The sequence below is a fragment of the Siphonobacter curvatus genome, from assembly GCF_002943425.1.
GTDB classification, from domain to species: Bacteria; Bacteroidota; Bacteroidia; order Cytophagales; family Spirosomataceae; genus Siphonobacter; species Siphonobacter curvatus.
The window spans coordinates 173,014-230,684 of the sequence record NZ_PTRA01000002.1 but is presented as its reverse complement, the minus strand read 5'-3'; the positions used below and the strand labels follow the sequence as shown (position 1 = coordinate 230,684).

39 protein-coding genes (2 of these 39 only partly in view) are annotated in these 57,671 nt (G+C 49.1%); 14 read left to right on the top strand and 25 right to left on the bottom strand.

All coding sequences use genetic code 11. The features are described 5' to 3' along the window. A protein-coding gene (locus C5O19_RS16170) for a hypothetical protein (protein ID WP_104714442.1) crosses the window boundary here: on the bottom strand, positions 1-163 show its start. 254 nt of this gene lie to the left of the window's left edge; 163 of the gene's 417 nt are visible here — the first part of the coding sequence; it begins with the start codon at positions 161-163; its stop codon lies beyond the left edge, outside the window. 324 nt (positions 164-487) lie between these two features. On the opposite strand from C5O19_RS16170, the gene C5O19_RS16165 reads away from it, so the two are divergent. From C5O19_RS16165 to C5O19_RS16140, 6 genes are all read left to right on the top strand, one after another. Continuing rightward, positions 488-1,924: a TPM domain-containing protein gene (locus tag C5O19_RS16165; RefSeq protein WP_207766447.1), complete on the top strand. Its 1,437-nt coding sequence runs from the start codon at positions 488-490 to the stop codon at positions 1,922-1,924. 196 nt (positions 1,925-2,120) lie between these two features. Continuing rightward, entirely contained in the window at positions 2,121-2,984 is an 864-nt protein-coding gene (locus C5O19_RS16160) for a pirin family protein (RefSeq protein WP_104714440.1), read from the top strand. Between the two features lie 14 nt (positions 2,985-2,998). Then, positions 2,999-3,610, top strand: a complete 612-nt coding sequence (locus C5O19_RS16155) for an NADPH-dependent F420 reductase (protein ID WP_104714439.1) — start codon at positions 2,999-3,001, stop codon at positions 3,608-3,610. A 24-nt stretch (positions 3,611-3,634) separates the two neighbouring features. Continuing rightward, positions 3,635-3,916: a GNAT family N-acetyltransferase gene (locus C5O19_RS16150; RefSeq protein WP_104714438.1), complete on the top strand. Its 282-nt coding sequence runs from the start codon at positions 3,635-3,637 to the stop codon at positions 3,914-3,916. A 141-nt stretch (positions 3,917-4,057) separates the two neighbouring features. Further along, entirely contained in the window at positions 4,058-4,267 is a 210-nt protein-coding gene (locus C5O19_RS16145) for a (4Fe-4S)-binding protein (RefSeq protein ID WP_104714437.1), read from the top strand. A 142-nt stretch (positions 4,268-4,409) separates the two neighbouring features. After that, positions 4,410-4,757 carry a glyoxalase gene (locus C5O19_RS16140; protein WP_104714436.1) on the top strand — a complete coding sequence of 116 codons (348 nt, stop codon included), beginning with the start codon at positions 4,410-4,412 and terminating at the stop codon, positions 4,755-4,757. Positions 4,758-4,811: 54 nt separating this feature from the next. Here C5O19_RS16140 and C5O19_RS16135 read toward each other — a convergent pair whose 3' ends face one another. The 4 genes from C5O19_RS16135 to C5O19_RS16120 all read right to left on the bottom strand — a co-directional run bounded on the left by C5O19_RS16135 (position 4,812) and on the right by C5O19_RS16120 (position 10,821). After that, on the bottom strand, positions 4,812-5,399 hold the full coding sequence (locus C5O19_RS16135; protein ID WP_104714435.1) for a Crp/Fnr family transcriptional regulator: 588 nt from the start codon (positions 5,397-5,399) through the stop codon (positions 4,812-4,814). Between the two features lie 158 nt (positions 5,400-5,557). After that, a complete protein-coding gene (locus C5O19_RS16130; protein WP_104714434.1) occupies positions 5,558-5,947 on the bottom strand; it encodes a YidH family protein in 390 nt (129 codons plus the stop codon). A 179-nt stretch (positions 5,948-6,126) separates the two neighbouring features. Continuing rightward, positions 6,127-7,818, bottom strand: a complete 1,692-nt coding sequence (locus C5O19_RS16125; RefSeq protein ID WP_104714433.1) for a RagB/SusD family nutrient uptake outer membrane protein — start codon at positions 7,816-7,818, stop codon at positions 6,127-6,129. A gap of 12 nt (positions 7,819-7,830) precedes the next feature. Continuing rightward, entirely contained in the window at positions 7,831-10,821 is a 2,991-nt protein-coding gene (locus C5O19_RS16120; RefSeq protein ID WP_104714432.1) for a SusC/RagA family TonB-linked outer membrane protein, read from the bottom strand. A 255-nt stretch (positions 10,822-11,076) separates the two neighbouring features. Between C5O19_RS16120 and C5O19_RS16115 the strand changes: the two genes are divergently transcribed. Further along, positions 11,077-15,012 carry a hybrid sensor histidine kinase/response regulator transcription factor gene (locus tag C5O19_RS16115; protein WP_104714431.1) on the top strand — a complete coding sequence of 1,312 codons (3,936 nt, stop codon included), beginning with the start codon at positions 11,077-11,079 and terminating at the stop codon, positions 15,010-15,012. A 508-nt stretch (positions 15,013-15,520) separates the two neighbouring features. Here the strand turns inward: C5O19_RS16115 and C5O19_RS16110 are convergent. After that, complete coding sequence (locus C5O19_RS16110; protein ID WP_104714430.1) at positions 15,521-16,855, bottom strand: hypothetical protein; 1,335 nt, start codon at positions 16,853-16,855, stop codon at positions 15,521-15,523. A 167-nt stretch (positions 16,856-17,022) separates the two neighbouring features. Here C5O19_RS16110 and C5O19_RS16105 point away from each other — a divergent pair, with 167 nt between their 5' ends. The 3 genes from C5O19_RS16105 to C5O19_RS16095 are packed head-to-tail and all read left to right on the top strand — an operon-like array spanning position 17,023 to position 24,264. After that, positions 17,023-20,046: a SusC/RagA family TonB-linked outer membrane protein gene (locus tag C5O19_RS16105; protein ID WP_104714429.1), complete on the top strand. Its 3,024-nt coding sequence runs from the start codon at positions 17,023-17,025 to the stop codon at positions 20,044-20,046. Between the two features lie 23 nt (positions 20,047-20,069). After that, positions 20,070-21,746: a RagB/SusD family nutrient uptake outer membrane protein gene (locus tag C5O19_RS16100; RefSeq protein WP_104714428.1), complete on the top strand. Its 1,677-nt coding sequence runs from the start codon at positions 20,070-20,072 to the stop codon at positions 21,744-21,746. A gap of 46 nt (positions 21,747-21,792) precedes the next feature. Continuing rightward, complete coding sequence (locus C5O19_RS16095; RefSeq protein ID WP_104714427.1) at positions 21,793-24,264, top strand: hypothetical protein; 2,472 nt, start codon at positions 21,793-21,795, stop codon at positions 24,262-24,264. Positions 24,265-24,731: 467 nt separating this feature from the next. Here C5O19_RS16095 and C5O19_RS16085 read toward each other — a convergent pair whose 3' ends face one another. The 13 genes from C5O19_RS16085 to C5O19_RS16025 all read right to left on the bottom strand — a co-directional run bounded on the left by C5O19_RS16085 (position 24,732) and on the right by C5O19_RS16025 (position 43,389). Further along, the gene (locus tag C5O19_RS16085; protein ID WP_104714425.1) at positions 24,732-25,700 is read right to left on the bottom strand and encodes a helix-turn-helix transcriptional regulator; all 969 of its coding nucleotides are present in this window, start codon (positions 25,698-25,700) and stop codon (positions 24,732-24,734) included. Between the two features lie 11 nt (positions 25,701-25,711). Further along, complete coding sequence (locus C5O19_RS16080; RefSeq protein WP_104714424.1) at positions 25,712-26,305, bottom strand: YdeI/OmpD-associated family protein; 594 nt, start codon at positions 26,303-26,305, stop codon at positions 25,712-25,714. 136 nt (positions 26,306-26,441) lie between these two features. Beyond that, positions 26,442-28,691: an ATP-binding protein gene (locus C5O19_RS16075; protein ID WP_104714423.1), complete on the bottom strand. Its 2,250-nt coding sequence runs from the start codon at positions 28,689-28,691 to the stop codon at positions 26,442-26,444. Between the two features lie 536 nt (positions 28,692-29,227). Further along, on the bottom strand, positions 29,228-32,254 hold the full coding sequence (locus C5O19_RS16070; RefSeq protein ID WP_104714422.1) for a PA14 domain-containing protein: 3,027 nt from the start codon (positions 32,252-32,254) through the stop codon (positions 29,228-29,230). 337 nt (positions 32,255-32,591) lie between these two features. Beyond that, a complete protein-coding gene (locus tag C5O19_RS16065; RefSeq protein ID WP_104714421.1) occupies positions 32,592-33,182 on the bottom strand; it encodes a hypothetical protein in 591 nt (196 codons plus the stop codon). A gap of 108 nt (positions 33,183-33,290) precedes the next feature. Then, entirely contained in the window at positions 33,291-34,970 is a 1,680-nt protein-coding gene (locus tag C5O19_RS16060) for a PepSY-associated TM helix domain-containing protein (protein WP_104714420.1), read from the bottom strand. Positions 34,971-34,977: 7 nt separating this feature from the next. After that, entirely contained in the window at positions 34,978-35,253 is a 276-nt protein-coding gene (locus C5O19_RS16055; RefSeq protein ID WP_104714419.1) for a hypothetical protein, read from the bottom strand. Positions 35,254-35,255: 2 nt separating this feature from the next. Beyond that, positions 35,256-35,585, bottom strand: a complete 330-nt coding sequence (locus C5O19_RS16050; protein WP_104714418.1) for a hypothetical protein — start codon at positions 35,583-35,585, stop codon at positions 35,256-35,258. A gap of 76 nt (positions 35,586-35,661) precedes the next feature. Further along, complete coding sequence (locus C5O19_RS16045) at positions 35,662-36,864, bottom strand: DUF4374 domain-containing protein (protein ID WP_104714417.1); 1,203 nt, start codon at positions 36,862-36,864, stop codon at positions 35,662-35,664. Positions 36,865-36,868: 4 nt separating this feature from the next. Beyond that, complete coding sequence (locus tag C5O19_RS16040; RefSeq protein ID WP_243406419.1) at positions 36,869-39,250, bottom strand: TonB-dependent receptor; 2,382 nt, start codon at positions 39,248-39,250, stop codon at positions 36,869-36,871. A 950-nt stretch (positions 39,251-40,200) separates the two neighbouring features. After that, positions 40,201-41,004, bottom strand: a complete 804-nt coding sequence (locus C5O19_RS16035) for a helix-turn-helix domain-containing protein (protein WP_104714416.1) — start codon at positions 41,002-41,004, stop codon at positions 40,201-40,203. A gap of 86 nt (positions 41,005-41,090) precedes the next feature. Beyond that, entirely contained in the window at positions 41,091-42,098 is a 1,008-nt protein-coding gene (locus C5O19_RS16030) for an SDR family NAD(P)-dependent oxidoreductase (protein WP_104714415.1), read from the bottom strand. A gap of 175 nt (positions 42,099-42,273) precedes the next feature. Beyond that, positions 42,274-43,389: an FAD-dependent oxidoreductase gene (locus C5O19_RS16025; protein WP_104714414.1), complete on the bottom strand. Its 1,116-nt coding sequence runs from the start codon at positions 43,387-43,389 to the stop codon at positions 42,274-42,276. 93 nt (positions 43,390-43,482) lie between these two features. On the opposite strand from C5O19_RS16025, the gene C5O19_RS16020 reads away from it, so the two are divergent. After that, positions 43,483-44,418, top strand: coding sequence for a helix-turn-helix domain-containing protein (locus tag C5O19_RS16020; protein WP_104714413.1), 936 nt, complete (start codon positions 43,483-43,485; stop codon positions 44,416-44,418). Between the two features lie 96 nt (positions 44,419-44,514). Here the strand turns inward: C5O19_RS16020 and C5O19_RS16015 are convergent, their stop codons facing one another. From C5O19_RS16015 to C5O19_RS15995, 5 genes are all read right to left on the bottom strand, one after another. Then, a complete protein-coding gene (locus tag C5O19_RS16015; protein WP_165796039.1) occupies positions 44,515-45,978 on the bottom strand; it encodes a DUF3526 domain-containing protein in 1,464 nt (487 codons plus the stop codon). 27 nt (positions 45,979-46,005) lie between these two features. After that, complete coding sequence (locus C5O19_RS16010; RefSeq protein WP_104714411.1) at positions 46,006-47,403, bottom strand: DUF3526 domain-containing protein; 1,398 nt, start codon at positions 47,401-47,403, stop codon at positions 46,006-46,008. Between the two features lie 87 nt (positions 47,404-47,490). Beyond that, positions 47,491-48,207, bottom strand: a complete 717-nt coding sequence (locus tag C5O19_RS16005) for an ABC transporter ATP-binding protein (protein ID WP_104714410.1) — start codon at positions 48,205-48,207, stop codon at positions 47,491-47,493. Positions 48,208-48,217: 10 nt separating this feature from the next. Then, positions 48,218-50,587 (bottom strand): TonB-dependent receptor domain-containing protein, encoded by a 2,370-nt coding sequence (locus tag C5O19_RS16000; protein ID WP_104714409.1) that lies wholly within the window; start codon positions 50,585-50,587, stop codon positions 48,218-48,220. Between the two features lie 239 nt (positions 50,588-50,826). Further along, on the bottom strand, positions 50,827-53,283 hold the full coding sequence (locus tag C5O19_RS15995) for a PAS domain-containing sensor histidine kinase (RefSeq protein WP_104714408.1): 2,457 nt from the start codon (positions 53,281-53,283) through the stop codon (positions 50,827-50,829). 303 nt (positions 53,284-53,586) lie between these two features. On the opposite strand from C5O19_RS15995, the gene C5O19_RS15990 reads away from it, so the two are divergent. Then, positions 53,587-54,477, top strand: coding sequence for an AraC family transcriptional regulator (locus C5O19_RS15990; RefSeq protein ID WP_104714407.1), 891 nt, complete (start codon positions 53,587-53,589; stop codon positions 54,475-54,477). A 71-nt stretch (positions 54,478-54,548) separates the two neighbouring features. Beyond that, positions 54,549-55,286: an SDR family oxidoreductase gene (locus C5O19_RS15985; protein WP_104714406.1), complete on the top strand. Its 738-nt coding sequence runs from the start codon at positions 54,549-54,551 to the stop codon at positions 55,284-55,286. Positions 55,287-55,456: 170 nt separating this feature from the next. Here the strand turns inward: C5O19_RS15985 and C5O19_RS15980 are convergent, their stop codons facing one another. After that, on the bottom strand, positions 55,457-56,665 hold the full coding sequence (locus tag C5O19_RS15980; protein ID WP_104714405.1) for an enolase C-terminal domain-like protein: 1,209 nt from the start codon (positions 56,663-56,665) through the stop codon (positions 55,457-55,459). Between the two features lie 760 nt (positions 56,666-57,425). Between C5O19_RS15980 and C5O19_RS15975 the strand changes: the two genes are divergently transcribed. Next, on the top strand, positions 57,426-57,671 hold the 5' end (the start) of the coding sequence (locus tag C5O19_RS15975) for a DeoR/GlpR family DNA-binding transcription regulator (protein WP_104714404.1). The gene runs 516 nt beyond the window's last position; the window shows 246 of its 762 coding nt (coding positions 1-246); its start codon is at positions 57,426-57,428; the stop codon falls past the right edge of the window.

Genomic DNA, 57,671 nt, shown 5'->3' with positions numbered 1-57,671 from the left:
TGTATTTGCCTTTGCCTAAAGACGTTACCTCAACCGTTCCCGGTTTGGCATTATTGAATTCGATCCACTGAATTCGCAGGTCATGGGAACCGGTTCGGAGTTCCTGAGCAAAAAGGTTATTCGTCAGAAAAGAGAGAAAAAGTAAAAGAAAAGGGACTTTCATAAGGAATGCGTATACCATTAAAAAATTGAAACTGTTCGCGACTCAACGGCATCTACTTTAAACGTGTTTTAAGGATAAATCGCTGATTTTTTTTAGTTACCTAACTGCCGAATCTCCCATGGACCGAACGCGAATTAAGTGCTTTTGCGTAGGTTTTAAGCAAACCTTATCTTTTTTCGACCGTTAACAAAAGAAGTACTGTTTCGAACTACCCGCCACGTACGCATGAATCCAACGACGCTTCTTTGCTCCAGAATATTTTCAGTAAGATTAGTCCATTGGACCTCTTGCCTAAGTCTCGGACTGATCTTATGGCTGGGATTGGTGAAAGTACAGGCTCAGAGCTTTTCGACCGTAGAAGATATTCCCAATCCCAAAGATGGCGGTCAGGGCTACATTAGCGACCCCGCCGGGTTACTGCCTCTTTCCGATTTTGATTCCATTACGCACGTTTTAGAAACACTCGAACGTCGTACGGGTGTCGAAACGGCCATCGTAATCATTCCTGATTTTAACGAAGATGAGGACGATTTCAGCTTTGCTACCGAACTGTTTCGTCAGTGGGGTATTGGAAAAGCTAAAGCCAATAATGGTCTTTTGCTCTTCATTGCCACGCAGCGACGGCAGTACCGTTTTATTACGGGTGACGGGCTGGAAGGGATACTGCCGGACGCCACGTTAAAAACCATGGGCGAGGAATTGCTGGTACCGGCTTTCCGTAAGCAGGAGTACGGCGAAGGTATCCTGGCAACCGTGCGAACTTTGTCGGATTACCTGCAACAGCCCGCTCACGAAAAAGAACTGTCTTCCCTGCTCAGGCAGTACAAACCCCGATCCAGTACCGATTCATCGGGTTTCATTATCTTTCTCGTACTGGTGGGATTTGCCGGATTGGCATTCTGGCAACTGTCCAGCTTTACGAAAGGAGCTTCAGTAAAAATCATTCCGAACCGTTACTCCGAAACGCTGGAAATTGTCGTGCTGGGTTTGGTTTTCGTGGTGGGTATCCTGATCGTCCTTCTTTTTTTTACGGGATCCATTTCAAAATTATTTCAGCATTTTGCTCAGGTACTTCCCTACTTAACCTACGTTACGATTGTATTTGTACTATTTTTCAAGCACCTCCATACGCTGGCTCACCTGAGAAGCCAGTACCGGGATGATCCAACATTTTTCAGTTCGGTACAGCATCTATTCCGGGCTACCTGGTGGCAGGTACTGCTTTCGCCGCCTACGCTTTTGTATCCGATGCTGGAAAGAATTCGATCGCAACGTAGCACCAGCCGTTTTACGCCACCACTCGACAGTCAGGGCCAAGCCATGCAACGGCTCAACCCGGATGAAGCCTCCGACCGCAACGGTTTTCTTTCTACCGGACAACAAGTCGAAGAAAAGCTCAATAGTCTGACGTACGATGTTTGGCTAGGAAGTCAGGGGGAACGCAAGATCATTCCGCATCCGTCGGATCAGTACGAGACGCATCTGGCTTGCCCTGCCTGCGGCTTCCGAACCCTCAGCGAACCCATTACGCTTACGGTCACGCGGGCGACGCAACATCAGGCGGGTACGGGCAAGCAAGTGAGAATTTGTCGGCATTGCAAACACGAGGTTTTCATCAAATCGGTCGTTAAAGCTCCCCTCGCCGAGCAACGCTCCGGGTCTTCAACCTTGTCCGGCAGTAGTAGTTCTTCTTCCTCCTCGTCTTCCGGCAGCTGGGGAGGGGGTACCACGGGCGGCGGTGGAGCCGGTGGCAGTTGGTAAGCAGCCTTCAGGTTAGATCGCGTATAAACCCTGAATACAGGGTTTATTCCGTCCAAACAACCGAATCTTCAGGTTATTTTCTTCTTAAAACGTTTCCAACTTTTGTTGACTTAGATCAACGTTTTTAATTATCCTAGCTCATCGGCTTCAGGCGTTAGATTCGAGTACGTTTGTACGAGATTTAACACTGAAAATAATGATACAAAGATCCGTTACCAAGATTTATACGCCGCCTAATGAACGGGGCTTTCTGGGAGGCGGTCACATCGCTCGTAGCGTAGTTACTGGTGGCTTTAGTCAAACCGATCCTTTTATTTTCCTGATGGACGACATGCTGGATAAAAAGGATCACGACCCTGCGGGTGGTCCGCATCCGCACGCGGGATTTGAGACCGTATCTTTACTCATCGACGGAGAAATTAAAGAACGCCTGGAGTCGATGAAAAAGGGCGACTTCCAACTAATGACTGCCGGTAGTGGCACCATTCATACGGAAACCATCGATGGCCCTACCAAAGGTCGTTTGTTTCAAATGTGGCTGAGCCTTCCCAAAGTCAACCGCTGGGTGACGCCTCGACTACAGATTTTACCCGCCGAACGGGTACCCACCTTCAATCAGGAGGGCGTACAGTTGCGTTTGTACAGTGGTTCTTTGGTGGGTATTCACTCGCCCGTACAAAACTATACACCCCTGATCGTAGCAGAATTTGAACTACAGCCCTCGGTAGCCTATCCGGTGCAGTTCCCGGCTAATTACAATGCTTTCCTCTACGTGATTAGCGGTTCCCTGGAAATTGGTACCCAAACCATCAACCAGGATCAGGTTGCCTGGCTGGACCTCTTTGAGGAGCAAACGGCTAGTGAGTTACGTATGCAGGCCGGGGAAGCGGGCGTACGGTTTGTCTTATACGCGGCCAAGCCCACGCACGATGCGATTGTTTCGCACGGCCTTTTCATTGCCAACACGCCCGAAGAAATCAAGGACCTGTACAGCCAGTACCGCAGCGGTAACCTGCAACACATTGCCGCGGCATCGGATGCTCAGAAACTGATCTATTAAACCAAGTACGAATCATGACGAAGACGATTGGCATTATTGGTGCCGGGCATATCGGACGGGCCCTGGCTACGCATCTATCGCAAACAAACCATCCGGTCTGGCTTACCAATAGCCGGGGGGCCGCTTCCCTGGAAGCGTGGGTAGCCGCCACGGGAGGGTCCTTACGGGCTGCGGAGCTACAAGAAACGATTGAGAACGCTGAAGTTTTGTTTGTAGCCGTACCCTGGAACCGACTAGAAGAGCTAGCTAAAGATTTCGCCGCTTTTCAGGGTAAAGTCCTGGTAGATGCGACGAACAACATCGTATCTGTAAACCCTTTTCAACTGGCGGATACGGGAGGAGCAACCACCGGTTCGTACGTAGCCAGCCTTTTTCCGACTCATCACGTCGTGAAAGCCTTTAATACCCTGGCAGCCGCTACGCTTGCTCTACCGCCAAAAAATAGCACGGGGACCCGAGTTATTTTCATGAGTGGCAACGATGACGAAGCCATCCAAACCGTAAGCCGTATCACAAAGGATATGGGTTTTGAACCGATTGTTCTGGGCAACTTAACGGAAGGCGGCAAACTTCAGGACGTAGGCGGCCCTTTATCCGGGATCGAACTCATGCAAGTCAACAGGTAAACAAAACATAAACACGATTTATTCATGGTCATTCAACATCAGGACAACGGGAAAAACGGGAAATTTTATGTAGAAGTGGCGGAGGTTTCCGAAGCCGAAATGACGTACCTCTGGTCGGGAGAACAACGCATCATTAGTGACCATACTGAAGTCAGTGACGTACTGCAGGGGCAGCAGGTGGGAAAACAATTAGTACAGGCCGCCGTAGATTTTGCCCGCGAAAAACAAATAAAAATACTCCCGCTTTGTCCTTTCGCTAACGCCGTATTCAAGAAAACGCCTGACTTTCAGGATGTTTTATTTTGACGATTATGGTCCGATTCCTGTCTTGCTCCCAAACATTTTTGACTCATGAAAGAAGCTATTCCTCTGTTTTTGTAAAGGCTTTTTTCTAATTTGTCTGTTTAACAGATTCATCCGATTACTCACCATTTACGATACCTACCTATGACCAAGGAATATTCGAACGGCGAGATTACGATTCTCTGGAAGCCGGAACTTTGTATTCACTCGGGTAATTGCGTGAGACTTTTGCCCCAGGTCTACCATCCTAAAGAACATCCGTGGGTAAGTCCCCAAAATGCTAGTACCGCTGAGCTGATTCATCAGATCAATCATTGCCCGTCGGGTGCCCTAAGCTATCGGGAAACGGAATAGCCTTGGAATTCAAGTAGTATCCCCTACGTACTAGAACCGGTGTAAAATGCTGATCAAGGACAGTTTTTTACATCGATTACCTTCTTTTTTTACAGCTATCCCTCGTAAACTTTTCTCTAACCTTAATTGGAAAGAATCCCCTATGGATGCCAAAACCTTACAGACGCTACAAGACGTACACGTGGCCGCCTGGAATGAAAAAGATGCCGTTAAGCGTACGGGGCTTTTGCAAACGATTTATGCGGAAGACATGCAGCTGTACGATACGCACTTTATCCTACAGGGAATCAACGCCGTATCGGACTTTATTGGAAAACTAATCAACGAAGATCCACATTACTTTTTTTCCGCCGCTCAACCCATCGAAGCTACCCAAAACGGGGTTCGGCTATACGGAACCATTGGTACCGCACAGGGTACGCTCAGCAGCATGGATTTTATGGTAATGGAAGCTAATAAGGTGCGTCACTTGTATGTCTTTATGGGCTAAGTAACATTCATCGGTAGACACAACTTTCCTGTATTTGCTTGAAACCTGATTCCCTCATTTTCTGACGGACTGATTACGTATGCGACTAAGCGTTTCCTTGGTCATGCCCAGGTACGAAGCGATCACGTGTTGGGGGAAGCGTTGCAGGAATTCGGGATGCTGCTTAATGAGTTCTTCGTAACGGTATTCAGCGGTATGGTAGATGGAGTCGTGGAGCCGCCGTTGAGAGGCAATGTGATGATTATCATCCAGTTGAATCCGCATTTCATTAAAGGCGGGGATGTTGTTCACCCGTTCATAATAGCCTTCTGCTTTGGGTAACAATAGGAAATCCGTTTCTTCCCAGGCGTCTATGTTGTAGATGGAAGGCGTTTCTTTATGGAAGCTTTCCCGATCGGATACCCACCAGTCTTCAATACTCAAATTAAGAATGTGTTCGTAACCTTTCTCATCAACGGTGTACTGACGGGTAGCTCCTTTAATAATGAAACCAATATACTTACACACCTCCCCTTCCTGTAAAAGAAACTGTCTTTTCCTTAACTTTTTGGGAATGAAGGCTTCCTTTATCAAGCTTACCTCCGCTTCAGTGATCGGGCTGTGGGATCGGGTCTTGATGTAGTCGAGCAGATAGGCGTGCATGCGTGTTCATTGGGGAAGGTAGCTGACAAAGATACTAAGGCAGAAGGACTGTTTCAAGCTTCTACCTGAACACCTACCGGGCAACATTTGATACAAACAAAGCCTTGGACAAAGCCATGCAGGTCTTATGGGAGAAAGATACCCCGCACATACTAGCGTTAGGTCGTTTGAATCACGTACCATAAAAGCAGCATACTGGCGATGAATAAGAGCCCCGTAATCACCTGCATGGCTAGTGCGGAATGATAGTACTGCCCTTGATCCAGTTGCCGTTTGGTAGTTTGGTAACGCAGGTACCCCAGCAGCAGCGTAAGGGAACCCAAGCCGATAAGTAAAATGCCGATGATGGGTGAGTAACCCGTTGAATGGAGTTGATTTTCTCGGCCTAATGCAGCCGAAATTTGTCGGATAAACAGGGAAAACTTGACGACGACAAAGCCAAATCCCATCACCCCGATACTGGTCCGAACCCAGGCCAAAAAGGTTCGTTCATTCGCTAGGTGATCATTAGCACTGGCTTTTTTCAGGGGAAGGGGTTCTTCATTCATACGGCATACATTCGTTCATTGGATCGAAACTACGGATTCGCCTCGAAAAGCTCATCCCTTTACAAAAAGCTTATTCCAACCTGATCGCTGCTCCTTCCTAAAAAAGGCAGCCCGTAAGAAACGAGTTCTTACAGGCTGCCTAACTAGTTTTAGAGGTAAATGGGATACAGCTTCAGCGATTAGTACCCAGGGTTCTGCTTCAATTGCGGCGATACGTTCAGTACGTTGAAGCCGATGGGGAAAATACTCGTGTGCGAATCGGCATCGGGTTGTTTGTCCCACCAGGTTCCGGTATTGAACTGATTGAAGCGAATCAGGTCCGTACGACGACGGCCTTCGCCCAAAAACTCGCGGCCCCACTCGTCGAGTAATTCTTGTTCCGTCAGCGTACTGCCATCCGCTGGATACAAACTCGGCGAGCCCGCCGGGTAGTACCGCTTCCGAACGCGATTCAGTAAGTCGGCTGCTTTCGCTTTATTTCCGGCCCGGAATTCGCATTCCGCCAGCGTATAATACACTTCCGCCAAACGAATTTCGGCATAATCAGCTTCGATTTTGTGCTCGTCTTCCGTACGGTAGAATGGATACTTGAGCATGTATACGCCGGAGTTCTGATCGGCGTGGTTCATGTTCGACTCCTTATCCGCCGGTACCTGATTGGGAGGCGTGTTTTTGAACCAGCCCACCTGATCCCGAATGTACAATTTATAGCCACGGGTACTCGCCAGGGTATCGCGGTTGTTGTTATAGGTCAGATACCCGTAGAGAAACATCCCTTCACGACTGTTGTTGCCCAGGTTGCGGTACTTCTTCAACCGAACGTCATCGCTGTACTTCTGGAACTTCACAAAGGGCTTACCCAGCGTAAACGGATACTCCACGTTATCGACGTTGCGACCGGGCTGGAGGGCAAAACGGGGGTTACTGCCGCCCCAGTCGGTGAAGCCCAGGTAGTTCTGCGGAGCGTTATAGGGCATCATCCACCAGTACATCCCGCCTTCGTACTGCCAGTGCGAGCGACCAAAGGTACCCGGAAAGGCAAAAACGGTTTCCGGCGATTGATCGTTGTTCCAGTCAAAGGGAGCATCCCAACGGTTTTCAATGGTATAGTTCCCGTATTTACCATCCACAATATCCCGACAGATGGTTGCACAATCCGCGAAGTGGTCTTCGTTGATGTATACCTTGGCGTTCAAATACAGACGGGCCAGCAGCGTCATCGCTCCCGCCTTCGTCCAACGACCCTGAAACAGCTCGGTACCGGCATCGCCTTTCATGGCCAGATCGGGCAGTGCTTCCTTCAATTCTGTTTCAATAAAGCGGAACGTTTCCTGCGGTGTCGATTGGGTCGTACCCTGCGTTTCGCCTTTGACCCGGGTGATGATTTCGATGTTGCGGTAGAAATCAAACAGACGGAGGTAATACCAGGCCCGCATGGTGCGGAGTTCGGCAATAAACTGCTTCTGCTCCGCCACCGTTAAATTAAATTTGGCCGGATCGATCGCTTCAATGTCCTGCAGCGAGTTCGTCGCCAGGGCTACGCCCGTGTAGAGGTTGTTCCAGGCACCACTGGTGTAGCCATCCTGCGACGTCCAGGTATGCTGGTGAGCCCGGATGTACTGGCCACCGTCGTACCAGTCTCCTTCGCGGTTGGGCGTCATGAACTGATCGGCGGGCAATTCCTGCATAATAAACTGATCGCCCTGCACCGTCCAGTACCCGTGTTCGAAAGTCCGTAGAAACGTACGGTACACATCTTCCTTGGTTTGGAGGAAGTTTTCGGAGGTAATCCGATCGTACAGTGTCTCGTCCAGGTTCGTACAACTACTGAGCACACTCGTCAGTAAAATATAGGAAAGTATCTTTTTCATGTGAAGTAAAGGTTACAGACCCAGTTGGATTCCGGCCAGAATCTGGGTTGTCGTGGGATAATAGGAACGTGAGCTGTTGATACCTGGGTACAAACCGTTGATGGGGTAGCGATCCGGATCGCCGCCGGTGAACGACGTAAAGGTCAACAGGTTCCGAGCCGCCGCGTACAGACGAATCGAGCGGATGGATTTCAGATTTACCTTTGGCGTATAACCCAGTGTCACGTTATCCAGCTTCAGAAACGAGCCATCTTCCAGGAAGTAATCCGATAAAATTACAGTCGTAGCCTGGTTGGTTAATTTAGCATACTTACCTCCGCCGTAGGCTGAAGTCAACACGTTCGCGTTGGATTGTGTACCCGGCGTACCGGTATAGAACGCCTGCGTATTGAATAATTTGTAACCTACCACGGCCCGGAAGAATACCGAAGCATCCCACTTTTTGTACGTAAACGTGTTGTTTAAACTCAGGGTCGCTTTTGGTAAGCCGTTTCCTACCACGCGTTTATCGTCGTTGTTGGCTTTATCGGCGGGAATGATGTCTCCTTTCTGGTTGTACACGAGCAATTTGCCATCATCACCCACACCCGCTGCGTGCAGCATGTAGAACGTACCGATCCGCTGACCTTCCTGTAAGCGTTGAGCCGTTCCGGGCGAACCGGGACTGGGTAGACCAACGACGTCAATGTAGTTTTGTCCCTGATACGCCGCATTCGAGAAGGATACGAACTTATTGCTGTTGGTAGCTCCCGCAAAGGCCACACTATAAGTAAAGGCAGACGTTGAAACCACCTGGGCATTCAGTTGTAATTCGATCCCCGAGTTTTGCATCGTTCCTACGTTAGCGTAGGTAGAACCCTGAATGTTGGGGGGCAGCGGAACCGAGTAAAAGCCCAGCAGATCCTTGTTTTTGCGGGTGTAGTAGTTGATACTTCCCGAAAACCGTTCCTTAAAGATCGAGAAGTCAACGCCGAAGTTGAGGTTTTCCGCCGTTTCCCAGCGTAAGTCGTAGTTCGTGTTCTGGCTGGGTCCCCATACCTGATACTGCGATCCGTTGAGGGGGTAGTAGCCATAACCACTGTAAGTATCCAATGACAGGTAGTTACCAAAATCCTGGTTTCCGGTCACCCCGTAATCGGCCCGGAGTTTCAGATCGTCAATCCAGGTCAGGGGCTTCATGAATGCCTCCTGGCTCAAACGCCAACCCACGGAAGCCGCGGGGAAGTTACCCCACTTGTGATTGTAGCCAAACTTGGAAGAACCTTCGCGGCGTAAGCTGGCCGAGAACAGGTATTTGTCCTGCAACGCGTAGTTGATCCGACCAAAGAAGGCAATCAGGCGGGAATCGTTTTTGTACGTTCCCATACCGTTGCGGCCTTCCACCTGCTGATAGAGTCCCGTGCCGATGTTGTTATACGTCAAGGCGTCGGAAGGCATCTGGCGGTTTTCGCCCGACAGACCTGAGCTTTGGAAGTACTGGTAGGAGTACCCTCCGAGTACCTTCACGTCATGGGCTCCTTTCGTCCATGAGTAGTTACCTACCCACTCCAGACTTCGCTGGTCGTACTTGTTATACGCCCGGCTGGCCGAGTTCATGCTACCCTGGTACTGAGCCGCGTAGGTAGAAGTCGAGGGCCGGAAGAAAAAGTCAAAGTAATCCCGGGTAAACTGACCAAACGTCAGCTGAGTGGTCAGCGTCGGCAGGATGTTTACGAGCAAACTGGCGTTGTAATCGAGAATCTTTCCTTCAGTACCGCTTTGTTCAGTACGTAGCCGCTCAACGGGATTGAACGGTGACGAAAAGCCCGACTGAATGCGGTTATAACGCGTTGGATTCTGGGGATCAAAAATAGGGAGGGTTGGATTGAGCGTCAGAGCCTGATCGAAAGAATCGTAATCGGCATTATTGCTTTTGAAGTAACGCGGAGCTACGTTCAGAGTCAGCGTATACAGATTGTTGGCCGAGGTGTGATTCAACATCAGACGAGCCCCGTACTCTTCACGACCCGAGCGTAAATCCAGACCCTGAGCATCCCGGTAATCCGCCGTAGCCCGGTAGTTATTGCGGGCATCGCCGCCGGAAAAGGACAGGCTATGTTTGTGGGAAAAAGCGGAGGCACGCGTAATGGACTTGAGCCAATCCGTCTGTGCACCGAAGTCCGTACCCCGGTTCTGAGCCAGAAACTCACTGGCCGAGAGCGTTTTCAAAGGCATCGCAGCGAAATCAAACGCTCCGTACCCGTTGTAATCCACTCGAGAGCCCTGAGAGCCTTTTTTCGTCGTAATGATGATCACCCCGTTACTACCGCGGGTACCATAAATGGCCGAAGCCGCTCCGCCTTTCAGGACGTCAATCGACTCAATATCGTTCTGGTTGATGTTTTCCAGTACACCACCGGGTACGCCGTTCACGACGACCAGCGGTCCCAGACCCGCATCCCGCGAGGATACGCCCCGTAACTGAATGCTCGGCATCGAGTTCGGATCACCACCTCCCGTATTCGTAATAGTCAGACCGGAAACCTTACCCTGCAAAGCAGAAATAGGGTTGGTAACACCTACGGTTAACAGGTCTTTCCCCGAAACGTGCGTAATGGCACTGGTTACCTCTTTTTTATCCAGGGTACCGTAACCCACTACCACTACTTCATTCAAGGAACTACTGGATTCTTCCAAAGTGACGTTAATCACGGGTTGATTACCTACAGTAATTTCCTGTTTGACGAAACCGATGTACGTATACGTCAATACGGAACTGGCTCCCTGAACGTTAATTTTGTAATTCCCTTCGGCATCCGTGAGCGTACCGTTATTTGTTCCTTTTTCAAGAATGGATACGCCGGGTAGCGGATCGCCCGAGTTACTAATGACTTTCCCCGTGATGGGTACGGCCGCTAGCCGGGGAACAGCCATCAGCGAATAGCTGACTAGAAGTGCGGGCAACAACAGCCACAGGCCGCTCCATCGGCGGCGTGGACCAGAAACATGTAAATACGAAAGCATGCAAGTAAAAGTGTTAGGATTAAGGGGCAGTTGGGGCTACGAAAAGTGCCAGTACACCGGGACCTAAATCAGGAAGAAAAGAAGAGAAAGCAAGGGCTATTTTGCATCATTCACACAATAAATAGTATCCTGCAAAGTAAGATTTAGAAAGAAAGTACTGAGAATCCCTGCGTATCAATTTTGATTCAAATTGTATCATAATAACTACCGTTTCACGCTGGCGTTGTAGTTTTAAAGACTAGTTGTATCGCGTGTATGAGGCGTTATCTTTTTTTAGTCTTCCTGCTTCTGTGGGGAATCGGTTCCGGGGCTCAACCCCACTATTCCAACTTTAAATCCTACCAGGTTGCCGACGGTTTTTCCAGCAATACCATCACCTGTATTTTGCAGGATCAGCGGGGCTTTATGTGGTTTGGCAGCCGCAATGGTCTGAATCGTTTCGATGGGCATACGGTGAAAGTTTTCCATCACTCGGTGAAGGATTCGCTGAGTCTGGGAAGTAATACCGTTTATAGCCTGTGCGAAGATCCGCAGCATCGCCTGTGGGTGGGTACATCCAGGGGCGTCTACTGGTACGATCCCCGCCTGGAAACATTCCAGCGTTTTACGGGTGTTCCAGCCAATGAAATCCGTTTCTTACAAACGGACGCCCAACACCGCGTATGGATTATTGCAGGCTTTAAGCTTTACTGTTATCAGCACAACCGGATTAAAGTCTATCCCTTTGCTCAAGATCAGTCGATCTTCCTACACGTTTCAGAGCGAGGTACGGTTTGGGTAACGACGGAGAATGGTCATTTGAAAAGGTACGATGCTCGTTCGGATCGTTTTGAGGAACTCCCCCACCCAAGCCAGGTATATGCCCGCATTGAGACGATGTACTCCATGGCTGATACGACGCTGCTACTACGGCAGGGTAATCAGGTGTTGCTCCACCACATCCAGCAGCGACGGACGGTTCCTTTAACGGGCAGCAACGGCCTCGAAATGAGGGTCAACTCCGTACTCCGAAAATCGCCGTACGAATTCTGGATTGGTACCGAATCGGGCATCTACGTTTACAATAGTTGCACGCAACAACTGACGCACATTCAGGCCCAGTACGGAAATCCCTATTCGATTACGAACAATGCGATTGCCTGTTTGTACCAGGATCGGGAAAAGGGAATCTGGATTGGTACGGCCTTTGGGGGCGTTAATTACTACTCCGATCACCTGACCCACTTTACCAAATACCTGCCTTTACCGGGACAAAACAGCCTGAGCGGCAACGTCGTACACAGCATTCAGAAGGACGGACAGGGGAACCTGTGGATCGGTACCGAAGACGCAGGTTTGAACAAATTGAATCTGGCCACGGGGCATATTAAATCCTTTCGCCCCAGTTCGGGTCAGCACGGAATCAGTTATCAGAATGTTCATGGATTGCTGGTCGATGGAGACCGATTATGGATTGGTACGCTCGAACACGGCCTTGACCTGATGGATTTGAAAACCGAAAAAGTGATCCGTCGGTACCGATCTGCCCCCCAGCCCGGCCACTTTAGCAGCGACTTTATCGTCACCCTGTATAAACGCCGCAATGGTGATATTCTGGTGGGTACCTGGAATGGCCTCTTCCGCTACCGGCCTAAAGAGGATGATTTTGCCGCTGAACCTTTTTTTAATATTCAGACCCAAACCATTCACGAAGCCAGTGACGGTACGCTTTGGGTAGGAAGTTACGGTCATGGCATCTATTACGCGAATGAACGAACCGGCAAACGGGGGCATTTTACCACCCGTTCGGGTCTTCGTACCAATTACGTCAATCACCTCTACGAAGATCGTCACCATCAGCTCTGGATTTGTACCGAAGGGGGCTTGACCCGTTATGATCCGGCCCAACACCGCTTCACGCATTATACCGTGGAAAATGGTTTGCCGGATAATCAGATTTTCCGGGTAGAGGAAGACCGCTTCGGATACATATGGATTTCAACGGGCCGGGGTCTGGCCCGGTTTGATCCCCAGCGAAACCAGTGGCAGCACTACTTCACCGCCCACGGCTTACCCACCGAGCAGTTTAACTACAACTCCTCGTTTAAAGACACCGATGGAAGTCTTTATTTCGGTACGGTCAAAGGACTCGTTCACTGGGATCCGGCTTCATCGGTTCACCCGAATCAGTATATTCCGCCCGTGTACATCACCGGGTTACAGGTGAATAACCAGGAAGTACGGATCGGAGCGAAAGACTCGATTCTGCGGCAGTCCATTACCCATACTGCGGCCCTGGTGCTTTCCCACCGACAGTCTACGTTGAGTCTGGATGTAGCGGCCCTGAGTTATACCAATGCTCCGATCAATCAGTACCGGTACATGCTCGAGGGAATGGATCAAAACTGGATTCATTTAAGTAATAACCGAAAGATCTATTACACGAACCTTCCGGCGGGGTCATACCGTTTTCGGGTACAGGGTTCGAATAATGACGGCATCTGGAATCCCAAAGAAACCGTACTTCGCATTCAGATTCTGCCTCCTTACTGGGCGACGCCCTGGGCGTATGTTCTGTATGCCAGTCTGGTTTTGGCCATTATTCTCATCATTTTCCGATACTATCATTTAGCCGTTACGGAAAAGAACAAAAGGCAGATAAAATCGCTTGAGATAGAAACGGAACGGGCCATTTATACGAGCAAAATTGAGTTTTTTACCAACGTTGCCCACGAAATTCGTACACCGTTAACGCTCATTAAGTTACCCCTGGATAAACTGTTGTTTCAGCCAATTCAGGACCCCCTTTTACGTGAAAGCCTGCACATGATGAAAAAACATACCAATCGTCTGATCGAGTTAACGAATCAGTTACTGGATTTTCGAAAAGCCGAATCCCAGAGCATTCGTCTCCATTTTGCTAATACCGACATTAATGCCTTGCTTAACGAACTCTGGATTTGGTTCAAGCCCGCGGCGGACGAGCGGAAACTTAGCTTCAAACTGGAATTACCAAGGATTACCCTGCACGGCTTTGTCGATGAAGAAGCCCTACGGAAAATCCTGAGTAATCTGCTCAGTAATGCCATTAAGTACGCCGATTCCTCGATTCTGGTGAAATTGCTGCCGTTTAGTAGTGAAGATGATTTGTTCCGAATTGAGGTCAGTAATGATGGCTACCGCATTCCGCAGGAGTTAAAAGATAAGATTTTCGAACCCTTCTACCGAATTAAGGAAACTGACCAGCAACCCGGTACGGGCATTGGCTTACCCCTGTCCCGAACGCTGGCGGAGCTGCACAAGGGTACACTGACGCTGGAAACCGACCGACTGGAGGTCAACTGTTTTCGGGTGAGTTTACCGATTCATCAGGAAAATGAGCTGGACTTTCAATCCTTTTCAACCAACGAACCTCCGTCAGAAGACGTACTAGCTCCGCAGGACCTGGACCCTTCCAAACCGACGCTCTTACTCGTCGAGGATCAGCGGGAAATCAGTGCGTACATTCAGCAAGAATTCAGTGACCGTTATAATGTCCTCATCGCCTACCACGGTCAGCAGGCTCTGGAAGTTTTGCAGCAGGAGAACGTGCAATTGGTCATCAGCGACATCATGATGCCCGTTATGGACGGCATTGAGTTGTGCCGGACTATCAAATCAGATTTGGCTTACAGTCACGTACCCGTAGTACTGCTCACGGCGAAGAACTCGCTACAGTCGAAAGTGGAAGGGCTGGAAGTCGGAGCGGATGCGTACCTGGAAAAACCGTTTTCGGTGATTCACCTGGAAGCCCAGATCGAAAGCTTACTGACCAACCGGAACCGGGTGAAAGAGTACTTTGCCCGCTCGCCGCTAACGCCCTTCAAGGGGATGGCGTATACACCGGCGGATAAAGCTTTTCTGGAACAACTGAATCAAGTCATCTACGATCACATTATCGACATGGAACTGAACGTGGATCAGCTTTCCAGGCTTATGAACATGAGTCGGCCGACGCTTTACCGCAAAATCAAGGGTTTATCGGATTTAAGTCCAAATGAATTGATTAATCTTTCCCGCCTGAAAAAAGCCGCTGAGTTACTGGCTACGGGGCACTACAAAGTCAATGAAGCCGCCGCCTTGGTCGGGTACAGTTTGCCGACGAACTTTTCGCGTGATTTCCAGAAGCAGTTTGGCATCACGCCTAGTCAGTATATGAATGGGAAAGGTTAAGGTGGTGGCTTTGATTTTGCTGTTTGATTCAACTGAAATGTTTTATTAACCTAGACTGGGTTTCGTCTTCATAACTGGCTGACTAGTAACATGTGGTCCTCTCCACGACTAACGATAGCTTGCTCAGAGCCCCCGCCATTGCAGCTATAGTAAGTCGTTCTGCGGTCCACATGCGGAAGATATTTTCATCCCTTGACCCTAGTTGAGGGTTGCTAGAAAAAATAAAATACCTTCATGGACGGCATTAACCTGATCCCCATCCTATCGCATGCCATGCTGGAATTCCATTCCGGGAATCGCATTCTGGGGTTCAAGTCGCCTACCGTTCATTCCATAGTGGCTCCCTCGGCAATGTGTTAGCCTGGAATAAGAGCAAGTCAGCGGTGGGCGTGCCGGCATGCGATGCCCGGCATGGAATGCATACGGACTAAATGACCAGCCGTCTTTTAGGGGACGAAAACTGACGGTACAGGCTTGAGCATCAGCTAGCATACCGTCAAAGGTCTTATTAAAAACTCCCCCGAAACATTTTCCCCGTATTCAAATCCTTCAAATTCAGCGAGCTGACTGTCCCTACTCCGGAGAAGCGGATACTTATGCCGTAGATTTGCTGTAAGGGATGCGTGTAAGTGCTTTCGAACACCTGTCGGTCATTGATGTACAGCCGGGCCTGCTGATTTTTTACCAGCAAGCGTAACGTACCTCCGCGACGGAAATCGGCTCCGAGGAAACTTAGATCCTCCTGTCGCCCGGACCATCCTTTTTCCGAAAAATTCAGCTTTGACCAGTAGACACAGCCAGGTTTGGTGACGACAAACATATGGTTGGATGACTCCCCCATAATCCGAACATCTACCTGAGAGCACCGAATACCTGTTCGGTCGGGCGTAGTGATCAAATGCGTTTGTAGTTCAAAGTTATCCCCGCTAATACCCGTTTGCTGAGCATTGGTAAATTCTACAAAAAAGGTACGATTGGTATCAATACCCGCCTGAGACAGCTCCTGCGTGTTGATGGTACGCTTTCCACCCGTAAATAAGGCCGGTACGTCAATGGGATATACCCGCGAGGTGTCGTACATCATATAAGCCGTCGCCGCCCAACCCTGCGTGGGCAGGTACACCGTGGTGGAATCCAGGGGTTCATTGCCCTGTATTAAAACAGCCTGATACCGGCCGGGCACTTCGTAATAATGGTTATAGACAGTCGTGTTCGGATTCACCGATGTACGCTTGCCATCCCCGAAATCCAGCGAATAATCATCCGCTCGTTCATGGGGTGTTTGTACCGTAAAAATGGCCGAATGCGGATTTTCGCCGAGCGGGTTTTTACAGATCAGGGAAGGCGTGCCTTTCGGAGTTGACCCCTGACTGATTTTCCAGCCTGCCCATAGGACCAGCAGGATCAGTAGACTCATCCCCGTCCACAAAAGCGTACGTTTTACGGATCGTTTCGGAACCGGACTTTCGTTTTGTTCGGGCACATTTTGATGGAGTCCTTCTTCGATCAGGGGTTCTTCTACCTCCGAAAGGGATTCCTCCTCCGCCACCGCTTCCACGAGCTGGTCCCAATCCCCGAAGCCCGCGTACGCAGCCAGGGCGTCGCGGGTCGCTTTTTGCGGATAATACCGGGCATCCGTCTTGATTTTTCCAAAAATTCGCTTCAGCGTATTGGGACTGATTTGTACCCGCGTCTTCCGAAACAGGATTCGGCTCAGCAAAATATAGTCTCCGTTCGTCCATTCTGACCACTCTTCCCTCCCATACGTCTCGGCGACTCGCTGGCAACAACGCTCCAAGTAGTAATAACTCCAGGTTTGCTCCTGGCCTTTATCCGTAACCATTAGTTTCTACATTACTGTACATCAGATACTTACCTTGTCCATAATTCTGTATAAGGGATTGGATACCCCTCCTGCTTTCAACACCGTATAGTCCAAAATTATGTTTGTTAAGTTAAATCACAAGCCCGGTAAAATTGCAGAAGAACCTCTAATTATCAGAAAAAATTATGCATTTAAAACTACTACTAAGCAGTCTGCTATACTTAAGTATCCTGTTGCCTGCTTTTACTCAGAGCCGTTCCATCACGGGTCGCGTCACGGATGAAAAGGCCAAGGAGCTACCGGGTGTCAGTGTAGCCATCAAAGGAACGTCCCGGGGTACGACTACTGACGCTCAAGGCGATTACCGACTGGCCATCTCGGATACGGGGTCAGTTACCCTTACCTTCTCTTCCATTGGCTACCAGAGCCAAGACATTCTAATCACAGATCAGGCTGTCCTGAACATTACCCTCAAGGCAACCGAACAATCGCTGGATGAAGTCGTTGTGGTCGGCTACGGAACACAAAAGAAAAAGGATCTGACGGGGGCCATTTCCACCATTGATGCTAAAGATGTAGCGGGGCGTCAGACCGTTCAAATCTCGGAAGCCTTACAAGGCAGTATTGCGGGCGTATCGGTCACCCGGAGCAGTGGAGCCCCCGGAGCCAGCTCCAACATTCTCATCCGGGGCATTACAACGCTGGGCACCAACGCTCCCCTGATCATTGTGGATGGCGTTCCGGTCAGTACGATCGATAACGTCAATCCGAATGACGTGGAGAATATTACCGTATTGAAAGACGCCGCTTCGGCCGCCATTTATGGATCGCGGGGAGCTGCTGGGGTTATTCTGGTAACAACCAAACGATCCAAGGAAGGCCAAACGAGCTTTGAATACAACGCCGAATACGGTTTTCAGAAGCCGACGGCCCTGCCCGCTTACGTCAATGCTCCGGAGTACATGCGGCTGTTTAACGAGCAGGCTACCAACGACGGGTCCTCGACGGGTCCTTACGCGGCCGATTATATCACGAATTTTGATCAGTACCACCGGGAAAAACCGGACGTCTTTCCCTTTGCCAATACCGACTGGCAGAAAACTATTCTGACGCGGGCGACGGCCCCCCGGGTCCGCCACGATCTGGTGTTTACCATGGGAACGGGTAAAATTAAAACCAAGGCCTCGCTGGGCTACACGAAATCCGGTGCCTTCTACGACAACTATAACTATGAGCGGTACCTGCTTCGGGTCAACAACGATTTACAGGTTAATTCGAAACTGGGCATTACGCTGGATGTCACCTACAAGCGGACCAAGTCGCTTTCGCCCGTGGTCAACCCCTTGTACGAAGCCCGGTTGATGCCTCCAATTTTTGATGATTACTATTCAGATGGTCGATACGCCCTGGGCAAAGATGGTCGCAACCCGATTGCTCAGCTCAACGAAGGGGGAACCAACAACGAGTACTACAATCAGGTGATGGGCCGCTTGGCCTTCAACTTCAAACCCATCGATGGACTAACGCTGACGGCCCTAGTCGCTCCGAGTTTCGATTTTGACCGGGGCAAAGCTTTTTCCAAGCGAATCACGTTTACGAACCTCGACGGTAGTCCGAGTGCCTTTAGTAATCAGCCCCGCACGACGCTGAACGAAAAACGTCAGGAAACGACCAATATCACGGGTCAGTTTTTAGCCAACTATTCCAAAGAAATCGGCTCGGGCCATAACGTGGATGTGCTGGCGGGTTATGAAGAACTGTATAATTTCGGCGAAACGCTGACGGCCTCGCGGAGTGGTTTTGCCCTGATTGATTTTCCGTACCTGAATGCCGGTTCGCAGGAGTTACGCGATAACTCCGGCAGTGCCAGTGAGGCCGCCCTGCGTTCGGTATTTGGTCGACTCAAATACGATTATCAGAACAAGTACTACATCCAGGGTAACCTACGCTATGATCAGTCTTCCCGCTTCAATCGCCAGCACCGCGATGCTTTGTTCCCTTCGATTTCAGGGGGCTGGACGATTTCCGAAGAAAACTTTCTGCGGAATACCCCCTGGCTATCGTTTCTGAAAGTACGCGGTTCGTACGGCGTGGTGGGCAATGAGCGAATAGGGAATTATCCGTATCAGGCGACCATCAGTTTTAGCAATGCTCTTTTCTACCAAAATGGGGTAGTCGTTCCGCTGAACGGGGGTGGTCAGGTGGACTATGCCGTTGAGAATATTTCCTGGGAAACTACCCGGACGCTGGATGCGGGTATTGACGCCGCCTTCTTCAAAAACCGACTGAGTGCAGCCATTGACGTCTACCATAAACGCACCTACGACATCCTGCTGGCTCTGGACATTCCGCTGTACCTGGGCTATGAACGGCCACAACAAAATGCCGGGATCATGGACGTGAAAGGTTGGGAACTGGAAACCAGCTGGCGGGATCGAATTGGGAAAGTCAACTATTCCATTGCCTTCAACATTTCCGATTCCAAATCAAAAATTGTGGATTTGAAAGGTACCCAGATTCTGGGTAGTCAGTCTACGTTCAAAGGCAGTGAGTACAACGAATGGTTTGGCTACCGCTCGGCGGGGTTATACCAAACCGCCGAAGAAGCCCGTCAATCGCCGCGACTGAATACCAACGTTACGGCGGGCGATGTTCGCTACGTGGATATCAATAACGATGGCCGCATCACGCCCGATGATCGCGTACTATTGGGCGGTTCCCTCCCCCGTTTTCTGTACGGTAGCACGATTCGACTGGATTATCAGGGTTTTGATCTGGGCTTGGTTGTTCAAGGCGTTGGTAAAAAACTCAGTCGCCTGCCCGATGAAATCGTACGACCCTTTGGGGAAGCTTTTGGAAACGTACCGCAGGAAATTGTGGGTAAATTCTGGAGCAAAACCAATGCGGCGGAGGTTAACGCCCGGGCCCGGTATCCGCGGCTTTCAACACAATCGCTGGCAGCCAATTACGAAGCGTCTGATTTCTGGCTCATCAACGGATCGTATTTCCGCGTCAAAAACATCACGCTGGGCTATACCCTAAAAGGAGACGTGCTCAAGAAACTGGGCCTGCAATCGACGCGATTGTACGTTTCGGCCAACGACGTACTCCGGATTCACCACTTCCCCCGCTACGCCGATCCGGAAGCCGCGAACTCCTCCTACCCCATCGTCACCACCTTTCTGGGCGGTATCACCTTACGTTTTTAAGCTCTTTCAGACACGGTTTCGTTATGAAAAAATACCTGTTTCTTCTGCTGGGAGTTATAGGCCTTACCGCCTGCAACTCACTTGACTTGAATCCTTTGTCAGAACCCTCCACGGCTACGTTCTACGCCAATCAAACTGAACTCGAACTGGCGGTGAACGATCTGTATCGCCTGGATTTCTGGGGGAACGACAATGAACAGTTCACGGATAATTACTGGCATCGGGGTATGCTGGGCAATGCGGTCACCTTCGGCACGATGAATTCTGAAGATGCCACGGCACAGGCTTACTGGACAGTCTGCTACAAAGCCATTGCCCGGGCGAATTCCTTCTTGGCCAACAAAGACCGGGCGGCGGCGAATACACCCGCGACCATACTGACGCGACTGGAGGCAGAAATGCGACTCATCCGGGCGTACCAGTATTCCAGACTGTTGACGCATTTTGGCGACGTTCCGCTCATTACCGACCCGCTGGTACTCGAACAATCGTATAGCGTGACCCGTACGCCCCGCAATGAAGTCCTGACCTTCGTTTTCAATGAGCTTGATTTTGCCATTGCGAACCTGCCCGCTTCGTACCCCACTTCGGCTGTACGCCGGTTGACTAAAGGGGTAGCCCTGGCCATCAAAGCCCGTACGGCTCTATATACGAACAACTGGGCAGTAGCCAAAGACGCTTCGCAGGCCATTATGCAGCAGACCGGGGTATACAGTCTGCATTCAAATTACGGTCAGCTCTTTCTGAAACCTGGCGAAACCAGTCCGGAAATCATTCTCAGTATTCCCCGGGATGAAATGCAGAAGGTATTTACAACGGGCACACCCGTGCGGGATCAGCTGCCTCGGATTGCCGGCGGTTTTGGAGCCCAGATTCCTACCCGGGAGCTGGTTGACGCCTACGAATGCCGGGATGGCAAGCCCATCGACGAATCTCCGCTGTACAATCCGCGGGAACCCTTTAAAAACCGCGATCCCCGCTTAACGGCTACGGTTGTTGAATTCGGTACGAACTGGCTGGGGTATACCTATCAGCCGCACCCCGATTCGGTTACCGTTTTCAGTAGCAAGGAAAATCGGCGAGTGGCCAATCAGGATACCCGAAGCGTCGCGGCATTTGCCAGTTTTACAGGTTTTCTCTGGAAAAAAGGCATCGATCAAAGCTGGGCCGACAAGCAGAGCGAAGACGCCGATGCCCTGTTGATCCGTTACGCGGAAGTACTGCTTACCTACGCCGAAGCGAAAATCGAGCTCGGCGAAATCGACCCGACGGTCTTGCAGGCCATCAATCAAGTACGGGCTCGGGCTTACGGGGTGCGGGTAGACGATCCGGCGGCATACCCGGCCATTACAACTACCAACGCGAACGAACTGCGGCAAGTCGTTCGTCGGGAGCGTCGGGTGGAATTTGCCAAAGAAGGCTTGCGATACATGGACCTCATCCGCTGGCGACTGGCGGAAAAGGCACTCACCCGACCCGTCATTGGCTTACCCGATCCGGCGGCCCAGAACCGCTCGAAATGGCCCTTCCCCGGGGTTACTCCCATCGATACGGATGGACTGGCGGACTACTCCGGTTTTGGCACTGACGTTAAAATCGTGGCTCAACGCAGCTTTGACGCCAGCCGTCAGTACCTCTGGCCGATTCCCGCCCTGGAGATCCGCGTCAACCCCAAACTGACTCAAAATCCGGGTTACTAAAATCTCCGTACTGATCTATCCTTTCCCAAATCATTTTTCGATTCGAATGAAGAAACTTTTTCTTTCGGCTTGCGTAGCCGCTCATGTACTACTCGCGGATTCCTGCGGGGCCCAATCCCTCCGCCGCCCCTCGTTCAGTGGCATATATCCGCATCTGGCCATGTACAACCGCGAAGGCGAATGTGGTACGGGAGCCGTCGTCCCCTGGGCCAATCAGCTGTGGGTCATCACCTACGGTCCGCATTTACCGTTTGGTTCTTCGGATAAATTGTACGCCATCAGTCCGGATTTGCAGCAAACGATTCGTTCGGAAAGCATCGGCGGTACGCCCGCCAATCGAATGATTCACCCGGAAAGCAATCAACTCTTCATCGGACCTTACGCGATTGACGCGAAGGGACAGGTTCGGACCATTCCGTACACGGCCATGCCTGGTCGGCATACGGGTAATGCCCGCCACCTTACCGATCCCGCCCACAAGATTTACTACGGTACCATGGAAGAAGGTTTTTACGAAGTGGATGTAAAAACGCTCAAACCCAAGCTCTTATACGAAGACGGAAACGTAAATCGCCAGAAAGACTCCGATGAATCCAACAACCTCCAGAATGCCCTGCTTCCCGGGGCTCACGGCAAAGGATTGTATTCGGGGCAGGGCGTACTGGTCTATTCCAACAACGGTGAACCCGGCAAAAGGGCTCTTGAGCAGTTCGATGTTCCGGCGGGTTCGCTCTCCGAGTGGGATGGTCATGACTGGAAAGTCGTTCGTCGCAATCAATTCGTGGAAGTAACGGGCCCCGGAGGTATTTACGGCAATAAAAACCCGCAGGCGGACCCGATCTGGGCGACGGGCTGGGACCATAAATCCGTTTTGCTGGGCGTGCGGAATCCGCAAACGGGCTGGCAATTTTTCCGGCTACCCAAAGCCAGCCATTCCTACGACGGAGCCCACGGCTGGAATACGGAATGGCCCCGCATCCGGGATGTTGGTACGCCTCAGCAATCGGATTACCTGATGACTATGCATGGGCTATTCTGGCGGTTTCCGGCGACGTTTACTACGGCTAACTCGGCCGGGATTCGTCCCCGTTCGGCGTATCTGAAAGTCATTGGTGATTACACTCGCTGGAATAATCAGCTGGTTTTTGGATGTGATGATTCGGCTCAGAAAGAATTTTTAAATAAACGAAAGGTTAAAGGCAGCATCGAAGGCCCCGGCCAGTCCAATTCCAACCTGTGGTTTACTTCGCTGCAAATGCCCGATGAGCTGGGGCCTAATACCGCCGAAGGAGCCGTGTGGATTGCGGAAACTGTGGACTCGGCTTCCGAACCCTTTCTGTTTGCGGGCTGGAAACACCGCTCGGCCTGGGTACAGAACCACGACTCGCAGGAGGTGACGCTGACCTTTGAAGTAGATCAGAAAGGCACAAATACCTGGACCACGCTGCAAAAGGTCGTACTCGCTCCAGGCGGTTCGAAACACCTGACGTTCGCCGAAAAAGAAGCCGGCGAATGGATTCGTATTCAGCCTGGTACGAAGGCTAAACTGACGGCCCATTTTTCGTACGCAACGCCCGATTCCCGCCCTGAAAAACCCCAGGCTTTATTTACGGGTCTGAGTACCGTACAATCGGATCGATCCGTAGGGGGGCTTTTGTATGGGCTGGGAAACGATCTTAAAACGCTGGGCATGGCAGCGGTACGTTTCGAAAACAAACAACCCGTCACGACGGGGTATTACGAATTCAATGACCAGATGCAACTGGTACGGAAGGAGAATCCGAAGATGGAGTCGTTTATTACCAGCAAATTCGCCATTCCTAAAAATGTCGTTACCGTCGATGAATCAAGCGTGCTGATCGTGGATGACCAGAACCGACGCTGGCGACTGCCGCTGGGTGCCGATGCTTTTACGAATTTAACGAATCAGGGAGCCTTACGCCTGTGTCGGGAAGTGGCCACGGAACGTGATTTATTCAACTGTCACGGTACCTTTTATGAACTTCCCGCCGAAAACGCGGACGGCTTTGCCAAAATCAGACCGGTGTCTTCACATAACTACCGCATCCATGATTTTGCTTCCTATCGGGGTTTGTTGCTGCTCACGGGTATTGATCTGGCTGGAGCCTCGAAAAATGAGCACATTATCATTTCGGAAGATCAACAGGCCGCCGTCTGGGCGGGTACGATCGATGATCTCTGGAAACTGGGCAAACCGAAAGGACATGGAGGCCCCTGGAAAAATACCTCGGTAGCTACTCAGCAGCCTTCCGATCCGTATCTGATTGGTTTTTACGACCAGCGTAGCGTGCAACTGAGTCATCAGTCGTCCAAGTCGGTCACTTTTACACTGGAAGCCGACCCCGTAGGTACGGGGGTATGGATGCCCTACCAAACCTTTACGGTACCCGCGGGGAAAACGATCAAGCATAGCTTTCCAAACGCATTTCAGGCCCGCTGGATTCGCCTGAAAACGGATCAGAATTGTACGGCGACGGCGTTGTTGGATTATAAGTAAGGTAGTTTTGAATTGCAGGGGTATAGTATTTACATTAAAATCTCGTTATCCACCTAGACGGAGTTCGGTCCTTTAGCGACGACCGACTAGTAGCCCGTGAGCCCCTCCACGCCTCACGACAGCCCGCTTTGGGCCACCGCTTTGCGGCTGTCGTAGGTCGTTCCGTTGCTCACGGGCGGGGAGGTTTTCTTCTTCTGACATTTCATTAGTTGATAGTTTATTGTTATTAAACTATAGTCGAAGGCCTTCATGGACGGCTTAAATCCGAACCCCGTCCTATCGCGAAAAGCCGCCTTTTTCATCCGTAACACGGTGGCCCTGAGCAGGATGAAAAGAGTGGCGTTCGCGATATGGACTAAATGACCAGCCAACTCAGCAGGACGAAATAGTGATCCTATTAGACTAGTTAATAGCTGTCGATTGCTAGCATGAGATGTCCCTCATAAAATACCTAGGTAAACTCTTCTCTAACACCAATGCTCATACACCCGTTTTGCTAACTCGCGAAGGTGCTGCTGCAGGGCTGGCGGTTCGAGGATGGTAACGCCGCTGGCGTAGGGGATTAACCAGGTCGCCAAGTACGGTAAAGAACCTACCAGAAAGGTCATGTCAACGCTGCCGTCTGTCTGGGACTGATCGTGCATCCAGCCGTATTGGTGCCGGGTGTCCAGCAGGTGTTGAGCCAGAGCGGGCAATACTTCCGTACGCCGAAAGCGAATCACTACTTTTTCTTTGGATCGCCGCTTAGCTTCCGTTGCCCAGTAGTCCTGCAAGGTTTCTGGACGAGCCGAAAACGTTTCAGTAGCCAGCGTTAACTGTTGAATACGATCCAGCCGAAAATCCCGAAACGACTGCCGGAGCCGACAATACGCAACCACATGCCAGTGCTGACTTAGATACAGCCCAATGGGTTCAATCGATCGAATGGAAGTACTTCCGGATTCCGCAGCCTGATAGTGCAAATGTACCACCCGGTGCGTCGAGATGGCCGTCAATAAAGGCTCATAGGTGTTGGGATAACTAAAGGGCCGGGCAGAATCCAGCACCTCAATGAGCGGCGTCAGCGTTTCCAGATGATCCCGGTCGCTGCGTTTCAGGGCGGATCGTAGCTTGTCCATGGCCGTCTGGCAATGTACGGCTGTAACTGCGTCGGTTCGCTGGCGGGTCAGCTTTTCGGCCGTTAACAGGGCAATGGCTTCTTCCCGGGTGAAAAGAATGGGCGGTAATCGGTAGCCTTCGAGCAGTGTGTAGCCTCTGCCTTCGAGCGTAACGAGCGGTACGCCCGCCTGTTCGAGGGTACGCATGTCCCGGTAAATGGTGCGGGTACTGACTGAAAAACGCTGGGCCAGCTCGGTGGCCGTTAGTAGCCGCTTGCTTTGCAGGAGAGTCAAAAGAGATACCAGGCGGGAAAGACGGGTAAATTCAGAATCGGGCATGGATGGATACGCTACTTTTTCGTTCCCTGAATGAACTTGGGTTTCAGTCGCTGATCTGCTCGTTCGACGACCTCGGCAATGCGACTTTGCCGCGTTTCGGCTCGTCTGGCCAGTACCAGCCACTGTAAAATGTTCCGCGTGTCGGTTTTGCTTAACTGCAAAAAGTAGGCTAAGGCTCGGGGTTTTTCTTCCAGAGCGACTCGCAGATCTTCAGGAATGATGCCTTCTTCTACCTCGTCCAAAATAGTCCAGGAGCCATTTTGCTGGGCGATTTCGATGCTTTGGAAGCCAGCTGGCATCATCAGGCCCTGTTCCATCAATACACGGATTTTTTCTTTATTTACTTTCGACCAGGTACTGCGAGCTTTTCTTCGACTGAAAAATTGCAGAAAGGCCTCCTCACTAACTGGCTTGCGTATGCTATCAATCCAGCCAAAACACAGGGCTTCGTCCACGGCTTCACTCCAGGTCAGCGTGGATAGTCCTGACTTCTTTTTATAAAACAACAGCCAAACTGATTGCTGGGTGGCGTGGTGTTCGTGTAACCAGTCCCGCCAGTGCTGTGGGCTCTGGGGGCAAAAAGTTTCTACCGTATTTTCTTCCATGCTTTACGTCGTTCACTTAAAACGTTGCTTGACACCGTAAAGAAAAAAAGGACTGATGACAGCCCTATGTCAGGAGTAGTAGCCATCATTCTTTTTTATTTGGAAACGAGTGCGTTACTGGCTCGTATCGATTGATTCAGATAACGGGTAAATAGATTTCGAAAGTAGAACCAAGATTAGGCTGGCTATGGGCTGTAATTACGCCCCCATGGTTGGCTACCACCTTTTCACAAATGGCCAATCCAATACCCGTTCCTGCATAGTCGCTGCGTTTGTGTAATCGCTGAAAAACCTGAAAGACGCGGTCCAGATAGCGGTCATCAAAACCAATTCCATTATCGGCAACTGAAATCCAGTAGTAGACTTCACTCGTACCCAGGGGCCGAACGCCCGTTGGCAATTCCCTGGAAGTTATCTGCTGTGCCCGGATGTGAATGTGCGGAGCAACCCCTGGTTTTCTAAACTTCAGGGCGTTGGAAAGGAGATTCTGAAAGAGCTGTTCTAATTGAAAGCGATTCCCGGCAATGGTTGGTAAGTCATCCCTTTCAACGGAAGCCGACGTTTCCGTACTAATTAATTCAAGATCTCTTAGTACGGTCTGCACCACGACATTCAGGTCAACCGGATCGCTGGCTTCGCGTTGTGTAGAAATTAGGGAAAATGCCAGTAAGTCTTCAATAAGAATAGACATACGCGAGGCTGCGGCCTGCATCCGTTCCACATAATCTACGCCACTACCCAGCTCCGCAGCGTGTTGTCGGATGAGCAGGTTTCCAAAGGACTGAATCTTACGCAAAGGCTCCTGTAGGTCGTGACTGGCTACATAAGCAAACTGTTGCAGGTTTTCGTTTGACCGTAATAACAAGCGATTCGATTCTTCCAGTTCTTCATTCGCTGTCTTCAACTGTTCAATGGTACGGGCTAGCTCCTGATTGGATACCGTTAATTCTTCCGTACGTTTTTGAACCTGCTCTTCTAAATGAGTAGCCAGCTGCCGGTAACGGGCTTCACTATCCCGGAGCAGCTCCTCCGCCAGTTTACGGTCGTGAATATCGACGCCAATTCCAATCCATTTAATAATTTGCCCCGTCTCAGGATGACGGTACGGTGCTCCCTTATTTAAAAACCAGCGGTACTCGCCCGAGGCCGAACGGTTCCGTTGCTCGACTTCGAAGCCTTTTCCCGTTCGCATGGCTTCCTTAAAGGCAGCTACCAGTACGGGACCATCTTCGGGATGCAAAATATCCGTAGCGATTTGCCACGCCGTAGTGGCTTCATAGGGAACACCACTGTACTGAATCCACCATTGGTTTAAAAACGTCGAATCACCCTCGGCATTCGTCTCCCAAATGGCCTGCGGTATGGTATTAGCCAGGTGCCGAAACTGTTCTTCACTTTGACGCAGAGCTTTATGAGCCCGAGCCCGGTCTACCGCTTCCCAAGTTCGCTCAGCCGTCTCTTCCAGTAAGTCTAATTCCAGTTGAGTAAACGCATGGGGTTGTTCATAATGAATGAACAGGACAGCAATCAACTGGCCCTGCTTCATCAGGGGTCGATTCACCGTTGCTCCTAACTGCAAAACCCGGTGAGCCTCTTTCTCAGCATCCGTCAATGTTGGATCGTTAGCAATATCCGGGCGAACAACCGTTTTACCCGCCAAAAAATCGGCGAGCAAACTGGGGCCGTAATCGACGTATTGATACAGGCCTTCTAAATTAAATACCCCATTTACGTAATTCCGAGTGACGACAATATGGGTTTGATCGCCCTGATCCTCGGCGTATCCAACCCGGTTCGCGGCCAACTGTTCACCCAAAGCCCGAGCTGCTTCGTACTGAATCTCGGCTGGGTCCGTCAGGGAACGCAGGCGATCACTTAGCTTAAGTAAAAATCGCTGGTGGATTTCACTTTCCTGTAGGTTCTGGGTTGGATACGTGAGCGTAACCCATACGCCAGCGGTATGTCCTGACTCATCATAAACAGGATTGTAGCAAAACGTACCGCTGGTTTCTATTCCCCGTCCCTGTCGGTCCGTGAATACGTCATTATCGCACCGAGCCTCTCCTACCGTCCTGATACCCTGTAGAAAAGGTTCAAAATCAGTCCAATACTCTCCCCAGACCTCAGCGGCCGATTGGCCCGGCAGCACGAATTTTCCCAATTTTGTTAAAATAGGAAGGTACGCATCATTGTAAAAACAAGCGTATTCGTTTCCCCAAAACAAAAAGGAAGGACATTCTGCATTTAGTAATAAGCCAAGGATAGACTTTAAGCTCAGCGGCCAGCTTTCGGGATTTCCTAGCAAGGTTTTCGACCAATCATAGGCACGAATCCGTTGCCCTGATTTCCCGCCCGGACCTAAAAATGAGTACTGGGTGTTGTGCATTGATTTCAAGGGTGACGATAATAGAGCAATGGAGAGGCCTAAGTACTGTACGCTTTTCTGTAGGTGATTCCCCCGTAAATGTAAGTAGTAAGATCATTTGTTAAGGCTTATTTTAAAAAAGCTTTGCCATCTAGACTCTACGAATTAATAGACGTGGTTTTCTGATTTTCGCTCAACGTATAGGCTATCATTCATCTTTTCGGGTCCATCATATCAATAAAAAGCACGTTTGTTGACTACTTCCTTTATATCCCGTAACGAGTGAAAATGATTAAGCACCCGCGTTTCTGACCTTGAGCTAATCTGAGTAGATGCTTAACATTCCGTAGCTATTTTCTTCGTAATTGTTAAGCAAACGGTATACGGTTTTCCATTCACTACGGAAGATGCCAAGCGAAGCAGCTTCGCTGAACCTTTCATCAAGTTGCCATTCATTTTCTAGGTGGAGCCGTAGTATGTGGACATTGACGAAAAAAACAAGCCCTCGTACTTCATGTACGAGGGCTTGTTTTTCGTGTTTAAGTAAAGCGAGAAATTTACTGAGCCAAACCAGTCGGAATGGTATTCATGGTATACCAGGCTTCGGTCGTCCAAAGCTTCATTCCCGTGGTGCTGAGAATCGTATTGCGATTCAGTCGCACATACACGACATGTTTGCTTTGCATACCCGGTAGCTCCAAAAAGACTTTCTTACGATCTGCAGAAACCTGTACCGTTTTTATGGCCAGTCGCTGATCATCCAGCTTGGGTCCACCGTAATCGGCCGTTGGTTTAAACCACCATTGTCGGATGGTATAGTCACTGGCTGACTGTCCACTGCCTTCCTTCAACGGTTCGGTAAATTCAATTTCAATGCCTTTGGGTTTGGCCCGTACCGCGAGCATTTCAAAGGCAGGGGTGTTGTTAAACGTCAGTTTCTGAAGTCCATAGCCCAACTTGCCCGTTTGGCCCCAGTTGCCGGTAGAACCCACGCCACCAATGTACAGCGACCCATCGGGGCCCCAAGCTAGCCGATTCACGCCGGCTTCCAGCCCCTGCGTAAACCGAAACACTACGCCCTGGTACGCACCGTTTACTTTTTCAGCGAATACTCGCTTCAACCCGCCGTGCGTCACATCGCCGTGAATCATCTGATTTTGATAAGGGCCGACGTTCAGAGTAGCCGGCTGGCTCGGCGAATTACCGATTTCGTCCTGCGTTAACCAAACTACCGGTAAGGTTTCCTTGGCATTCGCTGTACCCGCAAAATCAACCGATCGTGAACCATACCAGGCACCCGTTTGTAGATGAACAATCTTGTTTGCCGGTAGCCAGTCACCCTGATTATCCGCAATAAAGATTTCATTATCTACACCAAGTCCAATCCCATTGGGTGTTCGCAGGCCCGAGGCAATGAGCGAGAACGACCCATCGTTCCGATTGATTTTTACTACTTTGCCACGATCCGGAATCTGGGGTTGTGTACTGGCTCCTCCCGGGTTGATAGCCGTTGCCAGCGTACCATAGAAATACCCGTCTTTGTACACCAGTCCGAAGGCAAATTCGTGAAAATTAGCAGATACTTTCCAGCCGTTGCATACGGTCTGGTATTCGTCGATGAGGTCATCTTTATCCGAATCCACTAGCTTGGTCAGTTCCTGTTTCTGCATGACGTAGATTTCATTATCCACCACTTTAAGACCCAGGGGTTCTGCCAAACCGTAGGCAATTCGTTTTACCTGAATCTGCTCGGGCGAGCTTGCTTTCCGGGCATCAACTAAGTACACGGAACCTAATGAATCCCAGGTACTGACCACCATTCGACCATCGGAGAGGAAATCCATACCGCCGACTTTAGGTTTAAACGACTCGGGTCGGGCTTGGCTTAACGTAAAGCTGGGATGTACGGCAACTAGCGGCGACTGATCACCGGGCACTTCGTCCTTGGTCACTTCAATTGCTCCCTGTTGCGTCCGTTTAATATCCTTTCCTTTGAACGTAAATACGCTGGGCGGCACGACTACAAAAGCTTTGCTACCGTAGGGCCGCCATTGCAGGGAAACGCCTTTCCCATATTCACCCTGGTAGTATTCCAGGCGAAAGGCGTGTTTTCCCGCCTTCAGAATCAACTCCCCGTCGGTGGGTTTCAGGCCATGATTCACCCCGTTGTCTACGACTAGTTTGTCATCGATAAACAAGCGGCCGCCATCGTCGCATACGAGACGAAACACGACGTTGGTCGTCTTGGGAATGTTCAGTATCCCACTGGCATGCATGACGAAATTGGTCTTTAATGCACCAAAATCATTATCCTCCCAGTGCAGAGCATTCATCGATCCCGACTGAATGGGAGCCATTTCGTCGTTGATTTCGGGAAGCGTCGAAAGAGTGCTGCTAAACTGATACACATTGACGGCCATACCCGGCAGCTCCGTATTGGCGGCTACTTTGGCAGGATTGAGGGGCTTAAAGGTAACCGGGTAGCTCGGTTTAGGCATCAGCTTACCCGCTTCCCGCTTTCTTTCTTTTTCAGCGTCCAGATCCAGAATGTAGGAAACTAGCGTAGCCGCGTCTTCGCGTTTCAGGTCCGGGTGAGCGGTCATCGGAATTTGACCCCAGTTACCCGCTCCTCCTTTAATTACTTTCGTGATCAGTGCTTCGCGGTTTTTGTCCGTACGATCATAGCGTTCCGCAATGGCCATGTACGATGGACCTACCGTTTTTACATCACGGTTGTGACAGGTATTACAGTCGCTTTTTGCAAAAAGATCAGCGACCATCTGTTCCTGATTTTTTTGCTCGCTAGCCTGTTTTACTGCGGGTTTCGCCGTAAAACTGACTTTAAAGGTAGTCTTGCCGTTGGCGTTGAGCTGTAATTTTCCGGCAACCGTTTGAAAAGATTTGTCTCCACTTTGCTCCGTGCCTGTTTCGCTAACGGTAAAGGTTCCGTCGGTTTGGTAATCGCTGGCGGCGGCAAGCGAATTCAGGTGCATAGCCAGCGTAACCTGTACCCCAGTAGGTACATGCTTCGTTACAAACGCTCGCTCAAATCCGGCCCTATTACCGGAAGCATCGAAAAACTCGGGATTTTCTTCAATCTGAATTTTCTTACCTTGGTAATCCAGTTCGTACTTCAGCGTCAAGCGATTCTGGTGAATGGTGTGCCCTTTGTACGTGATGGTGGGCGTTATTTCTTTCGCATTTTCTACGATACGCCAGGGGTTATCCGCTGGCTCTTCCATGTACGCAACACCCGAGGAAACGGGCTGCGGACCGTGAGCCGAAGTATACACCGGGCCGCCAAAATTGATGGTACCCAGCCAGGCCTTGTACAGGGAAGCGGTTTGGGTATTGTACGCTAACCAGAGTTTGTCGTTTAAGGCCACACTCAACATGCGGGGCCGACCATCCAATACGGATCGGAGTACCCAGGCTTCTCTCGGGCGATGCTTCGCGGCAACCGTTTTTTGAGTGGATGGAGGCGTAATAAAGGCGGTACTAACTACCGCCCCTAAAATCGCAGTAGTCAGCAGCCTTACCAGACGGGCGTGATTCATTTTTAATCGAAAAGCAGTATAACTCATATGATTTCTTAGATTTTACGAAGGTCAAGCCTAAAACGAAAACCATATGATCTACCCGAATCAATTTAAAATCACATTTTCTCAATGTTTATAATTCCCTTCAAATGGTAAGTCAGGCTCCGAACGAAGTTACAGCGGAGACCTGGTCCTTTTCGGAATGAGGATTCCCGTGAAGTCATGCCATGATGCCTGTACAATAGAGTTACCTCTTAAAAGAAAGTGTATCAATGAAAGGCTCAGGGATCTCTGAGCCTTTCATTGATACACTACGGTTCTTTCCATACTTGTCGCTAACGTCTTTCCCCCAGAGAAAATCCCCTCTGGTGTTAGTAACAGGCTACTGCTTAACCAGAATTACCTGGTCAATTCCTCGGTTTAACCCTCTCCAGGTCATCTGAGTTTGACCGATGGTGGTTTCCAGGGTAAAGTTGTCTAACAATAGGCCTATCTGTTGCAGGTAATATTGTTCTTTTGTGGTAACTGCCGAATAGCCGTCGGGAAAATTATATTCTAATAAGAAAAAAGCCTGCGGTATTTCGTTACTAAAAATCCAATTGGAAGTAGCCCTTAATTCAAACCGGATGGGGTATGTCTTACCGGCAAATTCAATATGCCCTTCGTACTGAGTTGACGTTTGGAAATATTGCACAGTGGATGGGGCCAGCGTAAGCTTGGCGAAATCAGTCAGTACGGTATCTTTTTTGATGCCTATTTCACTATGGAAGGTATCATTCCGAGGTTTGACCTTAAGTTGTTTAATGAGCCATTTTCCTCTAAGCTGAGGCACCAGATCGTTCATGAGTTTTGTACTAACCTGATCCTTGTCGATGTGCGACGTCAGGTAATCGTCGGGAACGACGGGTTTATCATCCTTACAACTCGTAAGCACAAATAGGCTCAATACGCCCCATACCACATAATTTTTCATAGCAAATAGGCATTAACCGATTAAAATGAACCCAGGTATTTTTCGTACTTCCTCCATACTTGGCGTGAGGTATTCGCGTGATTCTTTATTCGCAGAAATACCTTTCAATCAGGCTTGCCCCAATTGACCGACTTTCTCTTTGGTTAGTACGGCACTGGGCTCTGCTCGCCTTTTTTGTTCCATCTTCCACCAGATTACTCCGCTCAACAGGGAAAGGATCAGAAAGAGTACATCGATAAACAGAATATCATACGCCTGTCGATTCAGCGTGTTCCAGAACCAGTTGCTGCGAACCACGCCATCCAATACGGGCAGCAGAAAGCAGGTCACCGCTGCCAGGAAGGTGGATTGCCGATTCACCAGATCCAGATCTTTCCGAATCAGAAAGTAGATGCTTAACACCAACCAGGGGTAAAAGTACCAGTGGTAAATTTCGGGTTGACCCGGTTTGTCCAGAAAGAGCAGGGCGATCATGGCAAAGGCAGTAACCGGCAGCATGCTTAAACTGGAGGAGATATAGACATTGGCCGTCCAGAAATTGAATGCTCTTTTGCGGACGGGGATGTTTTTTTTATCCCGGGCAACCAGCCAGATCATCACGCCTGAATTAATGACCAGACAACCCATGATTCCTAACATAAAATAGATGACCCGCAACGGCCGTCCGCCATAATCACCAAAATGCAGATGGTAGATGAACCCTTTAACGGTATCAATATACGACGGCGTATCCAGGGGCGAATGCTCTGCCATCACTTTCTGATCACGGACGCGGTAAATGAATTCTCCCTGTCCGTTGAGCTGAGCATCCGTATGGGCTTTTCCCTGAATGATCACGTGCATGTTTTCATCGCCGTAATTCCGAATGGCTACCAGACTGATGTCACTCCTCTCCCATTTTTGTTGTACCTGACTTACCAATTGGTTGATGTCAAATGAGGATTGTAAGGGCTTACGAGCGTAGGGAAATTCCTGTTTGACGCCATAATTTAAATCCTTGTAAATCTTCTCTTCGTTACCGTTGTAAAACAATTTTGTGTACGGAATAATCAGGAAAGAATTGAAGATCAGGATCACACCCGTTAAGGCAAAAACGAGCTGATAGGGAAAGCCAATGACGCCGAGTACCGTGTGAAGATCGGTCCAGACGGTCTTCCATTTAGTCCAGGGTCGGAAGGTAAAAAAGTTAGAGACGAGCTTATCCCAATGTAGTAGCAATCCCGTAATCAGGGCAAAAAGGAAAATGAAGGAAACAATTCCCGCCAGCAAGTATCCGAATGGAACGCCCAACCGGAAGGGGAAAACCTGATTCAACTGGGCTAAAAAGTGCAGGCGGTACAGAAATTCGCCCATAGTGTAGGAAGTGGCGTAGTCGGCTTCCTTCTTTTTACTGAAATCATAAGTAAAAAAAGCCGAGTCGCCATCGCCCCTCCGGCCCCGACCGCCGCGTTTGGCCTCCGGTTTTTTCTTAGACTTCAGTTTTTGTACCTCGGGATCGTGGGAAGCGGTCATGGAAACATACGCTCCCGGTACGTTCCGCTGGATGGTAAAATCAACATCCCGACCTTTGAGCGTATGATGACGGGAAAGCGAATCCAGAACGTAGTTGAAATCTTTTTTAATTAGACCTTTCTGGCTCAGGTATGACTCATTCTTTTGCCAGGCTGCCAGGTCGTCCCTGAAAAAAGAGAATGAACCCGCAAAAAACATGACGTACAAAATCGCACAGATGATGATCCCGCTGACGGTGTGCGTGTTAAAGTAGATATTGTATTTCCGGTTATCCATAGCCGTTTTAAATCAAGTAAATACCCGTACATATACCGATCAACACCACATACAGAGCCCAGGTCTTCCACGCTTTGGGAATGAGAAAAGCCACGAGCAAAAGCGTTGCCCAAAGCAGATAGCCGGTAATGAATGAAGTCACGATCACATATTCTTTCGGAATCAATCGGGTCAGGGCGGCGTGAAAGCTGAGGGTAACCAGGTAACCTCCCACGGAGCCTGCCAGTATCTTAGATAGTTTGATCCACGGTGATTGGGTCAGGTATTTTTTGTTAGCAGGCATCGTCAGAGGAATCGTTCAAGGAGTACACAACAAACATAGATGACCGCCACACCCGGCGTGCGGAGGTACTGGAAAGGCTCGATCACTACGGATAGACAACCAACGGCCATCAGCCCCACAACAAAACCCACAAGGCCACTCGCCACGCCCCAAAACCAGATAAAGCCCACGATGGCCAGTAGCCCCAGAAAAGCCCCGACGAGACGAGTCTGGGCTTTGTGCGTGAAGGCATAGCCCATCAAACCGGTAGGAGCCTGCCGTTTATTCGACGCCGATGTAATTTGCCAGAGGTAAAAAGCGATGAACTGAATCAGGTACAAGGTGCTAATCATAAGTCATTCAGGATAATAATTACAAACCAACGAACCGGAAGAGCTTCGCATCTCCCGGTTCGTTTAGTAGCGTATCTTATTTCAGGTACTGGATGGCCGTAATGGATCCACCTTCCACTCGTAGGCCACGGGTAGCGGTTTGCGTACTGGCGTCGATCTTGTAAACGAAGCTGTTTCCGTCTTTCAGGTTCACGCCTACGTAACCCGTTTTCCCGTCTTTGGGCGTGTAGTTGTTGGTAGTCAGATCCGCAATGTCTTCCAGTTTCGGCAGTCCCGTTACGGTTTTGTAGGTTTTATCCACGACGTTCACAATGCCCACTCGCGATCCAGCCGGAAAAGAAGTTTTTTCAGCTTTTGACTGGGAATGCACGATGTAGGTGTTGTTTCCCAAGTACTGCCAGGACGTAATGTTCATCCCTCCACTCGCCGCTTCTACGTCGAAGTAATAGCTGGGATCGAACTCCGTGGTACCGGATTTGATTTTCAAAATCGCCGAAGGTTTGGTCGAAGAAATTTTATTATCCGTTGTTGCGGCTGAAGGAGAGAATCCGTACACATCGCCATTTTCCTGAACGGACAGACCATCCTGGAAGTAGCTACCTATGAAACTCGCCCGATCATCCGTGATTACCTTTTCGAGTTTCATATCCGCGTAGTTGAAAATGGCAATGAACGCCTGGTTCGGATACTTGGTATTGAAACTTCTATCCAGAATGGTTTGATACGGGGCAAACACTTTGGTACCCACTTGTTTCAGCCAGGTAAAATGGGCCAGCTCGCCCAGCTTCGTCATCTCCAGCGTATTAACCGTTCCTTCGGAGGTGATGGTCAGGCTATTGGTATTCACCTTGTACCAGCTAGATGTTGGAGCGGTCAGGTTTCTTGAAATTTTAAACAGCAGTAAGTCATCATTTACCGGTGCAAAGGCCTGTACCGTTTCCGTTTGGAAGTTGGTGAGTTTATTCAGCTTGCCATCCTGGATATTATAAGCGGTTACGGCTCCGGGGTTGCCCTGGCCGTAGAGCATACTAAAAAACTTGCCATTGTGCGTGACATAATAGCGGTAGGTTCCATCCTGCTCTACGCCGTTCCCTTTCGTCGTAATAGTATCAGAATCGAGCGTTTGGGCGGTCAGCAGATAATCGGCCACACCCGTCGTAGCGGCCGGACTAACGGTCAATATAAAGTTACCCGGATTACTCGGACCGGATTCGTTTTTAGAACAGGATGCCAGCATACCTGCTGCCACAGCCAATGCGAGCGTTGATCTCAATTGCATAGAATTAAATTTTAAAGGAATTAAAGAAATAGCGAACGTTGAGGTAAAAGCCACGACCGGGCTTTTGTAAACTGAAGTTGTCGTATAGACGTCTATTGGTAAGGTTTCTTACTTCCAGGCCGATATTGTACCGTCCGTTCTTGAGACTGTAGACGGCATTCATGTCGTGCGTCAACTGCATAGGAATACCGGATTTCGTGATATCGCTAGCAATGCCCCGACTAGGCCAGTATAGCCAGAAAGAATGGACATAGAGCATGTTGTAGCCAATATTGAGGACATTCCCCTTCTGGCCCAGATTGCGTAGGGTGACTGAGGCATCGACATTGCCGAAAAAGAAGGGAATGTTAGGCATTTGATCCTTATAGACCGGACTTTTCACCCAGTTACCATAATTATCCAGTACGTATTCCTGCTGGTTTTGCAAGTACTGATAGGTTAGCGTAGTGCCGAGCGTGAAGAGTTTTTTATAGGAATACCGCACTTCTCCTTCACCGCCGACGGTAAAGACGCCATCGAGGTTATCGAGTACCAGGGCTGACTGATTTTGGTTGAATCTAGAGTAGATGTAGTTATAGGAATATCGGTAAATGGCGTTGGCATTAATCAGGAAGCGATGATCTTCCTTAACAGCGAAACCGTAACTAAGCCCGGCATTTATGTTCTGGCTTTCTTCGGGTTTAAGCGTAAGATTACCCTCTACTAACTCAACATCGCCAAACAGTTCATTCGCCTCGGGTAGTCGATTGGCCCGCTCGTAGGAAGCTTTTAACTGAAGCGTAGGCGTAACGAAATAACTGACAGCCGCCCCAAAGCCCAGCTTATTAAACGAGGATTGTCCGGCGGTGTTTTGATACAGATACTTGCCAAAAATAGATGTGCTCCACTTGTCTTTTTCGTCATAGGTATATCCCAGGCCCAGTACATTTTTGTTGAGGCGGGGCCGTACATCGCCACGGGTAAAACTTGGATTAAACACATCCGATCCCTTCCGATTAAAGGTACTAAACGCATTACTCAGGGCCAGGGCCTGCCGCTCCGATAGTTTGTAATTAACCGTCGCCGTGGCCAGACCATTATTGTTGGAGTATTTCGATAGGCTTCGTCCGCGACCTTCCCCACTTACATTCGGCTTGGAATTACCAAACCAGTCAAACCGGGCCGACAGCGTATCAATGTTTCGCTCCTGACCCAGGTTGTAATTGGCGTTCAGTGTCACGTCCAGCCCCTTGATCAGGTCGGTTTTCCGATACTTCAGGGTGGGCATGACGATGTTACCGCGTCGGTGCCAGCCGCCGAATACCGCTACCATCCGGGCTCCGGTCTGAAACTCTTTGTAATTTTTTCCAAGGGTTATGCCCAAAAGCAGTTGATCCGCGAATTTTTTACCTACCACACCGACATTGGCTACAACCGTTTCATTGTGGTACGTGTCGTGGAAACGTCTCAGGACTGCATTACGCTGGTACGCTCCCGTGTAGATGTCAGCGGCATCCACGGTTACTTTGTAGTTGTTATCCGAATAGTTCTGGAAAGCGTTCAACCGGAAGGTGAATCCCCCTTTGGTCGTAAAAGCGGCGTTTACTACACTACGATGCGTGTTGAAGGAACCATACGAATACGAAGCATCTACATAATTCCGGAATCGGTCCCCCGTAACAATGTTAATCGCTCCACCCAGAGCATCTGAACCCAGCCAGATGGGTACAACTCCTTTGTACACTTCCAGCCGATCCGCGATGTTGATGGGGATGTTGTTGATTTGAAAGGAGGAACCGAAATTGTCCATCGGTACCCCATCAATAAAATAGCGAATCCGATTGCCCGAAAAACCATTCAACGAAAGGTTAAAGTTGGACCCCACACCACCGGACTCCCGCACCCGTACGCCGGATACCCGGTCCAGGGCACTACTCAGATCCAGCGTCGAGTTGTACAACTGCTTGGCATCAATAGCCGTAACATTAAACGCCTGGCGATTCACTTCCTGAACCTCCGTGCGACCCACCACGGTAACCGTATTGAGATCAACCGTACTCTCCTGCAAGGTGACTTCGATGTGACTCTCCTCTTCCGCTTTCAGTTCTACTTTTTTATGTAGCGTTTTGAATCCTATACTACTGAAGACCAGCGTGTAATGCCCTGGGGTAAGATTCGAAAAACGATATTCTCCTCCCTGATTGGAAGTGGTAACCTTGTTCAGTTCAGTAATACGAACAGTAATGGCTGGCAAAGGAGAACCGGTCTGGTTCTGGATAACTCCTCGAATCGAACTTAGACGTTGAGCATGCGAAGAAAGAGCGATGGTGCATAAACACACCAGCAAAAGTTGTCTAAAATACATCGGTAACATGTGACAGTTAAACGCCCCTTTCAGATCGAGCATTTAAGGTAAAGTAGTTTCTATGGGAGAAGGATTCTGACCGCAAATTTATTTTTATTTATACTAAGTCCAAATAATAATAGCAATAAGTTTTGAGTTAGATAGTCTTACTGACGAGAAGCAGCGGGTACGTAACTTGCCTATTGATCTGACTAGCAAGGAAATGAACTTCAATACGGTGAACTTTGAAAAAGCGGGTAGGAAAGAACCGAACCTTGGTAGATTCGAGTGCAAATAGGTATTGGGCTTGCCTTAAACCTTTACCCCTAATCAGTAAATAGAGTTGGAAAGCCAAGTAGATTGTGGAACATCCACTACGGCATCCCGGATGTAAGACAGCATTTGACCCATTCAAAAATAAAGGCAGTAAACGAGTGAGGTAAATCCTCTGCCTCGTTACTGCCTCTACCTGACTGGAAACCCCTGGTCAACAAGGGTCGCGTTTGATTAGGGTTTGTAATACGGGAAATGATGATTGCTCAGATACTAGTAGACTTGCAACACTAGATCGAAAAAACAAAAAAGCGATTTTCCTAGAACGCTTAGTGGGTGCGGGTTGAGATCTTATCGTATCTCTAGTAAATACGATCATGAGTGTACTGGGTAGCTCCGAGACAGAGCCAGAAGAGCTACTCGATGGTACACCCCTATCTGAACGTGAGCTTTAGTAATGCATAACTAATCATTCTATAACTACGAATGGAAGAAGCCAGATCAATATGGTTTTAAAGAGACGTAAGCGAATGACTAGATATGTATTCATAACACATCCCCAGAAGGTAAAAAGTTTGAAAGATGTTTCCGGAAAACTAGCATTTTGAGCAAGAAAAGCCGCACTAAAGAGTACGGTATAAATGCCAGAAACGATGGATAAACCACGTTTCTTTCCGGTAAAGTTACTGATACATCCGTGGTACCAAACCTACGCAACTGTAGCCTTTTTAGAGTAACCTTTACCGTAAGCTTGAAGGGGTATACCCGAAATGTTTTTTAAATGCGTACGAGAAGTGTGATAAGTTTTCAAATCCTGCTTCGTAGCAGACATCAATGGGTTTCTGTTTTTTCTCGGCGAGTTGGTAATGGGCCAGTTCCAGGCGTTTTTGTGTCAGCCATCTCTGAGGCGTCGTATTGAAGGCTTTCCTAAAATCCCGCTTGAATGTCGTTAAGCTTCTACCCGTTAGATAACCAAACTTCTCCAGAGGCATATTAAACTGATAGTTTTGCTCCATAAAACGAATCAGTTCCACTTTGTAGGGATCGTCAAAGTTGGCCAGTACACGGTCAATCGTCGGATCGATGGTCCTCAGAATACTGATTGCTTCGGTAATTTTCAGGGAGGCCAGGCTCGCTGGGAAGGGGTCCTGTAGCTGGAAGTACGGAATCAGAGAAGTCAGACAACTTTCGAGTAAGGGATGATTTGTAAAGCTTTGAATGGTAGGATTGGGATGAATAGTGACATGAACCGACTGATTTCGATAAAAATCCCGCAGGATTGGCGTCGTCAGAAGCATGACAACCGTTTTATGGGGCAAGCCATCTTTGGGATAGTTGATGATAGTAGACGGTTTGTTACGGGGAATCAAGAAAATATCTCCAGCCTTGAAGACATGCGTCGTTTCGGCCTGTATAATTTTGGTTTCACCGGAAATGAACCAGATCAGCATATGTTGATCAAACACGACGTCAGACTTAAAAAATTTGTCTTCGTAACAGGAAAGTTTGATCTCAGGGGTCAAATACGTTGAAAGGTGCTCCATTTGATTCAGCGGTAAGAGGCCAGAAACGTCCGGTTTTAGAAATGACTACGGGAGGCTACGTATTCCCCAGCCTTCCGTACTGATGTTCAATGGATTGGAAAGTCTAATCCCGTTATTGCTTCAGTCCAGGCCCAGAGTCGTTTGGCATTTTCTTTCGTTAGCGAATATAGTTGTACACCTTTACTTCCCGGCCCATCGATAGCTAATTCAGCCACGTCCGCATCTTCACAATAGACGCCTCCCAGTGGGTTGAGCAAAGGACTGGTAGCACACCAGACCGTCGTTGCGGCACCCTGAGGAATCGTTTTTAAGGAAGCCCGTACTTCGGGTAACAGATTACCATCCGCATCACAGAAGCCCATTTGCTGAAATAGCTCCCGGGGTGCTTCCCGGCCCAGTTCCGTACCATGAATGGAACCCGGATGCACCGAGTAAGCTCTGACCTGAAATTCTTTCCCCCGCTCGTCCAGCTCCAAAGCGAACAAATTACTAGCTGTCTTGGATTGACCATACGCCTGTAAAGTTTCGTAAGCCCGATGCGTAAAATTAGGATCGTCGAAATTAAACGGAGCAAACTGATGACCCTGCGATGAAACATTAATCACCCGAGCCCCAACGGCCTTTTTTAGAGCGGGCCAAAGCTGGGCAACCAGTTGAAACTGCCCCAGGTAATTGGTAACGAGTTGAGATTCCAGACCCCGGCTGTCTCTCCGCAAAGGTACCCACATAATGCCCGCGTTGTTAATGAGCAGGTGAAGGGGACGATTCGAAGCCAGAAATGTTTCGGCAAAGGCAGCAATGGAGTCAGTATCGATTAAATCCAGTGCTTCAAGTTCTACATTCGGCATACCCTGAAGGTTTTTCTTGGCTTTATCAATATCCCGGGCCCCTACAATGACCTTTGCCCCAGCAGCGGCCAGTACCCGGGTGGTTTCCAGGCCGATTCCCGTATTCCCACCCGTAACGATGGCAATTTTTCCGGTGAGGTCAATTCCCTGCATGACTTCACTAGCAGTAGATTGGGAGTTGAACCCGGAACCCAGTGGTTTTTGGCATTGGCCTTCGTAATTGGTAGGTGATGTTATAGCTTTCATACTTGTTTCGTTTGATTGAAACAAAGGTATAAGCTGCTTTACGCCTCAACTTTGTTTAAAAGGCCGATTTAACTTTGTTTAAAAGGCCAAAGCAGCTTACGGTCTATGCATCTTTTGTTAACTATGATCAGGTAGCTAGTCTTCTATCACCGCTCTGTATTTCTACCAATGATCCTTAATCGTTTCTACGAATAAACGCATGAAACGAAAAGTCCGGCAGCCGCATTTGCTGTTCATTCCGGGCCGACTCCTCCTGGGCTTTCGTTGCGTAAACCCGCATTTCCTGTTCATACGCAGCAATCGCCGCTGATACACTTTCGTAGTTTTCACTAGTTAAGTTTTCGGCCAATAACAGAGCGTCCATCAAACCCGTATTGACCCCCTGACCCGCAAAGGGCGGCATGAGATGGGCGGCATCGCCGATGAGCGTGATGGGTAAGGGACGATTCGTTTTCCAGGCTTTATCGAGCGGTAACTTCCGCGTCGGTAATGCCCAGTAAACCGAGGTAGCCCGAAATAACTGCTGATAGGGTTCTGCCCAACTTTTGAACTGATCGGCAATCAGTCTCCGCATACTTTCCGTACTGGAAGTATCGCCTTTATTCGGCAGAATGACATTGTACGTCAACACGCCCCGGTTGTTGGGATTGGCCACCAGGGCCTTTCCCGTATAAGCACTCATCAGGATGTTACCCTGACATAATTCATAAAAATTCGGGCATTCAACGGCGGGATTGACCACCTCCCCCTGAATCATCAGCGTTCCCGTCTCTTCCACTTCACGATCCGTTACCCATTTTCTTACCTGAGACATCCCGCCATTCGCTCCAATGATTACATCAGCCGTGGCCTTTAGCCCCTTGTCAAAATGCAGTACCCAACTCCCCTCCGCTACTTCGAGACTAGTACATTTGCGGTCCCACATCACCGTCCCGTCGGCTAAACTATTCAGCAGAATTTCCCGTAGCACATTCCGGTTAATTTCGGGTTGGTTGTACTGGTTTTCGGGCGTAGGTTGTTTTGTGAAGTGTATACGGCCCAGTTCATCCGCCAGCGTCCGTCCCATCGGTACGGCTTTGTCCAGGTAACTTTCCAGCAAACCCGCCTGTTGAAAGACTTTCTGACCCGATTCCCAGTGTAAATCCAGCGTACCACCCCAGATTCGGGCGTTGGCATCTGGGTCCCGTTCGTACACCCTTACATCCACGCCTTTTTGCTGGAGTAATCGGGCCATGGTCAGGCCCACCGGACCCGCACCAATGATCGCTACTTTCTTATCCTTGAGTACCATCTTCTTGTTTGATTAATGATGGTACAAAAGTCGGCGACCTTTCAAAGATAAAATAACTACCTTAGGCCTAAAAACAGTCGTAAACGATCATCCATGAGCCCAGATTCAACCGTACCTAAAATTCTACCTTTACTGGCACAACGACTAAGTACAGTCATTCAGAACCGAATTGTCGTCATTCCGGAGACCTTTGGCAGCGGTACCTGTTCCGGCTATGTTTTCAATGAGCATATCCGGTTACTGATTCTGAATTACGACCTCCGCGAAGATCTGATTGTTAAGAGTCCGGAGGTCATGCCTCCCGGAAAAATGATTCTTTTCAAATTTCAGAACGTCATTCCCGAAACCCAAGGTGCCAATAGACCTTCGGTTTTGATTGCTACCAGCCACATGCAAACCGATGGTGTGGTTCCCATTCACTCCCATCGATCTACCCTCAACATCGAAATAGACGCTCAGTATTTAAAGAGTTTGCTGGATACTTCGCACCTGCCGCCCCTTCTGCAAAGCCTTATCGAAAACACGCAGCCTTTGCTTTTTGAAGAAATGATTTTCCCGTCGCTACAGACCCTAGTGGACGCGATTGTTAGCGAACCCGTCGAAGAAACCTTTAAGCTATTTTTTCTACGAGTCAAGGTAGAAGAGCTGATTTGCCGATTACTGATGGTTTTAAAAAAGCGGGATCAGACGCCGCTGTATGCCCTGAATCCACACGATCTGGAAATCATCTACACGATTCGGGATCAGATGCTTGCCCGACTAGAAACGCCGCCGGTTATTGAAGAATTAGCCCGGCAGGCCCACATGAGTTCCTCCAAATTCAAACGCCTATTCCGGCAGATTTTCGGCGACAGCCTTTTTAGTTATTACCAAACCTTCCGAATTAAAGAAGCGGCCCGCTTGCTGAAAGAAGAAAAGCTATCGGTAGCAGAGGTGGGATACCGGCTGGGCTTTACCAACCTGAGTCATTTCTCCAAGGTGTTTCACGAACACATCGGTACGAAACCGAAACAATACAGTCGTTCCTGAAGATTACCAGAGCAAGAATACTTTCAGATACGTCTTCTAAAAAAATGAGTTACAGTGGGCCTACACTATAACCCAGTCTATCCCATCTATCTATTTCTACCGTTGAGCGTTCAGTAACTTACGGTGCCCGATCCAGCCCAACAGTCCCATAATAGCCAGGTAGCTGATAAACGCCTGCGGAATTTTGCTCCAGCTATAATCATGATACGACTGGGGCGTAAAGGTGGGAATCGCCTCAGCGTCTTTTACCGAAAACGTGCGATAGGTAGATTCATACGTCATTTTCGGGTAATAAAACTGCTGCGTGCGTTTGCGGAACTGATCCACATCGCGGCTAAAGGCGTTAAACTGAAACCAGTGCGTTCCCGACAAAGCGGAAAGCTCTTCCTGCATCATTAGGGCCGGACTAAGCAGTTGAAAAGCTTGGATGGCCGCCTGCTGTTTTTCGATTTGCCCGTACAATTTCCGCTCCGCTACCTCTGCCGCCGCATCTTTAATTTCCTGACTCTTGTAAACGATTACGCCATACCCATACACCATACCGGGCGTGACAATCGAAGCCTGCCGAATCAGAGTCCGGGGACTGCTAAAGACTTCCTTCGTCAGGAGCTGTCCGTCTTTCTCAAAGTACTTGTTGACGGCTTTCCGTTCCTCATTGGTCTGCGAAATCCGGCTGGGAATAGGATATGCCTGACTCAGACCAATCTGTAATACATTAGGAATCAGGATCCCCGTAAATAGCCAAAGGAAAATCAAAACCATGGCATTTACGGTCGAGGTTAGCGAGAAACTGTTCACCAGAAAAGAAAGGACAAACCAGAATCCGAAGTACAACGAAACCAGGGCGAAGGTCCACCACCAGTTCGAAGTGGCTAAAAAGCTGCTGCCCAGCAAAGCCACCATGATGGGAATGACCAGCAACCAGAACAGACCCGTAAAGAGCACGTAACGAATACTAACCCGTAGTTGAATCAAGCGGGCAATGGATTGATTACTGGTTTTGAGCAGTACCCAAGTTCCCTGTTCCTTTTCACTCGATAATACGTTGTACGTAAATACGATAATCAACAGGGGAAACAGGTAGATGACTACGAAGGCAAAATCAAAGTTCCCAATGAACTGGAGCAGACTATTATCAATTTCCCCTTCGTACGTCAGGTACTGCTTCTTGTTGATGTACACTTTGTAATAAAAGGGCTGAATGTCACTTTGCCCCACATTAAGAGCTTGTAAAACAAAGGGTTGCTTAACCGCAAACTTGGGTCCTTCGTTACGGGCGGTGTTATAGGCAAAGGTCGGATCGTCCCAGATAAAGCCGGGGTGAACCATGTGGTTCGCTTCAATCCGGCGGATACGGGTTTTAAGACTATCGAGCATTTCGGCTTCGTGAACCTGAATTTTGCCGATGGTCTGTTCCTGTTTGCGGTACATGCTGTTGCCAATCCAGAGGGCGGAAAGGAGCATCACAAGCATGATGGCAAACAAAGCCACCAGTACTTTATTCCGGGATAATATTTTCAATTCCAGGTTCCAGATGACCCGAACGATGGATAATTTCATGCGTTTACCTCCACTAGCCATGAGAACCTAGACGGTCATTTTTCGATACGAGAAGAACATTAGCAGCACGGATACGAGCGTCCAGCCGAACAAAATAGCAATGGCTGGGGCGGCCGAAGCCAGTCGCCAGCTAATCCCCGGAGCGGTATACGCAAACTGCGGGACAGTTTTCCAGAAATCATTACCGGCAACGGTGTTTTTCTGGTAAAAGTCATCCACGATTACGCCTACTTTCCGGCGGTGCAGCTCCGCTTTCTCCGCAAAATCATTGTGCGTATGCATATCCGTCGCCGTCATCCGCATTGAAAAATCCCGGAAAGCCAGAAAGGGAGACAATACGGACGAGGTTAGCAGGACGGCATTCTGTTTTTTCTCATTCATCTCCACGGCCTCGTACGCCCGATCCATGACTTTGCCATCCGATTCTTCGAAGTGTTCGATGGTGATGGGAATGTAGAAAACGGGTAAGTCTTCGAGCCGGGTTACGCCATATTTCTTCAGAGTCTCTTTTTCCAGAGTGGCCCGTCGTTCATCCTTCGTACCTTCGCCATCCACCCCGTACTCTTTATCATGAAAGGTCGTATTCTCGAATTCCAGCGAAGTAATGGATGGATACATTCGCTTGGAAACCTCACTGGATAACCGGGGAATCAGGAACACACCCAGTAACCAGAAGCCAGACAGGCTTACCAGGGAAAGCGAAGAATTCCGCGTGAGCAGGGATACGGACACGCCGATGACGGTAATCAATAGGCTAAAGACCGTTAAACCCAGCCAGTACAGACCATACGCCCCTAGTATCCGCGGCAAATGGATTGAGTCCGGTCCCAGACTCAACAAACCCAGCGAGGCGATCCCCAGCAATACTAACAGAGCAAAAACCAGAATCAGACAGGCCAGTAACTTACCCATGAAAATCTGTCGCGTCGTGGCTTTTGAGCTTAAGATCATTTTGATGGTCCCATTTTCCCATTCTTTCGAAAAGATATTGTGAGCAATGAGAAAGATGAACAGCGGCAGAATGAACTGGGAGAAATAACCGACATTGAAGAAACCGAAACTCCGGATTCCCGTTGCATCAGTCACTTCCCGAAAGCGTACCACGCCGCGTTTATGCGGTTCGAGGTAAAAGGAATTACCGGTATAATCTTCGATACCGTTGTCGATCATGGCCAGTTCGGCCGTGGGCTTGTAAGCATAGAAGCCAAAATGAGCCCCCAAGTGAGGATTTTTATCGCCCTGCGAGATAAACTGCTGATACGTCACTTTCTGGGATTCCCGCAGCAAGGCACTGTGAGATGCGTAATAGGAATAGCCATTATACAAGGCTAAACCCATCAAGATCAGAACGCCGATGAGCAACCAGAGGACCTTGGCAGTCCGGAAAATCTCCCGAAGTTCTTTTTGAATAACGAGTTGAATCATGCTGGATAAGGGCTTGTCAGGTCAGGGTTTGTATGTTGTTACTCCAAACTGAATCTGGCTTGCGTATGAGGATTCAGCCGATCAGCTTTACACCCGAACCTCTTTTTCTTTTACCAGATCAATGTAAATTCTGGTCAGATCGGCGTGCGATACCTCGTCAGAAATCAGCTCCTGTTTGAGCTTTCCCTCATGCATGATGCCAATGCGGTGACCGAGGTTTTTGGCTATGAGCAAGTCGTGCGTAGCCATGAGCGTACTAACGCCCTGTAAGCTGAGCTGGGTAATGATTTCGGAAAATTCATTGCTCGCGTGCGGATCAAGTCCAGACGTGGGTTCGTCCAGAAAAAGGACCTTTGCTTTTTTTACCAGAGCAATGGCAATACCTACCTTTTGCCGCATCCCTTTGGAGTACGAAGACACCCGTTTATGGAAAGCCGAAGCCTGCAGACCCGCTACTTCCATGAAACGGCCCAGCTCCTGTTTGGTATACTGAAAGCCGGAGAGTCCACTGAAAAACTCCAGGTTTTCCATCCCGGAAAGCGTCGGGTAGAGATTTACGATTTCGGGGATGTAAGCTACCATATCGCGGGTAGCCTGATTATTCACCGAAACTTCTACCCCATCGATGAATGCCTGACCGCTCGTGGCCGGAATGAAACCCAGAAACAGGTTGATCGTGGTTGACTTTCCCGCCCCATTCGAGCCCAGCAGGCAATAGATTTCACCCGCCTGTATTTCCAGGTTCAGGTGATCCAGAGCGGTATGCGAGCCGTAGGCTTTGGTTAGGTTAACTGCTTTTAACATGGGAAAAAGACTAAAGTACGTAATGAATACTCAGGCGGGCATTGATGGGAGCCTGTGGTACCCAATAGTATAACCCACTGCGAAACCAGGGCGTCGCAATCAGGTTTTTATTTAAAATATTATTCACTAAAACATTAACCTTCAAGTGTTTGCGATGCCAGCCAATGCCTCCATCCAGGCGGAAATAATCCGGACTGGAATGCGGGGTCGCCGTAGTATAACGCTCACCACGTCCACCCTGGTACTGATAACCCGCCGATACGGAGAACGAGGAAAGCTTCGAGCCGGGCAGGTGATAATTCAGCCAGGTATTCTGTACGTGCTTCACGTACATGGGTGTACGGGCTCCAATGAGCTGGGGATTGACGTCAGAATCGATTTTCGAATCGTTGTAGGCGTAGTTAATGACGGCGTTCAGGCCCGGCAGTACTTCGCCAACCACGTCGAGTTCAATGCCTTTGGCATGCGTTTTACCCACTTGTAGTCGGTACAAGGCATTGTTGGGGTCGGTAGCGACGATGTTACTGCGGTGAATATGGTACACCGAAAGTGTTGTATTCCAGCGGCCGTCCAGCCAGTCTTTCTTCATACCGATTTCCCGATTGATACCTTCCAACGGACGAATGGCCTCCCCCGTAGCTAGAATCCCAGCTTGCGGAATCAGCGTTTGATCATACAGGGCGTACACCGACCAAGTGGGCTGAATGCTGTAGCTCAACCCCACTCGTGGCGTAAATAGCTGATCTTTCGAGGAAGTCAGTACAGAGGATACGTTATTGTGGGTGTTCACTGAAGTATACCGTCCGCCCAACGTCAATCGCAGCTTCTCTTTCCAGAACGTCAATTCATCCAGGACATACACCGAATAATAATCGATGGATTGCTTGGTATTGCCCTTGGCGAGTCCACCCGGCGTATGGTAATTGGGAATTTCGACCCGGTATTCGGGGGCATCAATAGTCAGCGGGTAATACGTAGGCTGCGTTTTTCCGGCGGCATCCGTGTACGTATCGTAGGTTACGTAACTATCCGCCCGGAACCGCTTCTGGTTGACATCCACACCCGCCAGAATCTGTTGCGTTAAGTCCGTCGTCCAGATTTTCCCGTTGATAAACGCCTGCTGCGAGTACACCTGTGTCCGGGCCAAATCGTATTTGGGATTGCGAAGCAGAATGTTCGGATTGGCCGCATTTACGCCCGTGACCCACATATAAATGCCCTCGTAATCATTTTGCATCAGGGCTCCCCGAGCGGTTAGCGACCAGTTTTTACTGAAAGCATGCGTAAAGGTTAAGAATGCCGTATGGTCGCGAACGTGGTACGGCTTCAGCGTTGGTTCGTGAATGGTGAAATCGCGGGGCAAGGTTGCATACCCCTTCGGTGACATCACAATCGGGCTAAACAATGCATAGCTGAATTGCTGGTAATTGTATTCAGCGGTTAGGGAAGTACGATCACTGATCTGGTATTTCAGCACGGGAGCCACCAACAAGCGGCGATTGAAATCGTATTTGACGAAGGATTGACTCGTCATTCCCATCACATTCAAACGGTACTGAAACTTCTTTTGGGTATCCAGCACGCCATCCACATCCGCAGCTAGCCGGTACAAATTCCAGCTACCCAGCATCGCCGTAGCGGAATACTGCGGCGTACCCGTGGGTTGTTTGGTTAGCACATTGAAGGTGCCGGCGGGGTCGCCAATGTTATTCATGAAGAGCGAAGGGCCTTTCATGAATTCGACCCGATCAATAATGGCGGCGTCTTCGGGAACGGGGCCGCGGTAAATGGGCGTCAGGTCGATTCCATTGCGAAGCGTCGAAATCTGACCGCCCCGCATGAACATGTAGGGTCCCAGATTATTGGAAACTTCCTGTCGAATCACGCCACTGACATTCCGGGTGATCCCGTCGGTCATGTTAAAACTTCCCTGATCATAAATGACCTCCGCACTGATTTCCTGAATATTCTGGGAAAGGTTAATCAGGGGTGTCTGTAGACGCAAGGCACTCGAAACCGTATTCAGATGATACGGCTTGTAATACCGGGAAGTAACCGTCACTTCTTTGAGTCCCTGTGCGGTGGCCGCAACCAGATTTATTTCAATGGGAGTGGTGTTTCCCGTAAGCGAAATTCGCTGGGTTTGGTACCCCACGTGACTCACGGTAATAGATGGCGACGAAGCCGTACTCTGTAGTTCAAAATACCCTTCATCGTTAGATACGGTTCCCTGAGTTGTGCCCGTTAGTTGAATGCTGGCTCCTGCCAGGGGGCGTTGGGGAGACTGAGCTTCTTTAACGCGGCCTTTGATGAAGTGTTGAGCTTGGGAAGAAAAGCAAAATAAGCCTAGGAGGATTACTCCTACTATTCGTAAAGTCATTAATGACAGAATCGAGATAAAATCGAATAATTCATACCGTTCTTGTGGAAATCAAGGTATAAAATTATGAATCAAATCGGAGGACTCCTTCATTTATGCGACTAAGCGTTCATTTTTTAATCTAAATGGACTAAATGCTTACATTCCGTAGGACCCCTTGGTTCCACGGGTTTATTAAAAAAAGAGAGTACTACCCAGTAAATTTCCGACGCTAGCGTAATCGACTTTTCGTAGTACTCTTACGTTTGAACGGGTAGATAAAGCTCAAAGGTGGCCCCCTGCTCCAGTTCACCGTGAGCCTGAATAAACCCTTCGTGATTCAAAGCAACCTTTTGACAGATCGCCAGTCCCACGCCCGTCCCTTCAAACTCACTTTTCCCGTGCAAGCGTTGAAATACCCCGAAAATCCGGTCCACGTATTGTTCCTCAAAACCAATTCCATTGTCCTGAATACAGATTCGGTGGTAACTGGCGTGTACGGGGGTCCAGCCCGTAATCGAAGGAATTTCCCCAGATTCCAGTAACTGGTAGGTTAACTGAATCGACGGAAGGGTCGTATTCCCCTGCAAATCCTTACTACTAAACTTAATCGCATTGGAGAGTAGATTTTGAAAGAGCTGCTCTAACTGTCGGGCGTCGCCCCTGAATGGAGGTAGCTGAGCTAAGCTGATGTTAGCACCGGTTTCTTCAATGGCTACCGACAAATTATCGATGGCCTGAGTTACCACCTCCGCCAGCATGACTTGCTGGGTCTCCGCTCGTCCATTCGAAATTTTCGAAAAAGTAAGTAAATCGTTAATGAGCAGCCCCATCCGATGAGCCGATTCCTTGATCCGAACCAGCAATCGACTGTCTTCGGCCAAGGTATGTTCATGACGTTTCACCAAAATATCGATGAATTGCTGAATCTTACGAAGGGGGGCTTGTAAATCGTGACTGGCAATGTAAGCGAACTGTTCCAGGCTGCTGTTCGACCGAAGCAGCTGATCATTAACCTGATGTAACTGCTCATTAATATGAGCCAGCTCTTCATTGGAAGCAAAGAGTTCTTCGTTAGTCGATTCTAATTCTTCCGTTCGCTCCTGTACTAATAATTCCAGGGCGGCTTGGGTTTGACGCTGCAGCGTAACGTCCTGGGAACTTCCCGTAACCCCGCAAACCATACCCTGCTCATCCCGGGTTAACTTTCCCTGGGCGTGTAGAATTCGTTTTTGTCCTGTCTTCAGACAATTCACGGAAAACTCAGCTTCGTACCGATCCTCATTCATCGGTTGACGAGCCGTATCCACTGCCGATTTGACAATCAGCCGATTTTGAGAATCCATTACCTCATAAGCCCGTTCGATCGTCAAAGGCTCTTCTCTTTCGAATCCACACCAATCGCGTAGACGGTCGGAATATGTCACCACCCCTGTATTGAAATCAATCTCCCAAGCGGCTAGTTCGGCCAGTTCAATGGTTTCCTGTAATTTTGCCTGAGTTTCCTGAAGTTTTTGTTGTACGCGTATGCTTTCCGTTACGTCAATGGCAATATCCAAAATGGCGTACACCTCTCCCTTTTCATTAACTAATGGCGTATAGGTAATATTGTAGAAGTTATGGGTCATCACGCCATGCTGAACAATGTTCACCTGAGAGCCGTCACTTTGAAACATCTTTCCCGAGGTATACACATCATCCAGAATTTGCAGGAAGGGTTGATTTTCCAATTCTGGCATTACTTCCCGCAACGGCTTACCCTCAATGTCTGGCCCTTTTCCTACAATATCAATAAAGGCTTGATTAGGCATCTCGACGATCAAGTCGCGGCCCACAAACAGTCCCATGGCCGCCGGAGCCGTCGCGATGATCGCTTTGAGCTGGGCTTCGCTGGCTTCAATTCTTTTTCGGGAAAGTACCTGTTGCGTTACATCGGTGGCAATCACCAGAATGCCCGTAATTTCGGTCTGATTGGGAGGCCGCTGGGGCTGATAGGTTAGATCGACATAGATCGTTTCTAAAAGCTGATTTCGAACCAGTGTAGCCGCTACTTCTTTCGCAATAAAGGGTGTACCCGTGTCTAGCACGCCTTGTAGTAGGTCATCAAAGCCTTGCCCCGCCAGCTCTGGCAAAGCGGTTAATAGTGATTTACCTACGATTTGATCGGGCGTTCGGCCCACTAATTCTCCGTAAAAGGCATTCGCTCGCAGAAAGGTCAGTTCATGGCGATCAATCACGGCAATTCCTACCGGTGACGCTTCAAATGAATCGAGCATTTGTTGCTGAGCGGCCTGCTGATTTTGCAGGCTTTCCATATCACGGGTTACATCTTGAGCAACGCCGCCAAAACGGTACACGTCTCCTTGTTCATTAAAATAGGCTTTTCCGTAAAAGCGTACCCAGCGTAATTTGCCGTCATTTGCCCCAATGGTACGGTAGGTCACATCGTAATTACCCCCAGAGGGTATTTGAAAAGCTTCCTGAACCGTCTTATCCACGCGAACCACATCATCGGGGTGGATATAGGCCATCACTTTTTCATAGGGAAGAATATTATCGTCAGCTAAGCCATGCAGCTCCCGGCAACGATCATCCCAGAGTACCTGTCTGGAAATAGGATCTAACTCCCAAACGCCCAAACCCGCCGAGGTTAAGGCAAAATCAATATCTAAACGCTCTCGAAGCGACCCTGCATGGGGGAATTTCTCACCTGGCATATCATTCGTCAAAAGTGTATTGGAATAACTCCATTCTTACTAAATGGTTGGAAAAGCGAATCATTTAAATTCTGGCTTTCGCTCATTTACCAGCATTTTAGGACGTAAATCTTTTGCATGAGTAGTACCAGAAAAAGATGTGTCTGTTCGTACAGGCATTACTTTGGTAATATATAGAATGGATGGTTTGACGGAGTAGAGGGAGGCATAATCCCTTACGTCCCTGCGAAACGCTGGCAAGTTGAGTCAACCACCGTTTGTCAATTAGGCGTAAGTGAAAACGGAAATTTTGTACTTTTAACAATGAATCTTACGACCCTTGATCCACCCATTCCCCTTTACACGCTAGAGCAGGACCCCATTTTAGGCAGCAAGCTATTCAGTATGTCCCGTTTTGAAGGAACGGTTACCCATCACTCCGAACTTCTCATTCCCCACCGAAAAGACTACTATTTACTTGGATTCATTCGGCAGGGTGGCGGACGGCACTGGGTGGATATGGTTCCCTACGAACCGAAAGATCAGACTTTCTATTTTTTTGCTCCGCAACAGATTACGGTCAAGGAAGAGCCTTTGCCCACCTGGGGTACCGCTTTTGCCTTTACGCAGGAATTTCTGGCTTTGCAGGAAAACACACTGTTAAGGACTCTTCCGATGATCCAAAATCCGGAAAATGGGCACGAGCTCGCTCTGTCTGAAGCAGATGTTATGTTTGTAGAAGACTTGCTGGATAAAATTTATTCCGAGTATCTGACTGCGGGCGTATGGCATCAGCGAATGCTGTCGGCCTACCTGCAGGTTCTGCTGACGTATTTGAGCCGATTGTACACGGAACAATTTGAGCGTAAGACTTTTTCAGCGGAAACTCAACTTCTGAAAAAGTACCAGGCGGAAATAAACAAGCATTTTCATCAACTTCATCAGGTCAGTGATTACGCGTCGCTGCTGCATGTATCGGCGGGGTATCTAAGTGAAGTTATCAAAGCCCAAAGCAGTAAATCAGCCATTACGCATATCCATGACCGGTTAGTACTGGAAGCCCGCCGCCTGTTGTTTCATTCCGAACAGTCCTTGAAGGAAATCGCGTTTGGACTGGGTTTTTCGGATGCTTCGTACTTCAGTCGCTTCTTTAAACGCGAAACGCAGGTTACCCCAGCCGAGTATCGGGCGGCTACCCGAAGAATGTACCAGTAATACCGCAAAATGTGTTTCAGTGGCCTGAAGGGGCTATTCTACCTTTGTCCCAACAAGAAAACACCTAAAACATGAAGACTGCACTCATTACTGGAGCTAACAAAAGTATTGGATTTGAAACCGCTCGACAACTTTTACAAAAAGACTATTACGTGTATCTAGGTAGTCGCGATGCTCAGAAAGGTGAGCAGGCCGTCGCTCAGCTTAACTCCGAAGGATTAACCCAAGTTGAAGCGATTACCATCGATGTTGATCGGCCGGAATCCATTAAAGCTGCTCGTCAGGTACTCGGACTAAAAACGCAGGTACTGGATGTACTCATCAATAATGCGGGCATCAGTGGTGGCTTTCCTCAAACGGCTGCAGAGGGGGATATAAATACCTTTCGACAAGTGTTCGAAACCAATTTCTTTGGCGTCATCGAAACCACCCAGGCTTTTCTGGATTTACTCCGGGCTTCTTCGCAACCTCGGATTGTGAACGTCACCTCAGGTTTAAGTTCACTAACGCTGCATAATGATCCGAGCTGGAAGTATTATGCCGTGAAGGGAGCCTATTACACGACTTCCAAAGCCGCCCTGAATGCCTACACCATTGTGCTGGCACATGAATTGCGGGATACGGCTTTTAGAGTAAATGCCGTAGATCCGGGCTACACGGCCACGGATTTCAATCACCACAACGGTACCGGTACCGTGGCAGATGCTGCCAGTCGCGTGGTAAAAGCGGCTCTGCTGGATGCTGATGGTCCAACCAGTCAATTCTTCAGTGATGACAACGCTCCGGAAACGGGTATAAGCCCCTGGTAAACGCTAGTCCAGATCGAGTGCTCAGGTAGCTGTGCCCATGGGTTACCCTATCCGAGCACTCGATTCACAATTCATTTATTCACTCTCCCCTCAATTTCTACAACGCAAGATTTAAACCTGAAACTACTTCAACCTCTTCAAACCTTAAACTCTTTCAAACCTCCCGTCCTTCAGCTCTTTTTAAGCAAAGTCATACCAAAGCCAGGATCCGGAGAAGGAATGAATTTTCCCTTTTCGATTTTATACTTACCAAAATCAATGTCTTCACTCGTGGCGGGTACGCCTTCAATAGTCGTTGTATTGCCCAGTCCACCCGCCAAATGCGTGCAGTAGTACGATTTGAGTAATTCACCAAAGGCGTGCGGTGAGGCTAGAATGCCCATTTTCTTAAGTTCGGGCATGAGTTTCCGCCAGGGAGTAAATCCGTAGCCTATGATGTCAGTCAGGTGGACGTCGATCAGTTTTTTCTCTCCCAACTCGCGTAATAATTCCTGATTGGGATTGGCTTCGCCCTCGGCCAGCAGCATTTTAGGCTTATTAGCTTTGGTCCAGGACCGCAGTTTCTGGTAGTCGGCAACCGTTTCGGCAAAGGGTTCTTCCATCCAGAAAAGGGGAATATCACCAATGCCTTTCAAGTAGGCAATCGCTGTATCGGCGGTATAGCCGTCATTGGCATCCACCAGAATTTCGACATCCGGGAACGTTTTGGCCACCAATTTGGTCACCTCAATATCACGTTTCAGCCCTTCTTCTTTCGGCATCCACATATTGCCGCGACCAATTTTAAGCTTGAGTTGCCGATACCCCAGTTCATAATCGTGTCTACAGTTTTCGATCAGTTTATCCAGTCCCCCGGTCGCCGTCTTTACGGGACCTTCATTCGTTTCCAGCTCGTCGAAATAAATCATCCCGCTGTAACACTTGGTCAGGATGGGCTTTTTCTGTCCCAATAATTCGTAAACCGGCTTATTCAGGATCACACCGGCCAGATCGTGTAGGGGCACATCGAAAGCCAAAACTTTAGGGTCAGTAACCCCGACAGCGGGTTGAAACACCTCCGAAACCCGTTTGCCCTTCAGGTAGGCAATAGCCTCCTGATTTCGCCCCCCGTGCATCCCCCAGCCTTTCGCTCCCTGATCCGTCGTTAGTGTACAAACGCCCACTTTAGGGCCATAACCGTGGTTATCCCGCCGACCATTTTTACCCACAAACCGGGGCCATTTGAGTTGTACTTCGGTATAGCTGATGTCCGCAATGGTATGGCTCTGGAGATCGGCGGCAGCAGGCCAGTCAGCGGCTGCGGCAACCCAGGGTGTACTGAGCACAGCCGTAGAAGCGGCACCTTGCAGTACCTGTTGAATAAACTGTCTTCTGATCATAGGTTTAGCGTAAGAGGATTCTAACGGTGGTAAAGAAACTAAGAAAACGCCAATGATTAGTCGCTTACGTATAACAATTGTGTGGATTACGGCCAGTTACGGTTCTAGCTAGACGTAGATGTATGCGATATATCCTGCATTTAGCGTTTCGTTATTCACCTAGACTGGGTTTGGTCCTGTAAATACGGCTGTTAGCCCGTAAGCCTTCCAGGCTGGACCTCCCCACGCTTAACGACAGCTCGCTTTTGGCTACCGCGTTGCGGCTGTCGCAGGTCGTTCAGTTGCCATTCCATGGTGGCTCCCTCAGCAATGCGGTGGCCCTGAGCAAAATGAAAAGAGCGGTGGGCGTGCCGGCATGGGATGCATAGGGACTAAAAATCAGCCGTACTTACGTGCCGGAAACAGTCTTGTTCTTCTAAAAAAGAACCGATACTTTACTAGTATATCCATTACACAAACGAAACGCATACCCTATCCAACTCCAAAATTTTTCACTATCTCAAAAATATATATTATTTATTTATTTTATACAATTTAATAATCAAATACTTAAATTAAAGTACCCTATTTATATAAATATCACCTTTAATTTATTAAATATTTTAGAATTAAATATCATAATTTAAAACAAACACAATGCATTTAATTAGTTTTTTTCACTATTTCCAAATAATATTTAATTACCAGCCAAACATTGACAATTATTTTTAATATTTGTAAAGATGATTAGGCGAGAGAGACAGATTACTGGGCAATAGCTATGATTACGCTGGTCAAAAAAGAGCGAAAAGAACTTATACTTAAACACGTCAACATCCACTCCCGGGTTACGTTCGGTGACTTGTCTCAACTACTCCATGTATCCGAGGAGACCATTCGCCGTGACCTAAATGAACTGTCTGACGAGCGGCTCATCATTAAAATCAAGGGCGGAGCCATGGCGGCGGGCAATCACTTCAGTCCCCAAAGCGAAAAATCATTGCGATACGCCTCCTCCAGCAAAGAG

What these genes read in the sequence shown, in the direction of transcription:
- C5O19_RS16105 (WP_104714429.1), top strand. Translation starts at nt 17,023, where the DNA reads ATGCATTTAAAACTACTACTAAGCAGTCTGCTATACTTAAGTATCCTG.
- C5O19_RS16110 (WP_104714430.1), bottom strand. Translation starts at nt 16,855, where the DNA reads ATGGTTACGGATAAAGGCCAGGAGCAAACCTGGAGTTATTACTACTTG.
- C5O19_RS16080 (WP_104714424.1), bottom strand. Translation starts at nt 26,305, where the DNA reads ATGGAAGAAAATACGGTAGAAACTTTTTGCCCCCAGAGCCCACAGCAC.
- C5O19_RS16125 (WP_104714433.1), bottom strand. Translation starts at nt 7,818, where the DNA reads ATGAAAAAGATACTTTCCTATATTTTACTGACGAGTGTGCTCAGTAGT.
- C5O19_RS16020 (WP_104714413.1), top strand. Translation starts at nt 43,483, where the DNA reads ATGAGCCCAGATTCAACCGTACCTAAAATTCTACCTTTACTGGCACAA.
- C5O19_RS15985 (WP_104714406.1), top strand. Translation starts at nt 54,549, where the DNA reads ATGAAGACTGCACTCATTACTGGAGCTAACAAAAGTATTGGATTTGAA.
- C5O19_RS16065 (WP_104714421.1), bottom strand. Translation starts at nt 33,182, where the DNA reads ATGAAAAATTATGTGGTATGGGGCGTATTGAGCCTATTTGTGCTTACG.
- C5O19_RS16160 (WP_104714440.1), top strand. Translation starts at nt 2,121, where the DNA reads ATGATACAAAGATCCGTTACCAAGATTTATACGCCGCCTAATGAACGG.
- C5O19_RS16000 (WP_104714409.1), bottom strand. Translation starts at nt 50,587, where the DNA reads ATGACTTTACGAATAGTAGGAGTAATCCTCCTAGGCTTATTTTGCTTT.
- C5O19_RS15990 (WP_104714407.1), top strand. Translation starts at nt 53,587, where the DNA reads ATGAATCTTACGACCCTTGATCCACCCATTCCCCTTTACACGCTAGAG.
- C5O19_RS16055 (WP_104714419.1), bottom strand. Translation starts at nt 35,253, where the DNA reads ATGCCTGCTAACAAAAAATACCTGACCCAATCACCGTGGATCAAACTA.
- C5O19_RS16005 (WP_104714410.1), bottom strand. Translation starts at nt 48,207, where the DNA reads ATGTTAAAAGCAGTTAACCTAACCAAAGCCTACGGCTCGCATACCGCT.
- C5O19_RS16060 (WP_104714420.1), bottom strand. Translation starts at nt 34,970, where the DNA reads ATGGATAACCGGAAATACAATATCTACTTTAACACGCACACCGTCAGC.
- C5O19_RS16035 (WP_104714416.1), bottom strand. Translation starts at nt 41,004, where the DNA reads ATGGAGCACCTTTCAACGTATTTGACCCCTGAGATCAAACTTTCCTGT.
- C5O19_RS16050 (WP_104714418.1), bottom strand. Translation starts at nt 35,585, where the DNA reads ATGATTAGCACCTTGTACCTGATTCAGTTCATCGCTTTTTACCTCTGG.
- C5O19_RS16070 (WP_104714422.1), bottom strand. Translation starts at nt 32,254, where the DNA reads ATGAGTTATACTGCTTTTCGATTAAAAATGAATCACGCCCGTCTGGTA.
- C5O19_RS16040 (WP_243406419.1), bottom strand. Translation starts at nt 39,250, where the DNA reads ATGCTCGATCTGAAAGGGGCGTTTAACTGTCACATGTTACCGATGTAT.
- C5O19_RS16085 (WP_104714425.1), bottom strand. Translation starts at nt 25,700, where the DNA reads ATGCCCGATTCTGAATTTACCCGTCTTTCCCGCCTGGTATCTCTTTTG.
- C5O19_RS16150 (WP_104714438.1), top strand. Translation starts at nt 3,635, where the DNA reads ATGGTCATTCAACATCAGGACAACGGGAAAAACGGGAAATTTTATGTA.
- C5O19_RS16155 (WP_104714439.1), top strand. Translation starts at nt 2,999, where the DNA reads ATGACGAAGACGATTGGCATTATTGGTGCCGGGCATATCGGACGGGCC.
- C5O19_RS16145 (WP_104714437.1), top strand. Translation starts at nt 4,058, where the DNA reads ATGACCAAGGAATATTCGAACGGCGAGATTACGATTCTCTGGAAGCCG.
- C5O19_RS16015 (WP_165796039.1), bottom strand. Translation starts at nt 45,978, where the DNA reads ATGAAATTATCCATCGTTCGGGTCATCTGGAACCTGGAATTGAAAATA.
- C5O19_RS16045 (WP_104714417.1), bottom strand. Translation starts at nt 36,864, where the DNA reads ATGCAATTGAGATCAACGCTCGCATTGGCTGTGGCAGCAGGTATGCTG.
- C5O19_RS16095 (WP_104714427.1), top strand. Translation starts at nt 21,793, where the DNA reads ATGAAGAAACTTTTTCTTTCGGCTTGCGTAGCCGCTCATGTACTACTC.
- C5O19_RS16135 (WP_104714435.1), bottom strand. Translation starts at nt 5,399, where the DNA reads ATGCACGCCTATCTGCTCGACTACATCAAGACCCGATCCCACAGCCCG.
- C5O19_RS16030 (WP_104714415.1), bottom strand. Translation starts at nt 42,098, where the DNA reads ATGAAAGCTATAACATCACCTACCAATTACGAAGGCCAATGCCAAAAA.
- C5O19_RS16100 (WP_104714428.1), top strand. Translation starts at nt 20,070, where the DNA reads ATGAAAAAATACCTGTTTCTTCTGCTGGGAGTTATAGGCCTTACCGCC.
- C5O19_RS16115 (WP_104714431.1), top strand. Translation starts at nt 11,077, where the DNA reads ATGAGGCGTTATCTTTTTTTAGTCTTCCTGCTTCTGTGGGGAATCGGT.
- C5O19_RS16010 (WP_104714411.1), bottom strand. Translation starts at nt 47,403, where the DNA reads ATGATTCAACTCGTTATTCAAAAAGAACTTCGGGAGATTTTCCGGACT.
- C5O19_RS16140 (WP_104714436.1), top strand. Translation starts at nt 4,410, where the DNA reads ATGGATGCCAAAACCTTACAGACGCTACAAGACGTACACGTGGCCGCC.
- C5O19_RS15995 (WP_104714408.1), bottom strand. Translation starts at nt 53,283, where the DNA reads ATGCCAGGTGAGAAATTCCCCCATGCAGGGTCGCTTCGAGAGCGTTTA.
- C5O19_RS16075 (WP_104714423.1), bottom strand. Translation starts at nt 28,691, where the DNA reads ATGCACAACACCCAGTACTCATTTTTAGGTCCGGGCGGGAAATCAGGG.
- C5O19_RS16130 (WP_104714434.1), bottom strand. Translation starts at nt 5,947, where the DNA reads ATGAATGAAGAACCCCTTCCCCTGAAAAAAGCCAGTGCTAATGATCAC.
- C5O19_RS16025 (WP_104714414.1), bottom strand. Translation starts at nt 43,389, where the DNA reads ATGGTACTCAAGGATAAGAAAGTAGCGATCATTGGTGCGGGTCCGGTG.
- C5O19_RS15980 (WP_104714405.1), bottom strand. Translation starts at nt 56,665, where the DNA reads ATGATCAGAAGACAGTTTATTCAACAGGTACTGCAAGGTGCCGCTTCT.
- C5O19_RS16120 (WP_104714432.1), bottom strand. Translation starts at nt 10,821, where the DNA reads ATGCTTTCGTATTTACATGTTTCTGGTCCACGCCGCCGATGGAGCGGC.